The organism is uncultured Vagococcus sp. (genome assembly GCF_963518325.1).
Taxonomy (GTDB): Bacteria; Bacillota; Bacilli; order Lactobacillales; family Vagococcaceae; genus Vagococcus_D.
Map to the genome: position 1 here is coordinate 1 of NZ_CAUQJB010000026.1, position 57,671 is coordinate 57,671.

Below are 57,671 nucleotides of genomic sequence, written 5' to 3' on the forward strand. Positions count from 1 at the left end.
AAAACAAAAATCGTTTTATACAACCTTGATTATTTAACTTTTTCAGCAGCCTCAAGATTAGTAGGTGGCTTTTTTAGGATAATTTATGGGCTTAAGGTAACCTAGGAGTGGCATAGCAAGCTTTTTTGCGTTATACTAGCTGATATAAATGTGACTAACTAATAAAGGATGACAGCTATGGAAAGAATCTATTTGGATCACGGGGCGACGACGCCGATGCACCCCCTTGTAATTGAAAAAATGACCGAGATTATGACGACCGTCTTCGGAAATCCTTCTAGTATTCACCAGCAGGGACGGCAAGCCCACGGGATGTTGGAAGATGCCCGCAGTACGATTGCCAAGAGTTTAAATGTTAATGACCATGAGCTGATCTTTACAAGTGGTGGAACAGAAAGCGACAACAGTGCGATTATGCAAACGGCTCACGCTCGAGAGGCAGAGGGAAAACACATCATCACCTCAGCAGTGGAACACCCTGCCGTCTTAAATACTATGAAAGAATTGGTGAATCAAGGATTCGAAGTAACTTATTTACCGGTAACTGAGGAAGGGGAACTGACTCTTGAGTCGGTGTCAGAGGCCCTGCGGGAGGACACCATATTAGTCTCTCTGATGTCAATTAATAATGAGACAGGCGTTCGTTTTCCTATCGCTGACATCGGTCAGTTGTTGGCTAATCACACCGCTTATTTCCACACAGATGCGGTTCAAGCTTTTGGCTTAGATGAGATCGATGTAAAGGCATTGGGAGTTGATTTTCTGAGCGCAACAGCTCATAAAATTAACGGTCCGAAAGGAATTGGGTTCTTATACATCCGCGATGGCATTAGCTTGCCCGCTTTGCTGCATGGGGGGGAGCAAGAAGAGAAGCGCCGACCAGGCACCGAAAATCTGGCAGGGATTCAAGGTTTTGCAACAGCTGTGGAGTTTTTGACCCCCGTTGAAAAAGCAAAACGATTAGCATCTTATGAGCATTTTGGTTTGATGGTTAAGGAAGCGCTAGAAAAAGCCGAGATACCCTTTAAAATCAATGGCGGACAAGCACCAAAATCACCACATATTTTAAATCTCTGGCTAAAAGACATTCCCAATGATTTACTGCTGATGCATCTGGATTTACAGGGGATCTCACTGTCTATTGGTTCGGCCTGTACAGCAGGCAATGTGGAGCCGTCTCACGTGTTGGAAGCCATGTATGGCAAAGGTCATCCGAGCACAAAAGAGTCCTTGCGCATTAGTTTTGGTTTAGGCAATACAGCAGAGGAGATTGAGTTAGTAACCGAAAAGTTAATCGAAGTGGTCAATCGTTTACGGAATTAATAAATGCCGTGGACGAGCCAACATTTTATTAGTATAATGGAGATATAATATAGATTATTGAGGTGAAAAGAATGGCATTTGAGAAACAAGCAACTGTATTAGGCTGCCCGGTGATATATAAACTAGGCGAAAACGCTAAGAAATACACACTGAGAGACAATGGCTTTACTGAAACCAATTCAGGTAATTTACAATTAATCCGCCCTTTGGATGCAACACCTCAAAGTAAACAAGGATTTAAATTAAAAATTACGGTAGCAGAAGATTTGGAAAGTTTTAAAATGTCGATTACGACAGCAAATGGCATGAAAGCCATGAATATTTTTAGTAATGAAAAATTCGAGATGAACCAAGAAAAATTTTATTTCCTTATGGATGGTATGATTGACCGAGGTTGTTTTGCGAAAGTTTAGTTAAATAAGTCCTCTTAATTTTTTTGCTAATGCAAAGAATAATTAAGGGGACTTTTTGTTTGAATGAGATCCGATAGTCACTGATTATCAGATCTTTTTTCTGTATAGATAGTGAAAAAATATAGGAGTTTTATGAACGATTGTTGATTGAAAAAGGTGAATTTGATTAATTGAATTATTATAATATGTATCGTAATCCTTGATTATTAAAGGGATAGGCCTTATTATTAAGGGAGGTTGTTTATTTTTTGTAATGATCTATAAATGAACTGATACGAAAAATAGTTCGAAAAACGAATGGTAATAATTAGCTTTGTAAGGGAGGACTTAAATGATTGAATTAAGGCATGTATATAAAACCTATGATAGCGGTGGTGTTCCGTTTAGGGTAAGTAATAATATTTCGCTTCATATTCGACCAGGTGAATTTGCTATTTTACTGGGAGAGTCTGGAACTGGTAAGTCAACCATATTAAATATTATCAGCGGGTTGGAAACTGTGGATCAAGGCCAGGTGATTATTAATAAAAAAGATATTAGTGGTTATTCCCAAGATCAGTTAGCTGATTTTCGTAAAGAGTATTTGGGATTTGTTTTTCAAACGTATAACTTAATTCCTAATTTAACCGTACGAGAAAATGTGGAATTAATTGCAAAAATGAAAACGGACAGTCTGGACGTGGAGGATGTGTTAGCGCAAGTGGGACTTAACCATCGCTTAGACAGTTTTCCAAACCAACTTTCGGGTGGTGAACAGCAACGAGTGTCAATAGCTCGTGCTTTAGTAAAAAAGCCAAAAATATTATTGTGCGATGAACCAACTGGTGCTTTGGACAATCAAACTAGTCATGAGATATTAACGATGTTACAAAATTTACCTGAGCAGTATGAGACAACGGTTTTAATGGTTACCCACAATCGATCGATTATGGAAATGGCTGATTTAATTGTAGAAGTCTCCGATGGTGAAATTTTAAAGCAGACAACCATTGCGGAACCAAAACGGGTGGCTTGTTTGAATTGGTAAGGAGTAGACGATGCGTAGGATATTAAGAAAAGATCTGCTAAGGGAAGTTAAAAAATCCTTTGCCCGCTTTATCTCAATTGCGATTTTAATCGCCATGGGAACTGCTTTTTTTATTGGTTTGAACTCAGCGGCACCGACGATGTTGAAAACAGCTAATTTGTATTTTAAGGACCAGCATTATCAAGACATTAAGGTAACAGCACCTGTCGCGTTTAATCTGGAAGATGTTCAAAAGATATGCGAAAATGAACTGATTCAAAAAGGATCTTTAGGCTACTTGGTTCAAACATTAATACAACCCGGAAATTTAGTAGTGGAAGTCATGTCTTTCAATGGCCAAAAGGACGGGTTTAAACTTGTCAAAGGGCGTTACCCTGAAAAAAGTGGTGAAGTCGCACTCGATCAAAAAGGGAGCGGCCATTATCAATTAGGTGAGGAACTTAAGTTTCATTTGGCTGATGGGCAAGAGGAGCCGGCGGTGAAAGCCAAGAGTTATAAAATAGTTGGCTTAGTAGAATCAACTCGTTATATCAGTAAAAACGTTCGGGGAACTTCCGCAATTGGTGATGGTTCCGTTGATTTATTTGGGTTGATTCGTGAGACCGACTTTACCCAAGTTGGACCTAATACCATTGATATTCAGTTGGTTTCTAATAGTCGCAAGCAAAATCTTTACAGTTCTAGCTATGAGGTCGATTTAGCTAAAGCAAAAAAAGATGTGGAAAAGATAGTAAAAGCTAAAGTGGCTAAAAAATCACAAGAAGTCACTTCAGAGTTGAACACTCAGGAAAAAGAGCTAGCAAATAAGCAAAGTGAGTTGGAAAAGCAGCAGGAAGATTTGGAAAAAGAACTGAAAGAACTCACTGGGACTGAAAAGGAAAATCTGATAAAAGAGCAAGAAACAGCTTTGGCGACCTATGAAGAGGCAAAAGGGCTTTTAGCTGAGCACCGGGACCAGCTAGTGAACTTGAAAAATCGTTTGTTGATTTCAGAAGGTGCAGTCACTAGTGAAAATAAGCGCTTGGAAAGTGTGGCCAATCAGGTCGCTAGTCAGCAAGAAAGCTTGAATCAATTGCTGGCGAATGACCCTATGAATAATGAAACGATTGCAGCTTTGGAGGAGAGCCGCCAGCAATTAGTCAGTAAGTATCAGCATGATCAAAGCTTACAGCAAATTGAGATTAGTAAGTTAGCAGAAATTCGCAGCCAGTTTTTCACAATTGAAGAACTGGTTCAAGGTGAAACCGTCAATTTACCTGATGTTGAAGGTATTAAAGAGCAATTTGCCAGTTTGGAAAAGCAACGAGCTGAAGGTCAGGAAAAGATCGAGGAAAATCTGACTAAGTTAAGAGAAGGCATCACTGACATAAAGAAAAACACCCTTGAGTTGCAACAGAACCTTAAAAAGAGTGAAACGATTGCTTATAACCTTCAAGGAATTGATGACACTGAGACCTTTAAGCCTTTCAAAGAAAACGTTGAACGTTTGGGAATTATTAGTAAAGTGATTCCTTTTGTTTTTTTCTTTGTGGCATTTATTATTACCGTTACCTTGATACTACGAATGATTGATCAATCCCGAGAGCAAATCGGTACTCTTTTAGCTTTAGGAGTCAATCGTCGCCAGATTAGAAAAAAATATACTCGTTACACCTTGATTTCTAGTTCAATTGGACTGATACTAGGCATTTACTTAGGAGGTTTTGGTCTATCGCAAGTGGTCATTGGTTTGTACTCTCCCATGTACAATTTTACTGACTATCAGTCTCACCTTTATCCTCAGTACCTTGTGATCTCCTTAATGGCCAGCCTTATTTCAGTGGTGATCATTCCCTATTTGGTATACAGTAAACTGTTTAAACTACCTGCCCTGCAGCTGATTAAACCTAAAATCGCCAATGGTGGCCAACGCTTACTAATCGAACGACTACCAGGACTTTGGCGGCAACTCCCCTTCTTTTTTCAGCGGACCATTCGCAATATTGCCAGTTATAAAGGTCGCATGGGCATTTTATTAATTGGCTTTGTCGGTTGCATGAGCCTGTTGTTCATCAGTTACGGGGCCCGTGATTCAGTGGATCAATTGCAGAAGCAACAGTTTTATGAAATCTTTAAGTACGATGTGTCAGTGGGACGGTCTAAATTTGCCACTGAAGAGGAAACGGCTGCTTATTTGGATTATCTCGAAGGCAAGCAGGTTCAGCGATTGCCAGTTCTTCAAGAAAAGTGGGAGTCGCTGAAGGGCGATAAGGAACAGGTAGAAACTTTTCTCATTAGCCCCAAGGAATCGAGTCAGTTGCATCACTACATCGACTTAAGGGATGTGGCGTCCGATAAAAGCTTACCTCTTGGGAAAAAAGATGTTTTTATTACAGAAAAGCTAGCGAAACTCTTTGACTTAAAGATTGGGGATTCTTGGTCTATTACCAGTCCTGAAGGAGAAATAATTTCGCCAAAAGTGACTAAGATTGTTAAAAACTATTATTTGCATTATGTTTATTTAGGTGAAGAGGTTTATACCCAATTGATGGGCAAGTCAGCTGACTATGATCGTGATTTTTTACAAGTTAACAACTGGACTCATCAAGATTCTGAAAAAGTATTGGGATTTGAGGGAGTCAGTAATCTGCATACCCGAGATCTTGATATTGCAAAGATGGAAGACATGACAAAGCAATTAGATAACTTAATCGGAGTGATGATCATAGCGGCAATTTTGCTGGGATTGGTTGTGCTTTACAATCTAGCTTACATTACGATTTTGGAACGAAAACAGGAAATTGCAGTAATGCGAGTAATGGGCTATCGTCAGAAACAAGTGACTCGTTATATTTTTCGGGAAATTTTACTGTTAGGCCTATTGAGCATCGGTATTGGCAGTATAACTGGGAATTTCCTTCATCGATTGGTGATGGAACAAGTTGAGTTGGACTTTTTGTTTTTTCCACAAATTGACAGAGTCAAAGTATTTAATGAATCTGGGGTGACTTTACTGGTGATTGCCAGCTTGTTAGTAGTCTTAATGCACGGCAAGATCAAACAAATTAATACAGTTGAAGCCTTGAAAGTAAAAGATTAAGTCAAACAAGCTGAGGCATGCCTCAGCTTGTTTTGGTTCTGCCAATCATAAAAAATCGTGGAAAGGGAAAGAGGATGGTGCCAGTAGCTTGTCGCGGGTAACGCTGAATGACCTGAGTTTTAATATCGGCTAAAAATGCTGGTACTTGTTGGATGGGCAGTTGAGCCAGATAAGGTAGTAGCCCAGTTCCTTTATACCATTGGATAATATCTTCGTGGGCATTTAACTGATGCATATAAGTAGTGGACCAGATATCAAAATCAGGATAATTAGCCTTCATTAAATTAAAATAATCACTGGGAGTTAGGGTGTGCTGTTGCCGGGATTCCTGAAAAGCCACCCGCCATTTATGATTGTTTGTGGTTTCTTTAATTATCTGATGAATTGGCTGGTCGTAGTTCATTGGCACTTGGGCGGCAAAGGTCCCGCCTGATCTTACTAGCTCTTTTAAGCGGGGCAGTAAGGAGGTATGATCGGGTACCCATTGCAAGCAAGCGTTGGAAAAAACCAAGTCAAACTGACCTAAGTGAGCTAAGTCAGTAGTCAAATCACAGGTTTCAAACTGGTATTGAGGATAATCACGACGGGCGCAATCAATCATTTCCGGTGAATTATCTAGACCCAGAATTTGACTATTAGGAAATTGCTTACCTAACATATGAGTGCTGTTGCCGGGGCCACACCCTAAATCAATAATGGTCTTAATATTATCTTCAATACGAGCGATTAGGTCAATGGAAGGCTGGGTACGTTCTTTTTCAAATTTTAAATATTGGTCAGATTGCCATTTCATGGTGGTCCTCCTTAATAAATAATGTTAGTTATATCCTAACAATAATTTAGCTTTCAGTCACTTAATAAGTCCATATCGTTGATTCAAATGACAGATGGGCTAATTATTTCTAAAAGAATATAGAAATATGGCCTAAAAGGGTGAAATTTTCTAGAAAAGAGTCTATAATAAGTCTTACTGAAATCCGACCTTCAAATCGTAGATTATTCAGAATTCAACAGAAATGATGGTGATAGTATGACAGACAACAGCAAGACTCGGGTTGTCGTCGGCATGAGTGGTGGCGTGGATTCGTCCGTAACAGCCTTACTCTTGAAAGAACAAGGATATGACGTTGTAGGTATCTTCATGAAAAATTGGGATGATACTGACGACAACGGTGTCTGCACGGCAACAGAGGATTATAAGGATGTGGCGAAAGTTGCCAACCAAATTGGGATTCCTTATTACTCGGTTAACTTTGAAAAGGAATATTGGGACCGTGTCTTTGAATATTTCCTAGAAGAATACCGTCGTGGCCGCACGCCGAACCCAGACGTGATGTGTAATAAAGAAATTAAATTCAAAGCATTTCTTGATTATGCCTTACAGCTTGGAGCAGATTATGTTGCCACTGGGCATTATGCTCGTGTGGTTCGTGATGAACAAGGTGTCTCACATATGTTACGAGGTGTGGACAACAATAAGGATCAAACTTATTTCTTAAGTCAATTGTCACAAGCCCAACTAGCGAAGACTATGTTCCCACTAGGTCATCTGCAAAAGCCGGAAGTGCGAGAAATTGCTGAAAAATCCGGCTTAGCAACGGCTAAGAAAAAAGATTCAACAGGGGTTTGTTTTATTGGCGAAAAGAATTTTAAAGAATTTTTAGGAAAATACTTGCCGGCTAAGCCAGGAAATATGGTGGCTGAAAATGGTGAAATTAAAGGCTCACATGCGGGGTTAATGTACTACACGATTGGTCAACGCCAAGGCTTAGGTATTGGCGGTGGTAGTGAAAATCCAGATCCATGGTTTGTAATTGGTAAGGATTTAACTACTAATACCCTTTATGTTGGCCAAGGCTTCCATCACCCAACCTTGTATTCCACTCATCTGGAAGCAAGCGAGATTCACTTCACAACAGAAGGGGACCACTCGAAAGAATTTCGTGCCACGGCTAAGTTTCGTTACCGGCAACAAGATACCGGCGTAACGGTGACCCTGGATGAAAAAGACCCAACCAAAGCGACAGTGGTTTTTGACGAACCAGTTCGCGCCATTACACCTGGGCAAGCAGTTGTTTTTTACGATGGTGACGAGTGCTTAGGTGGAGGGATGATTGATTTGGCCTTCAACGGTGCCAAAGAATTACAATATATTTAAAGGAAAAAAACAACCTGAAATTAGAGGATGCTGAAAAAGTCCGAATTTTCTTAACCGAAAATTTGGACTTTTTATTTTTTCTCACTAGTATGGTAAATACTAATAAAATGTGAAGGTTCATTTCCACTGGGAACGCCTATTTCAATCTATTTTTGGAACTGTTTTTTCCTATTTTCCCTATTTTTTCTGTTTTGTTATTTTATGAGTTTTTCAGCAGCCTCTGAAATTAGGTTGGTTTTTTTGTGTAGAAGGAAGTTCGTTAGTTCTTCTTTAAACAGTAAAACAAGGGAAGTAGGAGGAACCGCCTTTTTTGTAATAATAAAGGCGTAGCGACGAATTGGGGGCAGATCGGTAATTTGACGTGTGACCAAGTCGCCTTTTTCCAGCTCCTTATGGACTAATGAACGGGGCATAAATGCAATATGGTTGGATTGTTTTAAAAAGGTCACTAAGGTTTCACTGTGGTCAATCCCAATGCCTGCTTCCAGGTCGATTAGGGAGGCTTCAAACTGATTGATGATTTGTTCTTTAAAATCGGTCTGACTGCCAAAAATAACAATCGAGGTTCTGTTATCGATAATCTTTTTTTTAGATAACTCAGAATACCTGGCTAAAGGATGGCTTGGGCAAAACACTAAAATAGCATTGTCTTCAAAGAGGTATTCTGATGTCAGTAAGGGATGTTGGTAATTGGCCATACTCTTTTTGATGATGCCAATCTGGGCTTCTTCATTTAGGATTTTAGTGATGGTTTCATGAGCAAAAGCGACGGTGAAGTTTAAGGCAACCTGAGAGTGTTGGCGTTTAAATTGATTTAAAAAATTTACCAGAAAAATAACGGTAGAAGCTGAGGCAGAAATGGCTAATTCTCCGGTGAAGCCAAGTCGCAAATTGTCAATCTCGCGTTTAGCACTCTCGGTTAATTGAAAGATTTTTCGGCTGTAAGTCAACAAAATTCGACCAGAATCAGTCAGCTGAACAGGGAGTTTATTCTTAATAAAAAGAGCTGTCTGAAGCTCAGCTTCAAGATGATTGATATGGGCGGTGACGGCTGGTTGTGTTAAGTATAGTGAATCAGCAGCTTGGGTATAACTTTGTAATCTAGCGACTGTTTCAAAACTAATCAAATGTTTCAATTCCATATGAATCTGTCCTCTCCTATAAAATGTTGTGATGGTTGAATAGAAGTTATAAATTAAACTAAGGGAGTTATGGTGATATACTGGTCAAAAGGGTTTGTAGTGAAAAATGAAAGCGTTAACTAGTCACTGTTAATGCTATTGTAGCCTGTAGGAAAGAGTATGGCAATCCTTTTATTGGTGAAATGACTGTTGAAATAAGGATTGGGTATTGGGAAGAAAACAAGCGAATTAATTGGAATAAATACTAGTTGTTGAAGATACACGAAAAGGAGGTCAATATGAAAAAATTATTAGACAGAGCGCTATCGCTCAAGGAGGAACTGATTGCACATCGCCGATTTTTACATCAAATTCCGGAAATTGGCATGTCGCTGCCGCAGACAAAGAGCTACGTCAAGGAGCAATTAGAGGCGATGGGCTATGAGCCTCAAGAGGTTTTGGAATCAGGTCTAATTGCGACAGTTGGAGGTAAGCGACCGGGGAAAGTCTTTTTATTGCGAGCGGATATGGACGCCTTACCGATGGCAGAACAATCAGGTGAACCCTTTGCTGCCACTGGTGACAATATGCATGCTTGTGGTCATGATTTTCATACCTCAATGTTGCTGGGGGCGGCAAAACTTCTCAAAGAAAAGGAAGATGAAATTGAAGGCACGGTTAAGTTGATGTTCCAGCCAGGTGAGGAGTTACTTGAAGGCGCTCGTGACATGGTCAAAGCGGGCATATTAGAAAATCCTAAAGTTGATGCTGGTTTTGCCATTCACGTTAATTCTTTGGAGCCACCTGGCTACTTTGGATACAACAAGTCTTACATGTTAGCGTCGATTAATCATGTGGAATTAACCGTAACAGGCCAAGGCGGACACGGGGCTATGCCTTATTTGGGGATCGATCCAATTAACGGGATGGTTCAGATGTATTCAGCTCTTCAAGGAATGCTGACTAGAGAAGTGAACGCCTTTGATCCAACAGTCTTAACGTTTGGTGAATTTCATGCTGGAAATGCCGCCAATGTTATTCCCGGCAGTGGTTATATGAGGGGGACGTTGCGTAGCTTTAATGAGGAAAGTCGTCAGTTTATTATTCAGAGGATACAGCAAATTGTGGCGCACGAAGCCGCTGCTTGTCGATTGAAGGTCGAGGTAAGCATTAGTGAGGGGGTACCGGCATTAAAAATGGATGAAGGGATCACTGATCTGTTAATTGGGACAATGGATCAATTAGCGGTGGGAAATAAACAAATTGCTCCCCGTAAAGGGATGGGATCAGAAGATTTTGCCGTAATAAGCAACCTCTTACCAGCAACTTTTTTATCACTGGGCTGCGCTGTAAAAGATGAAACCAAACGATACAGTCTTCACAATCCCTGTTTACTTTTAAATGAAGATGCCTTGCCATACGGAGTAGTTGCCCATGTGGGGATGGCTCTTAATTGGTTAAACGAAAACAAGTAAAGGAGATCAAAAGTGGGAACGACTATGAAAGATGACGTGAAACCTCAAGTTAGCTGGATAGGTTATGTGGCATTTACCTTATCCTTGATTTTTTTCTCGGGTATTTTTATGAAAGCAGAAGGTTGGTGGCGTTTCTTAGATTTCACAAATATGGTAGGTAAATTTGGGTCGTTAGGAATGTTGAAAGAAGGCAATGGCGAGCTAGCAAAAGATTTCTTAGGTATAAATGGAACGGGGCCTCGCCATGCCTTCTTATTTAGCCTCAGTATCATTCCCCAGACAATGTTTGCTTTAGCGATTATTAAAGTAGTCGAACATTTTGAGGGATTAAAGGCTGCGGAAAAGCTTCTGTCACCGATTCTTAAAGGAGTCATGGGGATTCCGGGAATCGCGGGCTTGGCCCTAATTGCAAGTTTACAATCTTCTGATGGTGGTGCAGGCATGACAAAATTGTTAAAAGATGAAGGTCGTTTAACTTTAAAAGAACAACTTATATTTTCCGGATTTCAATTTGCATCACCATCGACTATCATAAACTATTTTGCTTTATCAAGTGTGCTGTTTGCATATCTTGATATTTCAATCATCTTGCCTTTAGGGGTGATTTTGTTGTGCAAGGTATTAGCAGCAAATATGATTCGTTTAGTGGTAGATCGTCTTTTAAGTGAAGAATCGGCTGATTTGAAAGGGGACGAATAGTCATGGTAAATAAAAAAGAAACATCAGGTAATGTATTAGATGCGTTCAATGATGGGGTTAAATCTGGCTGGAATATAGCGGTTAATGCGATGATTCCAGGAATTTTATTAGCATTTACAGTTTTGCAGTTTATGACTATTACGGGACTTATCGACAAAATGGAAGTTATTTTTCGACCCTTTATGGGACTATTGGGTCTGTCTGGTATTATGGCAGCCCCTTTGATATTGACTTATGTCTCTTTGACAGGGGCTTTAGGATTAGTCTCCAGCTTAGCGCTATCAGGACAAATCACTGGATCAGAAGTCGCGATTGCTTTGCCGGGTATTTTATTGTTTGGTTCTCTATTGCAATATTCAGGTCGTGTATTAGGGGCAGCTGATGTTCCAAATAAGTATTATGGCTGGTTTTTCGGATCCTCGACATTAGCGGGAATTATTGGAATGCTGTTGATGAGGCTTGTGGTCTGGTGGTTTTAAGTGTCGTTCAAGGAATGAGGGGATGGACGGTGAGCCATCCCCTTATTTGTCGTTAAAAAAAGTGAATTTATTTAACAGAATCACTGAAAATTTGCGTATTTAGTTATAGTGGGAAATAAGGAGGTGAAAAAAACCAAGCAGTCAACTATCAACTGTCTTGATTGTTTTCTTTCTGGCGATTGTGTCTGTATGTTGAGAGGGTCTCATAAGCGTCGTAACAAAGAAATAGAACGGCTGAAACTGCTAGAAGGACCACAAGGGGGCCTTTAGTAACTCCCATAATTTGGTTGGCAATTAGGACGATATAAGTAACAACTCGGATAAGTGCAAATAAGTGTTTCAATGTGCTTCCCTTCTTTCTCAGTGTCAGTATAGCATAGGTTAGGAGGAAGAGTAAAAGAGAGGATGAAGACGAATGGAAATGCAAGATGAGGTTAATCCGTTATATTTGTATTCAATGTATCTGTCAACTATCCAAGTGGATGGAAAAGTAAAAACGTCAGTTGAACTACCAGATTTTAATTTAAAAGTAGTTGGAGACGATTTTTTAGACCTTGGAGAAGATTTAATTGAAATGGCCTGTAAAAAAGCTATTTACTTGGAGAAGAAGGGGAAATCTGTGCCATTGCCAAGTATGTATTCTCTTGTGATGACAAAAGGGGAACCCCATGGCCTTCTTTTAGTAGATTATCCTAAGTATCGCAACGAACGAAAGCGGAAGTGATTTTCTAGAAGAACTGCTCTTATGTCTAGTGTAAGGCCAAAAAAGTCAGTAAGCTGAGCCAAGGCTCAGCTTACTGACTTTTTTTAGGTATTAATTAGTCATCTAGGCCATTCTTCTTATATGCGGACATGAAGATTAGGCTTGAAATGATTAACCAAACAAGGAGCACGAGACTATCTTTGAGATTCCAACTATAGTCAATTCCCATCAAAGCAGACTGTACGAATTTATTTAGGACACCAGGGTAGGTGAAAATGCTAATTTTCCCAATTGCTTGATTAAGGGCTGCGAAGTTAGGTAATAAGGTCAAAACAAGCATGACTGGCATGCCAATCAATCCAGCTTGCATCTGATCTTTGGCAGTCAAGCCAATAATCAGACCAATAATTAAGCTTATGGCACCACAAATAGTTGTCATCAAAAAATAAGTGATTAAAGGAATGTCGCTAAAAGAAAGGTTAGCCGCTGGAATTAGTAAAATATTAACGACCGTCATCACTAGTAAGGGGGGCAGCAAGCTAGCAAAAAAGAATTCCAGATTTGTGACAGAAGAGGTCATCAGGACTCGTAAGGTTTTTTTCTCTTTTTCTTCTGCCAAAGGGTAAGATGTCATCATGATGCCGCCCATAATAATATTAAATGACAGGCCAAATCCTAATAGGAAACCCTCCTTTGTCATGCCTATTTCGTGAGTGTCTTGATGAGGCATGAGTGCTCCCATTAAAATGACAAAACCTAAGGCCATTAAGGGGACTATCATAATGTTACGGTTCTTTAAAATAGTTGATAACTTCATTTGAAAGATTGCAGTAAATTTTTGCATGGAAAAGCTCATACTAATTTCCTCCCTGTTACTTGAATAAATATGTCACCTAAAGATGGTTCACATGAGTGAATCGTTTCAATCTGACCAGTTGCCAGCCATTGTTGAAGAGTGATAGTGGTTTCCGGCTTGTCAATCAAGAGAACTTGTTCACCTGATGTTTTAGTAATGCGATAGCGTTTTTCTTGGTTAAATTTGATTTTTAGTTCTTCTGGCGTCCCACGTTCCACTATATAGCCATCATTCAGTAATGCGATATGGTCGCATAATAAGGTTGCTTCTTCCATATTATGAGTGGTCAAGAGAATCGCTGTTCCATTATTTTTTAATTCCAGTAATAGGTCATGAATAGCTGAAGCTGTAGAAGGGTCCAATCCGCTGGTTGGTTCATCTAAAAACAATAATTCAGGTTTGTGTAAAACCGCTCTGGCTAAGATCAAGCGCTGAGTCATGCCTTTTGACAACTTACTGGCCAGTTTAGTTTGATGTTCGGCTAAGCCAACTTGTTCGAGGACATCGTCGATTCTAGCTTTTGGAACCTCCAAAAGCCGAGCGAAAAAGGCCAAATTTTGATAAACGGTCATGCGCTCATAGAGACCACTATTATCTGTCATAATTCCAATTCGTTGATAGAGATTTGTTGAAAAGTTAGTGATGTTCTGACCGAGAATATCAATGTGGCCAGAGGTTTGTTTCAACTGACCAGTCAGTATTTTAATTGTAGTTGTTTTTCCAGCTCCTGAAGGTCCTAGAAAGCCAAAGATTTCCCCTTTGGCTACTGTAAAGCTAATGTCTTTAATGGCGGTGGTGTCTTTAAAAATTTTCTTTAGCTCTTTCACGTTGATCGATAATTGTTTGTCCATTTAGATTGCTCCTTCTTAAAAATAGGCGTAAGCCTCAATTGATTAAATAACAATATTATAGAAAATTTCAATTAAGGAAATACTCACAGCAGATTTAGTTACCTGTCCAGCGTTCCACAGCCAGCGGTGATAACTAACTTAAGTTTAAGCAGTTTTACTCAAATTGTCGTAAAAATCTGGTGAAAAAATCAGTGAAAGAGTCCAATGGTGGCAAAATCATCCTGAAATGTGGTAAAAAAGAGCTGAAAGGGACATTAAAAATTCATTATTTCCTTGAAATCCTCTAAACGAGATCGGGACAAAGGTATTTTTGAACCCTCCATGCCTTTTAATATTAAGGTAAAGCTATTTTTAGAATAACTAATTAATTCAGTTACCCGCTGTAAATTAACTAAATAAGAACGGTGAGAACGGAAGAAGCCGAAGGCCATTAATTTGGTTTCTAGTTCTGTCATGGTCAAAGTTGTGGGAAACTGTTCTCCAGCGACACTAATATGGCTGATGCTGTTAATGCTTTCGACGAAATCGACTTCCATCGGATCAAAGAAAATAGTTTTATCTGCAACCTTGCAGGCGATTTTGAAAATCGAAGGGGGAACAATCACATTTTCCAGCTCAACAGAAAGCGGTTCGTCATTAATTCTTAGATCTGTTTTTTTCAAGCCAGCAATTTTAGTATAATGATAGATATCCTGACTTAATAAAATTAGTTCCTCCGTATAGCTGGCAGCAAACAAGAGGCCAGTGTCTATTTTACTAAAAGTTCCTAAGGCTTTTAAATAAAGTTCAATCCCTTCATCGGTCAAATCAGTTAAGGGACTTTCAATTAAAAGTAATTGGGGATTGAATAGAAAGACTCTGGCTAGGTGAACCCGTTGAATTTGATCCAATGACAGGAGCTTAATAGATGTATCCAACAGGTCAATGAGTGAAAAGTATTCAGCTAAGGTGCTAATGGCTAGATTATTAGACGCAATCTTTTTAAATGTAGTTAAATACTTGCGAATGGTGACGGTTTGATAAAGCTGATCTTCTTTGCGAATAGATAAGATGACGCTAGCCTTTTTTGTTATACTGCCGCTGGAAGGCTCTTGTTTACCTTCGAACAGGCTGAAAAGCATCACAGCTTCCGTATGAGTCATTTTTATGCCGATTCGTTGATTGCTTAAAATCGTCAGGTCAATATTTTTTAGAATTGTTAATTGATCTTTTTCTTTGGTTAAGTTCACAGCTGTTAATAAAGTCATTGTATTCCTCTTTTTCTTGTTAGTCATTATTTTATAATACCACAGTCAGACTTGAGGGGAGATAAGAAAAAAGCCCCCTCATTAAGCGACAAGGGGAAGTTGTATCCTTACATTAGTGGGGCAAAAACATTTAAAACAGCCCGACCTAAGTTGCGTAACCAGCCGATTTCTTGTGTGTCACCTAAGGTAATCTCTTGGCAGAGGGCTTCTGTCTCTAGAAAATCTTGAAGCATCACAGGAATTACCTCAGTTTGATACATCCACACCCCGCATTCTAGGTGGAGGAAGAGACTGCGGTAATCTAAATTGATTGTGCCAACCGTTGCAAAGAGTCCGTCAACGACAAATGTTTTAGAGTGAATAAAGCCTGGTGTGTATTCAAAAATTTTGACGCCTGCTTCAATCAATTGCCCATAATTAGAGCGTGTCACAGCATGGACATACCATTTATCTGGAAGATGAGGCGTTTGAATTCGTACATCAATCCCGCTTTTAGCGGCATTACAGAGAGCTTCCATCAGTAGATTGTCAATCACCAAGTATGGGGTGGTAATGTAGATGGATGTTTTCGCCCGCCCAATTAAGTTTAAATAAACGTTCTCCCCTATGGTTTCATCATCGAATGGCATGTCTGTATAAGGCTGGTAATAGCCTTTGGTGTCAGACCTTGGCTCGTAGCCTTCCCTAGGGTAATAGTCACAGTAGTCTCGCTCTTCATTGCGTTGTAAATCCCAAAGACTGAGAAACATTAAGGTAAAGCCCCAAGCAGCTTGCCCTTTTAGCATGATGCCAGTATCTTTCCAGTGACCGTGTTTTTCGTAGGCATTGATGTATTCATCGGCTAAGTTATTGCCGCCAGTAAAGGCTACCTTGCCATCAATTGTCATGATTTTACGGTGATTGCGATTGTTAAACACCGACGATAGAACGGGTACAAAGGGGTTAAAGATACTACACTTAATACCCATGGCCTCCAGTTTTTTATCGTAGTTTTGGGGCAGGGTAAAGATGCAACCAAAATCATCATAAATCAAGCGGACATCGACGCCTTCTTTTGCTTTTCGTACCATGATTTCCAAAAGGCTGTTCCACATGTGACCTTCTTCAATGATAAAGTATTCCATAAAAATATAGTGTTCCGCCTTTTCCATTTCAATTTTCATGGCGTCAAAAACGTCCTCACCTAGAGGTAAATAAGTGCCTTCTGTTTGTTTGAAAGGAGGGACAATCCCATAATTAGTCAAATAAGTCGACTGAGCTAAGGCATCGCCATTAGTTGTTTGAATGGCTAAATCAGGAATTGTACAAGCCAAAGCGTGTGCTTCTTTTTTTTGAATCTCTGCCATTTTATGCTGTAAACTTCGCTGGATGGTCAGTCGACCAAAAATAAGGTAGGTGACGGTACCAAAAATTGGCAGTAACATAATCGGAATTAACCAGGCAATCTTATATGCTGGATTACTGCGATTATTGATAATGCCAAGAACAATAGCGATGGAAATGAGGATGTTAAGAATATAAAAATAAACGAAATATTCCTGAAACCGCAAGATAATCGCAAATAAAATAGTTAGTTGTAAAATCAGTAGGAAGGCAACAAAAGCTGCACGATGTGTCAATAATTTTAAGAATTTCATCGGGATAAAAACTCCTTTTTTCAAGTATAGTTCAGATAGTTCATCTTTGATTATACCTTAAATGAAAGCCGTAGTATAATAGAATAAATGCTAAAGTATCAGTGAGGCAGTATGTGTCTACCTAAATAGCAACAGTCAAGAAAGGGGGATTTAGATGACTATCATTAAACGTTTAAATGAAAAGGTTGGTTATACAGAAGGGGAATCGGTTCTGGCCGATTATATTCTAAAAAATGCTGAGTTAGTATTAAACTATTCCATTCGAGAATTGTCTCAGCAAGCCTTCACATCAACGTCGACTATTTTTCGCTTATGTCAAAAGTTGGGGTTGTCTGGCTATAAAGAGTTTGTGATTAAGCTATCCCGTGATTTAGAAAGTCAGTACAATAATCTTGCAGGAATTGACGCTAATTTTCCTTTTAGTCGGGTGGACTCTGATCTTTTAGTGGCAAAAAAAATTGCGGCCTTGTCCAGTGAAACGATCACCCAAACTCATCTACTGTTGACCGAAAGCATGTTAAATCAGGCAGTCGATTTAATTGTTCAGGCAGAAAGTATCTTTGGTATTGGGGTTAGTCATTCTTTTAACCGAGCTGTTGATTTTCAAACGAAGATGTTGCGAATCGATTATTACGTGAAGTTAATGCCTTTGCAGGCTGACCAGTTTCATTTGGCGAACCATGGGACTGCTAAGGATGTGGCTATTATTATATCTTATGGTGGTACCACAGCGGAAATACTCAGTGATGCTAAGTTGCTAAAAAAGAAAGGCTGTAAGTTGATAGTGGTCACTTCCAACAGTGAAGGAGACTTAGCTCGAATGGCAGATGGATTATTGCCGCTGCCTAAAAATGAAGATGCAGATTTAAATATTTCCACTTTCTCTTCACAAATTGCGACTGAATTTGTCTTAAATGTGCTATACTCTTGCGTTTATAAGCGCAATTATTTGGAAAATATCAAAAAAAATAAAAACGCGCCTACCTCTTATTTATTATTTTAAGGTCACAATGTTTCGTTGTAGCCTTATTTTTTTGCACTTAAAGCTGAAACGTTGTCCCTAAATGGGATGGGAGCCTTTACAATCAATGGGCTATCAGTGAAAATGAAAGTGTCTTCATATTAAGTTGAACTAAGAGGGAATAAACAGAAATGGAGTGAGAGTATGAATGGAGTTATGGGATTTTTGGAAGAAAAAGTCCAACCAATTGGGGTTAAGATTGGTGGACAACGACATCTGTTAGCGGTGCGGGATGGACTGGTTTTATCGATGCCTTTAATTATTGTTGGGTCATTATTTTTAGTTTTATCCAGTTTGCCAATTCCTGGTTATCAAGGCTTAATTGCGTCGGTTTTTGGGGATGAGTGGACGAGTACTATGGGGTTTGTGGTTAATTCAACCTTTGGTGTCATGGCGTTAATTTCATCTTTTGGGATTGCCAATTCATTGGTTAAAAGCTACAACATGGATGGGAATACAGCAGGAATTATCTCATTGTGTTCGTTATTACTCGTGACGCCTTTAACCAAAGACAATGGGATCGATATGTCTTATATGGGCAGCAAGGGGTTATTTGTGTCACTGATGATTGGGCTAATGGTTGGGGAAATATATCGTCGAATGGTCCAAGCTGACATCGTGATTAAATTACCAGAGAGTGTTCCACCAGCAGTCAGTAAATCCTTTGTGGCGCTGATTCCAGCAGCGGTTTGTCTAACCTTATTTTGGGTTTTGCGGCTGGTGATTGCCAGTGTTGGTTTGAGCAATCTTCATGAAGTTATTGGTAAAATCGTTGGGGTACCCTTGTCATACATTGGTGGTGGTTTTATTGGTGGTTTAGTGGCTGTTTTCGTCACAGGACTCTTTTGGTCAGTGGGGATTTTGGGTTGGGATTTGGTTCAGAGCGTTCTGAATCCGTTGTGGCTGCAAATGCTTGATGAGAATCGAGTTGCTTTTCAGGCAGGTGGGGAAATCCCTCATATTTTAAATACGACTTTTTTCAATGTTTTTGTGTGGATGGGAGGCAGCGGCTCGATTATTGGTCTAGCTATTTTATTGATGTTTTTTTCCAAAAGTAGGCAAAATAAAGAGTTGGGAAAATTAGGCTTTCCACCAAATGTGTTTAATATTAGTGAACCAATTATGTTTGGTTTTCCAGTAGTGATGAATCCGTTAATTTTGATTCCCTTTACGATTACACCGATTGTTATTTACATGATATCTTACACAGCCATGGCTACTGGGATTGTGGCAAAAACTGCGGGTATTTTAGTGCCATGGACAATGCCACCGATTATTGGTGGTTATCTGGCAACAGGTGGCCATGTTTCAGGGGCGGTTTTACAATTAGTCTGTTTGTTTATCAGTATTTTAATTTATTACCCTTTCTTTAGAATGATTGACAATCAGTATTACCAAGATGAACTAAAAGGATAGGAGCGATTAAGTGAAGAGACTGTTGAATTGTACGGCATCGGAAACTCGAGCTTTAACAAAAGAAGAATTAGTGGTGGCTATTAAAGCTAACGCTGGACGCACGATTTTAGCTGAAAATGATGTGGTGATTCCACCCTTTTCAGGTAATCTGACCAATTCAGAGGTAGTGGCAGCCTTTGGAGCGGATTTAATCTTATTAAATTGTTTTGATTTTGTTAGCCCTCATATTATTGGAGTGGCTTCTGAAGATCAAAGACCAATCGAAACTTTAAAAAGGCTGACGGGTAAACCAATCGGCGTTAATCTTGAACCAGTAGACGTAAGGGCAGATCATGAAGGTGCCCTTCAGCAGATTAGTTCGGGGCGTGTGGCATCTAATGACAATTTACGACTGGCTAATGAGTATGGCTTTGATTTTATTTGTTTAACGGGGAATCCCAGTACGGGCGTTTCCAATAAGGAAATTTGCCATGCGACTACACGAGCAAAAGAATTATTTAAAGGGGTTGTAATAGCAGGAAAAATGCATTCGGCAGGTGTTTCTGAAATCGTAATTGATAGACACACGATTGATTCGTTTGCTGAGGCAGGGGCGGATATTATATTAGTGCCAACTTCTGGCACCGTTCCTGGTTTTACCGAGCAGCAGATGCACGACTGCATCAGTCGTATTCACCAGCAAGGAAAATTAGCCATGTCAACTATTGGTACGACACAGGAAGGAGCAGACACGGCGACCATCAGAGAGCTAGCTTTAATGAGTAAACGGGCTGGCGCTGATATTCAACACATTGGCGATGCTGGATTTAATGGGACCGCCGATCCTGAGAATATCATGCAGTTGTCAGTTTCGATTAGAGGCAAACGGCACACATATTTAAAAATGGCACAATCAATTAATCGCTAGAATCTGCAAAAAGGCCTGAGGGCCTTTTTGTCTTGGTCATAAGAGGGCATAACTCACAATAAGTAAATTAAAATGAAAATGGGGGATGAATCGGGCAGTCAATGGTGTAAAATGGAAGAAACAACTAATTCCAAGGAGGGAAAATATGACTGTAATCATTGGTAAGTTAACAGATCTAACACTTACCCAAGTGGTGACAATTTTTAAAGAACGGATAAAGGTATTTGTCGTGGAGCAAAATTGTCCCTATCAGGAAATTGACGAAGCAGATGAGCAAGCCACTCATATTAGCATTTGGCAGGGAGTAGAATTAATGGCCTATAGCCGTGTTATTAATCGCGGTGATGAGGTGACTTTCGGCAGAGTGATTGTCGTCAAAGACCATCGAGGCAAGCAATTGGGACGTCAAATTGTGACTCTGGCTATAGCGGAGATCAAAAAAAGTTTCCCCAACAGACCTATCCGTATTTCTGCTCAAGCTCACTTAATCGAATTTTATGGTAGTTTTGGCTTTAAGGCCAGTTCTGCTGAATACTTGGAAGACGGTATCCCTCACGTTGATATGGTGTTGGTTCAATAGAACTAAAAGGGGTCGACAAATAATTTCATCAGTAAAACAAAAAGCTCAAGGGGATTATTCCTTAAGCTTTTTGTTGTGATCTATAAAGCCCCCAAATACTAATCAGCATCCATATTACTAGTAGAATAAGTATGGAGAAGGCTGCCTGGAAATTAAGCCAATCACTGACAAAACCGAATAAGAGCGGCCCGAGAGAACCGAACATAAAGCCACCTGATTGCATAAAGGCTGATAAAGAAATGGCTTCATGATGATGATTGCTCTGGGTGAGAGGCAACATCAGGGCTAAAGGAAATAGACCACCGGCACCGATACCAAGAAAAATAGTTCCTAGCCATGGAGAGGTGTGGCCGACTAATATGCCTAAGCCGATTAGTTCAGAGAGCCCGCAAAATCCTAGCCAAGTCAATGGGTTGTGCTGACGGCTGACAAGCCACGGTATAAGAAAACTAATCGGCAACTGAATCATAGTGAAGAGGGTTAGTAGAAGCCCAGATTCTTCGCTAGTAAATCCCAAACTTTGAGAAAAAGGGGCTAACCAAGCCGTGATGGCATAAAAAATGGCCGCCATCAAACTGAAAAAGAGCATTAATAACCAGTTTCGTTGTGGTTGTCGATTGACTTGAGGCTTACGTTGAGTTTTTGTCGCCAAAGGCAGGAGTAGAAATACGGGCAGAAAGGCCAATCCTCCCCATAATCCAAGTGTCAGCTGCCAAGAGCCTAGACCTTGAAATAAAGGAACCGCCGTACTTGAAGCTAAGGCTGCGCCACCCACCATGGAAACGGAGTAAAAACTCATTAAATGGTGACTTTCAGGGTAATCCTGTTTGATTAAGCCGATGATTAAGGGGCCTGCAATACCGATGCCCATCCCAGCGAGTAAGGCGCTGAGAATCAGCCAAAAAGAGTTGTCAATCAAGAGTCGGCTTAGGAGGGAAAGGCTCAAAATAACCATGGCAATTATTAGGCCGACTTCAACGGACAGCCGCTGGCTCAATTTAACTGCTAAGAGTGAAAATAGGCCCATACAAAAAACGGGCAAGGTGGTTAGGAGACTGGCTGTGACACCAGTCATGCCCAAGTCGACCTTAATCAAGGTCAATAGAGGCCCCAGCGAAGTAATCGCCGGTCGTAAGTTCAGTGATAATAAAATGATTACCACAATAAAGTATCGTTTGCGCATATCAAAAACTCCTTTTCTTTGAAACTAATCGGTAACTAAAGTGATTAGTTCTGTATTAGGAGTATATAATTGCAAGAATGATAAAACCATACTATTATAACTATAAAGATGATAGGTTTTACCTATAATTGAATCCGATGATTGTTAATAGAAACTAAGGAGAGATCAGATGGAACTGCGTCAGTTACGTTATTTTTTAATCCTGTGTCAGGAGCTACATTTTTCTGAAGCCGCCTTTAAATTGGGAATCTCTCAACCTAGTCTGAGCCAGCAAATTAAATTACTGGAAGCTGAAGTGGGATTACCCTTGTTTAATCGAATCGGCAAAAAAACCGTAAAAACCGAAGCAGGAGAGCTTCTGGAAAAATACGCTAGGGGTATTCTTGATAAGACCAAGGAAGCTCAGCTAGCCCTAGATGATTTGAAGGGAGAGCGAGTCGGCGTGATTCGGGTGGCAGTCCTGCCTTCTGATTTGGATTACCGGATGAGCCATTTATTAAAAGCCTTTCATCAGGAGTTTCCTAAGGTTAAAGTCAGAGTCATTCCTTCCATCGAGATCACAGAGAAGTTACTAAGCAATCAGGTGGATATTGGTGTAGGTCTGCTGAAAGCCCACACCGAGAGCTTGCAACAAACACATATTTACACCGAGACTTATGATTTGTATGTGCATGTTGATCACCCATTGGCCCAAGAATCCACGATTAGAGCCAGTGAGCTGGTGGAGTTGCCTCTGATTGCTTTTCCAGAAGGGTATTATGGCCGAGGGTTAATCGACAGCTGGGCTCAAAGAAAAGGAATCAGTTTGAGGCCAATTATTGAAACTGGATCAGCGACCTCTCAGTTTCAATTGGTAGCGGAAGGAGTTGGGGCGACTATTCAACCGCAACAATTAATTAGCGAATTAGGCCACCAGCCACTGGTTTCAGTAGAAATTGAAGATGGTCCAATTCGGGAAGTAGCTGTGGCTCATTTGAAAGATAAATACCTCAGCCTAGCTATGGAAGCCTTTATTGAACGCTTGGCTTATATTTATTAAAAAGAGACTGCCCATCGCCGATGGGCAGTCTCTTTATCAAGTTACGAAGATTTCGAGTAGTTCTGATTGAAATTGTCGAGTCAATGGAGATAAGGAATTGGACTTTTTGGTAGTCAAATAGGCATGGCGGTTTATTTTTGGGAACCCTTCAATGGTTCTGGTGATAACCTTATTCTTGAAGAAAGCCTGTTGATGGTGGTAAAGTTGACGCGATGTTCTTAGTTTGATTTTACCTTTGAAAGTTGGGGAATGGCATCTTTTTTATTTCACTACTTTATAATGACGTTAAGTGAACGATAGTGATTTAAATAGCTGTTTATTCGTGCTATAATCGATGTGGGTGGCGTATGTCCTTAATAGAATGAGACAACCAATCATTCTCCTTTGTTCGAGGTTTAAGGAACAATTCTACGCTGCCCCCTTTTTTTTATGATCTCTGTCAAATTCTTAGAAGTGAATTTGGGAGGTTTTTTTGCATGTGTGTTGATCATATGGAGATGAGTTTTCTCTAAAATGACAGACAGTCTATTTATGAGACCTTGTCTAAATAAGCAACTTAGAAAATGACAGGCGGCTTACGCCTTTTGCAATGATCTAGATGTTAGCAAAATGGTTTGTTTTGAAGCAGCTAAGCTTCTATAATTTGAATTTACTGTGTCAATGAGTTTAATTTTAATTAAGGGTGCTTATAAAAAAACAGCGGATTAACTTAAAGAAATCGGCTTTCTTTTATACATGGCTGAAGATTTGTAGTTAATTAGCAGGGCCTATCCTTGTGGAAAATTCACAAAGGGGACTAAAGTGTTTGCCCGTATGATAAAAACGATTACAACTAATCGGTTATCTTTGTGAAACCACTACTCGATAATTGCTATTTCTTTATAAGAAGTCTAAATAAGCTTCCGAAATAATTTTAGATAAAACAAGTAAATAGTGAATTCTAGTAACTATCATTTGAATTTCATTCTCAATTAGGATAAAATATAAGAGATTGAGTAATGAAAAAATTTGATGTGGAGGTCGTTATAAATGTCCGTTTTAGAAATTAAGAATTTACATGTGTCGATTGAGGACAAAGAAATTTTAAAAGGCGTTAACTTAACAATGAACTCTGGCGAAATTCACGCCATTATGGGACCAAACGGCACAGGTAAATCAACTTTATCGGCTGCGATTATGGGGAACCCTAACTATGAAGTTACCGCAGGTGAGGTGCTATTAGATGGTGAAAATTTATTGGAGCTAGAAGTAGACGAACGGGCTCGTGCTGGCATCTTCTTGGCCATGCAATATCCAAGTGAAATTCCTGGAATTACCAATGCGGAATTTATGCGTGCGGCGATCAATGCCAAACGAGACGAGGATGACAAAATCTCCGTTATGGACTTTATTAAAAAATTAGATGAAAAAATGGCAATTTTAGATATGCCGGAAGAAATGGCTGAACGTTACTTAAACGAAGGCTTTTCCGGTGGCGAGAAAAAACGGAATGAAATTCTGCAATTAATGATGATGGAACCAACTTTTGCGATTTTAGATGAAATCGATTCAGGCTTAGATATTGATGCGTTGAAAGTTGTGTCTCAAGGGGTCAACGAAATGCGTGGGGATAACTTTGGTGCATTGATCATTACTCATTATCAACGCTTGCTGAACTACATCACACCTGACGTAGTTCACGTTATGATGGATGGCCGTGTTGTCAAAACAGGTGGGGCTGATTTAGCGAAACGTCTGGAAGCGGAAGGTTATGCCGGCATCAGCAAAGAATTAGGAATTGAACTAATTGAAGAATAAGAAGGGTGGACAAGATAAATGAAAGACGTACAATTTACGACTTATCTTGACGACTTAAAAGCTTTTTCAGTTGGTCAAGGTGAACCAGAATGGATGCTTGAACTTCGTCTAGCTGCGTTAGCTAAACTAGAGGAATTAGATTTACCGAAAATCGAACGGGTTAAAATTGACCGTTGGGATTTAACCACGGTGGCAGATTTTGAGGAAACCGTTGAGTATGGCAATGTCTATAACTTTGATGCCTCAAAAGACAATCCGATTTTAGTTCAACACGGCAATACAACCGTGGTCGAACAAATGCCAGTTTCCTTAAGCGAGCAAGGCGTGATTTTTACAGATATTTTTACGGCCATGCAGGAGCACCCAGAATTGGTTAAAGATTATTACATGCAACTGGCAGTTAAGCCAAACGAAGATAAATTAACAGCTTTCCATGCGGCCTTTATGAGTGGTGGTTCTTTCCTTTATGTGCCGAAACATGTGGTCATTGAAGAACCAATCGAAGGAATTTATTTGCACAATGCGGCGTCTACGACTAATTTTGTTAAACATGTTCTAATCTTAGCGGATGAAAACAGTCAGTTTAACTACTTAGAACGTTTTCAAACCGTGGGCGAAGGCGATGTTAAATCGGTGGCAAATATCGTGATTGAAGTTGTGGCAAAACAAGGCTCTAAAGTGAAGTTTTCCGCCATTGATCAATTAGGTGTCAATGTGACAGCCTATATGAACCGCCGTGGCCACATCCTCCGAGATGCGTCAGTTGACTGGGCTATCGGTGTGATGAACGATGCCAATGTGGTAGCAGACTTTGATTCTGATTTAATTGGCGAAGGTTCTCATTCAGAAGTCAAAGCTGTGGCAATCAGTGCCGGCCGTCAAACACAGGGAATCGATACACGGGTGACAAACTATGGTCGTCATTCGATTGGTCATATTTTGCAACACGGTGTTATTCGTGAACGAGGAACCTTGACCTTTAACGGAATTGGTCACATTATCAAAGGGGCTAAAGGGGCAGACGCGCAACAAGAAAGTCGCGTACTGATGTTATCTGATCAGGCCCGAGGCGATGCCAATCCGATTTTATTGATTGATGAAAATGAAGTGACTGCCGGACATGCGGCCAGTGTTGGACGTGTAGATCCGGAAGAGATGTACTATTTAATGAGTCGTGGCTTGAAGAAAACAGAAGCAGAACGTTTGGTTATTCGAGGCTTTTTAGGCTCAGTCTTAACGGCAATTCCAGTGAAAGAAGTTCGTCAGGAACTAGCAGAGGTTATTGAAAGGAAGTTATCTTAATGATTAGCAAACACATCAAGCAAGATTTTCCGATTTTGCATCAAGCTGTCAATGATGAACCTTTAGTTTATTTAGATAACGCTGCAACCACTCAAAAACCCATTCAAGTTTTGGAGGCGTTACGCCATTACTATGAATATGATAATGCCAATGTTCACCGAGGGGTTCATACCTTGGCGGAGCGTTCCACGGCCGCTTATGAAGGAGCTCGCGAGAAAGTTCGTCGTTTTATCAACGCTGAGTCTACTGAACAAGTCTTGTTCACACGGGGAGCAACGACTGGCTTAAACTGGATTTCTCGTAGCTATGGCGATGCCAATGTCAATGAAGGCGATGAAATTGTGATTACCTACATGGAGCATCACTCCAATATCGTTCCTTGGCAAGAACTGGCCAAACGCCAAAAGGCTAAACTGGTTTATATCAACTTAACACCAGATGGGCAATTGGACATGGCTGATGCTCGCCAAAAAATTACTAAGAAAACCAAAATCCTTTCGGTGGCACATTGTTCCAATGTTTTGGGTGTAACCAATCCGATCGTCGAGTTAGCCCAGTTGGTTCATGGCGTTGGCGGGGTGATGGTCGTAGACGGTGCTCAAGCAGTGCCTCATATGCCAGTGGATGTCAAAGCTTTGGGAGCCGATTTTTATGTCTTTAGTGGGCATAAGATGTGCGCTCCGACTGGAATAGGTGTATTATATGGCAAACGGGAACATTTGACTGCCATGGAGCCTATTGAGTACGGCGGCGAAATGATTGATTTTGTTTACGATCAGGAAAGTACTTGGACCCAACTGCCTTGGAAGTTTGAAGCGGGAACGCCTAACATCGCCGGGGGAATAGGCTTAGGTGCCGCCATCGATTACTTAAACGAGATTGGGATGGAAACTATCCATCAATATGAAGCGGATTTAGTGGCTTACGTGTTACCTAAATTACTTGCCATCGACGGCATAACGGTATATGGCCCTCAAGATCCGAGTAATCACAACGGCGTGATTGCCTTCAATATTGATGGGTTACATCCACATGACCTGGCTACAGCTATGGACATGCAAGGGGTGGCGGTGCGAGCCGGTCATCACTGTGCCCAACCTTTATTAAACTACCTGAACGTGCAATCAACGGCACGGGCAAGTTTCTATTTTTACAATACCAAGGAAGACGCTGACCAGTTAGTGGCCGGTCTTCTGGCGACAAAGGAGTTTTTCCAACATGGCACTATCTAGATTAGATAATTTATACCGACAAGTCATCTTAGATCATTCAAGTCACCCACATCACCATGGTGTGTTAGATGAATCAACGACGGAGATTGAGATGAACAACCCAACCTGTGGTGATGTCATTCAACTTCAGATGAAACTAACACCAGAGAACGTGATTGAAGATATTCGCTTTGACGGCAGCGGCTGTTCTATCAGCACTGCTAGCACAAGCATGATGACCGATGTTGTCATTGGAAAAACCACCACTGAAGCTTTGGCATTAATCGACAGCTTTTCCGAATTAGTACAAGGAAAAGACGTGGCCAAGCTTGATGCCTTGGGTGATGCTCAGATTCTCAGTGGTGTAACCAAATTCCCTGCCCGAATTAAATGCGCGACCCTTGGCTGGAAAGCTTTGGAACGAGGTATTTACGAAAACAAAGCAACAACTGTAGCTGACCAGCGTCATTGCGACGAGTAACAGAAAGTGTGCAGCCAACCCTAAACGCTTTTCAGAGAAAGGAATGAGGATATGAGTGAAGTACCTACTCCAGAAGTTGAACTTGAAACAGAAGTACCCTCTTTAGAAGAATATAAATTCGGCTTTCATGATGAAGACCAGTCCATTTTCAGTACAGGTAAAGGATTGACGGAAGAAATCGTCCGTGAAATCTCGAAAGTCAAAGAAGAACCTGAGTGGATGTTGGATTTCCGTTTGAAATCCTTTGAAGCCTTTAAGAAAATGCCGATGCAAAAATGGGGCCCGGATTTATCAGAAATTGATTTTGAAGCCCTGACATACTACAAAAAAGCCAGCAACGAGCCTGCTCGTGACTGGGAAGATGTCCCAGATAAAATCAAAGAAACCTTTGAGCGAATCGGGATTCCCGAAGCCGAGCGCAAATATCTAGCTGGCGCCAGTGCTCAGTATGAATCAGAAGTGGTTTACCACAATATGAAAGACGAGTTTAGCAAATTGGGCATCGTCTTCACTGATACGGATTCAGCCTTAAAAGAATACCCAGAGCTATTCAAAGAATATTTTGCAAAACTAGTGCCACCAACGGATAATAAATTAGCAGCACTTAACTCAGCTGTTTGGTCAGGCGGCACCTTTATCTACGTACCAAAAGGCGTTCAATGTGATGTGCCACTACAAACTTATTTCCGGATTAACGCCGAAAACATGGGACAGTTCGAACGCACCTTGATCATCGTTGACGAAGGCGCTAGTGTCCATTACGTGGAAGGTTGTACGGCACCAACTTATTCAACTAACAGCCTCCATGCGGCCATCGTGGAAATCTTTACCCGTAAAGATGCTTATTGCCGTTACACGACTATTCAAAACTGGTCGGATAACGTCTATAATTTGGTAACTAAACGTGCCAAAGCTTACGAAAATGCAACTGTTGAGTGGATTGACGGCAACTTAGGTGCCAAAACCACTATGAAATATCCAAGTGTTTATCTGGATGGACGTGGCGCACGTGGCACCATGCTATCAGTGGCGTTTGCCAACGAAGGCCAAATTCAAGACACAGGAGCCAAAATGATTCACAATGCACCCAACACATCAAGCTCAATTATCTCCAAATCCATTGCCAAAAATGGCGGCGAAGTCAACTACCGTGGGCAAGTAACATTCGGCAAGAAGAGCCAAGGCTCTATCTCTCATATCGAGTGTGACACGATTATCATGGATGATTTATCGAAGAGTGATACCATTCCCTTTAATGAGATTCACAATAGCCAAGTGGCTCTGGAGCATGAGGCGAAGGTCTCTAAAATCTCTGAGGAACAGTTGTACTATCTGATGAGTCGTGGCTTAACAGAAATTCAGGCGACAGAGATGATCGTCATGGGATTCGTTGAACCGTTCACGAAGGAATTACCGATGGAATATGCGGTGGAATTAAACCGTTTGATCCAGTATGAGATGGAAGGCAGTGTGGGCTAAAGTCAATTTGAGCGCTATAAATGTTGATTTATCAATGTTTATAGTGCTTCTTTTTTTATGAAAAGCAAACTAACTACAAAACTAACTACAACGGTGATTAAAAGAGATATTTCTCTTTTTCAATAAACTGAGCAAATTGATCCGCACTACGTTCCTCTCTTTCTGGATAGAAGTAGTTATAGACCTGACGAGTCATCTTCGAATCTTTATGTCCAACTCGGTACATAATATCCTCTAAGTTCATATCCGCCATTGCGCAGAGAGAAACATGTGTCTTTCTAAATTCATGAAGGGTAATTCGTTTTAAGTTGTATTTAGTTGCAATAACATCATACCAATCATTAGGCTGTCCAGGACGACAAAAATGGTTCTCTTTGTTAGGAAAGACTAGTTGATGTTTATTTGTTGTTTTAATTCCTAAGACACTGAATTCAAATTGTTGTCTCTTTTTCCATTCCTGTAACAGTGACATTGTTTCTAAATCAATTGAAATGGTTCTTTTTCCAGCGTTAGTTTTGGCACTTTGGCTAGCAACTTTAGTTTTTTTAGATTTTGGATTATATTCAACTTCTGCCAGTGTTTTACTTATTGTTAACTTGTTACTCTCAAAATTAATGTCATTCCATTCTAATGCGAGTATTTCCGATTTTCTAGCACCAGTGTAAGATAAAACACGAAAATAAGTTTCGATTTTCATATTGCCATGTTTTTTACAGAAATCTAAAAAAATGGCTAATTCTTTTGGCGTATAAACTGTCATTGTTTCTGTAGCAACTAAATGTTCATCAATTTCTTGACGCTTGATAGGCTCAGTTTTTCGCATAGGGTTTTCATTGATGAGTTCTTGTTGGACACCATATTGTAAAATTTGAGCCACCGCACGACGAAAGTAGTAGGCTTGTTTAAAACCATCTCTTATCCAGCGACGATTGACTTGAGTACAAAAGCGTACTGAAATGTCTTTAAGCATTTTATTTCCGAAGTATTCAAGTGCATGATCTTCAATCGCTCTTCTAGTTATCATAATAGTAGATGGTTTTACTTTCAAACGATATTGTTCAATAAACTCTTCATAAAGCTCTTTAAAAGTGATATTACCATTCATTTTTAGCGTACTTTTATCAAAATCAAGTTGTAATTGTCGATAAATTTGTTGTGCTTCTTTTTTTGTTTGAAAACCACTTCTTGTGGTGCGCACTTCCTCACCAAATTCAGTTTTTCCAAGATAGCATTGGAATTTCCAAAGCTTTTGATTATACTTAGTATATTGTTTAAAAGAAACCGACATATAAAATCTTCCTTCCTAATTCATTATTTGGATTAGGATATTTTGTCGTTCGTAAGATTTTAATAATCATTTTAAGTCCCTATCGATGCTCAGTATTTTTCAATTGATTTAAAATGTTCTTTAAGTCTTCAAGGTCATACAAATGTTGTCTCCCAATAATTATGGCTTCCAAACCATTGAGATGAAGCTTTTTTAATGTATTGAAACCAATATGCAATTCCTTCATTAAAGTCTGCTGATTCACATATCTGCCAAGAATTAGTGGTGTTTTATTAGGAGTGTTCATAGGCAAGTCTCTTTCTGAGGCTAATAGAATATCCATGATTAATCAATAGAATTTTTTATTCATCCTTTCTTTTACTTATAGTATCTGTTTCATAGGGATGCGAGCCAGAATCAAATACTGTACATTGATTATAAGGCTTTCAATTCCCTTTTTCTATAAAAAATTTGATAAGTCAAAATCTTACTTCTTACAAATATCGTTTTAACTTTGCAAATACGATAAACAGAAGCATATTTTTTATTATTTTAATTAAGCTTCAATTTTCAATAGTTAGATGTTTAATAAATATTCCTTCTTCTATCAAATTATCTTTTGTCAAAAGATATCATAGGAATTTCACCTCTCCCCAGTTTATGACGAGCTTTACAGAAGTATCATTATATTCTTTGTATATCATGGCAGTAGGTGACGGAACTACTTTGTTTGAAAAGTCAATCGCTCACAATACAATAGATTGGTCATGGCGTTTTTCAAGACGTTGCTTCATACAAAGAAAACGTATTTGATAGAAGTTTATTCAATTATCAAAGATCAAAGTTTCTATAAGTAAATTGGAAAATGGAGAAAAAAAAGCAACACAAGTTCTAAAATTTTTTAAAATAAAAAGACAGGTGGAGAGTCACCTGTCAGTTTAGTTAATCAAGATATTTTTCTGGATTAAAATTTCGGACTATTTTTATAAAGGTTTCTGTCAAATTTTGAAAACAATCCTCATCCAAATAACCTTGTTTAGATGCTTCTTTAATTAGCAATGGCTTGAAATCTTTAAGTAATATTTCCATCGCTTGCTCATCACCTTTTTTTGCTTGCTCAATTAATGGCAAGAAATTCTTCATGATATACCTCCTTCCTTATTTTGGGTAGAAGAAGGTAGGAGGCGCTCGACAGTTACACCAATGATTATCTTTTTAAAAACTCCTCAATTTTTTTTAATAGTCTTTTTCTAAATATTGAGACTCCCTGTCGACTAATATTAAAAATATTTGCGATTTCACTATCAGTTTTACATTGTATATATTTTTCGTAAAGTAGTTTTTTTTCTTTGAAGTTTAATTGCTCAATGGCTCTAGATAGTTCCTCATTTTCTGTGAAGTTTTGCAAATTTATAATTTCAGACTCTGAAATAAAATCAAGGGATAAGTAAGATTCGGATATGCTACTTTTCACGATTTCTTCTAATGAATCAGTTGGAAAGTAGTTACGAGAATATTTTTGCTTCTTTTTTAGGCAAGCACTGGAAGAATTTTTAATAGATTGCTGTACATATCTAACAAATAAATAGTTAACTTCAACTTCTGATTTCATGATTGAATCACCCTTTACTAATTATTTAACTTATACTGCCAAAAACCTCGAGTGACTTTCTCGACGTTTATAGAAGAGTCTAAATTCATTCTTGGTAAAATATTGTTTGATAAATTTGAATAGTTGATAGATAGCTGAAAATCATTAACAAGTTTTTCATATATTTGTTTATTGCTCAATGGTAAACCGTGCTTTTTTAGAATATGACTAATTTGCAACGCTATTTTAGAATATGGAAGGTAGGTTTTTCCTTCTTTTTTTGACAAAAAGTATTTATCATTTTCAATATTTTCTTTTCTAATCTGGCTTTGACTCTTTTTTTGAGGTTTCTGCTCCTCAATAACCTTTATAATAGTTAGATTAATCTTATTCAATCGTTCTTTTAAATCGAAATATTGTTTAGTTAGTTGCCGTCTTTCTGTCATAATTTCTTGCATGAGGTGGTAAATGGTTTCTCTTTCATCCGAAATATTCATGATTTCTCCTTTCAAATTTGTTAATCAAAAATAAATTAAAATTCTTAGTAGTAAAAGCAACAAACATTGCATATTGACAAAAGATAGATTCTCATCTATATTATACATAGATGGAAATCTATATGAAAGGATGAGGTATATTGAAACAAAATACTAAGTTGCTACATGAGTACACGAATACAGATTCTTGTACAGGAGCGTCCTCTATTCCAATTTATCAAGCATCAACTTATGATCAGCGCGGAGAAATTGGTGAACGGGAATACATGTATACAAGATTTGGAAATCCAACTGTAAAAGTACTAGAAGAAGCCATTGCAGATTTAGAGAACGCTAGATATGGATTTGCTTTTTCTTCTGGGATGGCTGCTATTAGTGCGGCATTCCATTCAGTGCTAAAAATGGGTGATCATGTTGTTATGCCAAAAAATGTTTATGGTGGAGCGTTTCAATGTGAAATGTCGCATGCTAGTGTGCCTGAAAAAGAAAGGCTGAGCCAAGGTATTACAGATGGACTTATTCGTTTTTCTTTAGGAATAGAAGATATTGAAAATTTAGTGGAGGATATTGACCAAGCTTTAGATAGTTTGTAAACGAGATGAACAGATAGAGCTGTTTTCAATAGGTAATTTAAATTTCAGAAGTTACTCAATTAAAATGTTCCAAAAAGTAGTGACCTAAATATTCTTTCTTCTTGACTTCATAATTTGATTCATTTATATTAAACACATAGATGAATATCTATTTGTTTTTTATCCAACATATAGATAATTGTCTATGTAAGAAGGGAGGAGAATGATGAACTCAATAGTTTTATTTGAGTCAGAGATGTGTTGTGGCGTTAAAATGACTGGTGCAGAAATAAATAGAAAATTATTGTATCTAGGACCAACATTACAAAAGATTCAACGACAGACGAATTTTGAAGTAGAACGTCATAGTTTAACAATCGAACCAGAAGCATTTATTGCAAATGAGGAAGTCAGACTGTTAATGGAAAAGAGAGGTATTAGTGTTCTACCAGTAACTATTGTGGATGGTAAAATAAAAAAAATTGGTATTTATCCATCTATAGAAGAGTTTGTAAGTTATACAGGTTTGATTATATAAAGAATTTAGGAGGAAGTACAATGAAAATGTATCAACCAGAGGCGATTAATTTAACGAAGTACCTATTTTTTACAGGTAAAGGAGGGGTTGGGAAAACATCTACAGCTAGCGCAACAGCAACTTATCTAGCTGATAAGGGAAAGCAGGTCATGTTGGTCAGTACCGATCCAGCAAGTAATTTGCAAGATGTCTTTGAATTAGAACTTTCAAATAGAGGAACTGAAATTCCTGACGTAGAAGGATTAGTCGTTGCAAATTTTGATCCAGTTGAAGCTGCGAATGATTATAAAGAAAGCATTGTAGGTCCGTATCGTGGCAAATTGCCTGATTCAGTTTTAGAAAATATGGAAGAACAATTATCGGGCTCCTGTACGGTTGAAATAGCGTCATTTAATGAGTTTGCTAATTTTCTAACTGACAAAGAAGCATCTACAAAATATGATCACATTATTTTTGATACAGCCCCAACAGGTCATACTCTAAGAATGTTGCAATTACCATCAGCTTGGAACAATTATTTAGATGAAAATGAAACAGCAACAGCTCCTTTGGGACAATTATCAGGTGCCGTGGACAAGAAAGAAATCTATGATCTAGCCGTTAAAACATTAATTGATGGACAGCAAACGACGTTAATGTTGGTTACTAGACCACAAAAAACTTCTTTATTAGAGGCAGATCGAGCTTCAAAAGAATTGGAAGAAATGGGTATTAGAAATCAAACATTAATAATTAATGGAATATTGGAAGAAGCAACCGATAATGTATCCGAAGAATTTTATGACATTCAACAATCAGCATTGAAACAAATGCCAGCAAGTCTTGCAAAATATCCTGAATATGTTGTACCGTTACGTCCATACAATTTAACAGGGATTGAAAATATCAGGAAATTATTGAATGAAAAGCAAGATGAGATTTTAACACAAAGCGTTGAACCAAAAGTATTTCCGCATTTACAGGAAATCGTGAACGATCTATATGAAAGCAACAAGAAAGTTATTTTTACAATGGGTAAAGGTGGGGTCGGAAAAACAACGATTGCCGCAGCAATTGCAATGGCTTTAGCTGATAAAGGTAAAAAAGTTCATTTAGCAACGACTGATCCAGCTGCACATCTTCAATTTGTTATTTCAGAAACGGATAAAATTAGTGTGAGCCATATTGATGAAGCAAAAGAACTGACTGACTATCAGGCTGAGGTATTAGCTAAAGCTCGTGAAACAATGTCAGAAGAAGACGTGGCTTATGTAGAAGAAGATTTACGCTCACCTTGTACACAAGAAATAGCTGTTTTTAGGAAGTTTGCAGAAATAGTTGAGGGAGCAGATAGTGATGTTGTTGTGATTGATACAGCCCCAACAGGTCATACATTATTATTGCTTGATTCGACACAAAGTTACCATAAGGAAATTGAACGTTCTTCTGGTGACGTCCCTGAATCAGTCCAAAAATTGTTACCTAAGTTGCAAAATGGCGAGGAGACAGAAGTTGTGATGGTTACTTTACCAGAAGCGACACCTGTTTATGAATCTATTCGACTGAAAGAAGACTTGGAAAGAGCAGGGATTGCTCGTACTTGGTGGGTAGTAAATAACAGTATGCTTTCAAGTGGCACAACGAACCCAATGCTTTTAGCAAGAGCACAAAATGAGGGGATTTGGATTGATAAAGTAGCAGAACTTTCTAACCATCATTACGCAGTGATTGAATGGAAGGCAGAAGAAATATCTGGAGAAGCTTTAAGAGACATTTTATAATGTGCAAGAAGCGCCAGTTAATTTTTAATCACAATTTAGTCATTGACAAAACATAGATAAAGTTCTATATTAAGTATAGATAAGTATCTATGTGGAGGTGAGACAATGGATTATTTGAGATTATCAAAAATTATGAAGGCTATCGCTGAACCTAACAGACTTCAAATATTGGATATGATTTCAACTGGTGAGAAGTGTGCGTGTGATATTTTAGATGATTTTAATTTTACTCAGCCAACACTATCGCATCATATGAAAGTATTGATTGAAGCTGGGATTGTAACAGCTCGTAAAGAAGGTAAATGGCAATACTATTCTCTAGTGAGTGAGAATATTGAAGAATTTCAAGAATTAACCAATCAGATTTTTAAGACAAAACAAAAAGAAGGAGTTATGTAAAATGAGTAAAGTATCGTTGTACGAACCAGCAATGTGTTGTGATACAGGGGTTTGTGGTCCAGGAGTAGATACAGAATTACTACGTGTATCTTCTATTATTCAAACACTGGAAAAAACCGATGGTGTAGAAGTTGAGCGCTTTAATTTAACAGGGAATCCTGGAGCATTCGTAGAGAATGCGAAAATAGGGGAGTTGTTACAATCTAAAGGAGCCGATATTTTACCAGTTGTTTTATTAGACGGGGAAATTGTAAAGATGGCTGGTTATCCATCAAATGAAGAATTTAGTGTCTATACAGGTATCAATTTTTCTGAGGGTAAAAAAGAACAACAAGCAAATAATTGTTGCTCACCATCTTCTGGATGTTGCTAAAACGAACAGGAAAAAGCTTGTGGGAGGGTTTCTCATAAGCTTTTTTTATTTCAAAGACAGAAACTATTGACAATAGATAGATAAACATCTATATTATACATAGAAGAACTTCTATATAAGGAGGGATGAAAGATGGATTATGAATTAACAGCAAAAGTATTTAAAGCATTAGGAGATCCGAAAAGAGTTCAAATTGTAGACATGCTCTCTTGTGGCGAGCGCTGTGCATGTGATTTATTAGAACATTTTGACTTTACACAGCCAACACTGTCACATCATATGAAAGTGTTGATGAATGCAGGAATTGTTCAAGCAAGGAAAACAGGCACATGGCACAACTATTCATTGAATGCAGAGAATATGAAGGTTTTATCTGGAATTATTGACAATCTCGTTCAAAGCACAGCTGACTGTGTTTGCCATACCATTGAAAATGGCGAATGTTCTTGTATGGATAAGAAAAACTCAAAGGTTGTAGAGAGCATTACGATTGACTAAATGATTAATTTAAGGAGGCAACAGACATGAAATTGTATCAACCTGATCAATTACCATTAACGAAGTATCTGTTTTTTACAGGAAAGGGCGGTGTAGGTAAAACAACTACTGCTTGTGGGACTGCAACGTATTTAGCCGATAATGGGAAAAAAGTTATGCTGGTGAGTACTGATCCAGCGAGTAATTTACAAGATGTTTTTCAAACAGAATTAACCAATAAAGGAAAGGAAATTCCAGAGGTTCCAGGTTTAACTGTAGCGAATTTTGATCCTGTGACTGCGGCTGATGATTATAAAGAGAGTGTTGTTGGACCCTTTAGGGGAAAATTACCAGATTCTGCTTTAGCGAATATGGAAGAACAATTATCAGGTTCTTGCACAGTAGAAATTGCTGCATTTAATGAGTTTTCTGGTTTTTTAACTGATCCCGAAGCAGAGAAAAAATATGATTACATCATTTTTGATACAGCCCCAACAGGTCATACGTTGAGAATGTTACAGTTACCTTCTGCTTGGAGTAATTTCATGGACGAAAATACAACAGGTGCTTCTTGCTTGGGTCAACTATCTGGTCTAGGCGATAAAAAAGAAATATACGAGCATGCAGTTGCAACATTAGCGGATGCCACAAAAACAACATTAATGCTGGTAACAAGACCACAAAAATCACCACTTTTAGAGGCTGATCGCGCTTCTAAAGAATTACAGGAAATAGGAATTGAGAATCAAGTATTACTTGTAAATGGTGTTTTAGAAGAAGCGACAGATAAGGTATCACAATTAATTTATAACAGTCAACAAGAGACACTCAATCAAATGCCAGCAAGTTTAAAAAAATTTCCAGAATACAGTATTCCTTTACGTTCTTATAATGTAACAGGGATTGAAAATTTACGTCAATTATTGAAGGCAGATCAAGGTGAATTTTTGACTGAATCAGTTGCTCCTAGAGCGTTTCCAAGGTTGAAAGATATTGTGAATGAATTAGAACAATCAGGTAAAAAGGTCATTTTTACGATGGGAAAAGGTGGGGTTGGAAAAACGACTATCGCAGCCGCAATTGCCACTGGATTGGCAGATAAAGGCAAAAAAGTTCATTTGGCAACGACTGACCCAGCTGCTCATTTGCAATTTGTGATTTCTGAATCAGATCAAATTAAAGTGAGCCATATTGATGAAGACAAAGAATTAGCGGACTATACAGAAGAGGTCTTAAGTAAGGCACGTGAAACGATGTCACCGGATGATGTCGCCTATGTAGAAGAAGATTTGCGTTCACCATGTACGCAAGAAATCGCTGTTTTTCGAGCTTTTGCAGAAATAGTGAACGATGCGGATTGTGATGTTGTTGTGATTGATACAGCCCCAACAGGTCATACGTTGTTATTACTGGATTCTACGCAAAGTTATCATAAGGAAGTTGAGCGAACCTCTGGTGAAGTACCTGATTCAGTCAAACGACTTTTACCTCGTTTGCAGGATGGCAAAGAAACCGAAGTGGTAATGGTTACGTTACCTGAGACGACACCTGTTTATGAGTCTATGAGATTACAAGAAGATTTAGATCGAGCTGGAATAGCTCATACATGGTGGGTCATTAATAATAGTATGTTAACAAGTGGGACAACGAATCCAATGTTATTAGCACGAGCACAAAATGAAAATGCTTGGATTGATAAAGTCGCAGAGTTATCTGACAATCATTATGCTGTTGTGGAATGGCATGCGGAAGAAATCTCTGGAGCAGCCTTACACAATATATTAAATTAGAATGGTTCATTTTTTTAATTGATAGATAGAAGTTTTTCTATCTATCGTGCACATATTTGAATTTTATATGGAGGAAGATGATGATGACAAAGGAAAAGGCAACAGGAATTGATTTTTTTGAGAAGTATTTAACCGTGTGGGTGTTAATTTGTATGGTGTTAGGGTTATTGATTGGAAAGTTTATTCCAGTCATTCCGAATGTTTTAGGGAAAATGGAAATTGCACATACGTCAATTCCTATAGCAGTGTTAATCTGGATTATGATTTATCCTATGATGATGAAAATTGATTTTCAATCCATTAAGAATGTAGGGAAGAATCCGACAGGCGTCTTTTTATCTTGTGGGATTAGTTGGCTCATTAAACCATTTTTGATGTTTGGATTAGCTTCATTTTTCTTTTATGTTGTTTTTAGCAATTTCATTCCAGCAGATTTGGCAAAGGAATACGTAGCAGGAGCTGTATTATTAGGCGCAGCACCTTGTACCGCTATGGTCTTTATCTGGAGCAATTTAACAAAGGGAGACCCAGCGTACACATTGGTTCAAGTTTCTGCCAATGATCTATTGATCGTCATTCTATTTGCGCCAATCGTGACGTTCTTACTTGGCGTTAACAATATTGTAGTTCCGTGGGATGTGTTGTTGTTCTCAATTGTCATTTTTGTTGTGGTCCCTTTAATTGCTGGAATAGCGACAAGAAGTTATATGATAAAGAAGAAAGGGGAAGCGTACTTCAATGAGAAGTTCGTCACAAAATTTGATAGTATTACAACAATTGGTTTGTTGTTGACACTAGTTATCATTTTCTCTTTTCAAGGGGATATTATTTTAAGTAATCCATTTCATATTTTATTGATTGCCGTCCCACTAGTGTTACAAAATTTATTAACCTTTGCTTTAGCCTATTTCTCTGCTTGGAGATTGAAGTTACCGCATAATATTGCGGCACCAGCAGGGTTAATCGGCGCTTCTGATTTCTTTGAACTATCAGTCGCAGTAGCGATTACATTATTTGGTGCATCTTCTCCTGTCGTTTTGGTGACAGTCGTTGGTGTTTTAACAGAAGTGCCAGTCATGTTAATGCTAGTAAAATATGTGAATAAAACGAGAACGAAATTTCCTCGTGGCGGTACACACATAGCTGTAGAAAAGTAGTAGAATAACGAATTCCTCATTAGAAATCATCTAGTGAGGATATCTTTTTTAAAATTTTAACAATGGAGATGTTGATTGTGGCAGGAGTAACAAAAAAATTATCATTATTAGATCGATATTTAACGCTTTGGATTTTTCTGGCAATGGCGTTTGGAATTGGCTTAGGTTATTTTGTTCCAGGGGTTGTAACGGGAATCAATAAACTAGAAGTGGGGACTACTTCAATACCTATCGCTATTGGCTTGATTCTCATGATGTATCCGCCATTAGCTAAAGTGAAATATGAAGAAATGTGGCGTGTATTTAAAGACTGGAAAGTATTGCTATTATCACTGTTTCAAAATTGGATTATCGGTCCTATCTTAATGTTTATTTTGGCAGTTGTCTTTTTACATGATTATCCTGAATATATGGTAGGTTTGATTATGATTGGTTTAGCTCGCTGTATTGCGATGGTAATTGTTTGGAGCAATCTTGCTCAAGCAGATAATGAATATACAGCTGGTTTGGTCGCTTTTAACTCTATTTTTCAAATTGTTTTTTACTCTGTATTTGCTTATATATTTGTAACAGTTATTCCAGGGTGGTTAGGACTAGAAACACATGCTATTTCGATTGGAATGGGTGAAATTGCGACAAGCGTGTTTATTTATTTGGGTATCCCTTTTATTGCTGGATTTATTTCTAGACGAATTTTAATCAAGAAAAAAGGGATTCAGTGGTATGAAGAAAAATTCATTCCTAAAATTAGCCCAATCACATTGATTGCCTTATTGTTTACCATTATTGTGATGTTCTCAGTTAAAGGCGAAAAAGTCATTGAGTTGCCGATGGATGTTGTAAGAATTGCCATCCCATTATTGATTTATTTTGTGCTAATGTTTTTCGTATCATTTTTTATTTCTAAACGAATGGGCACGAGCTATCCGATTACAGCTTCCTTATCTTTCACGGCAGCTAGTAATAACTTTGAATTAGCGATTGCTGTAGCAGTTGGCGTTTTTGGCATCAATTCAGGAGAAGCTTTTGCAGCAGTAATTGGACCACTAGTTGAAGTTCCAGTTCTAATTGGGCTGGTGAATGTTGCGTTGAAATTCAAGAAAAAGTATTTTAACTAATTTAAAAGAAATGAGGATTATTTATGAAGATTGTCATTATCGGTTCAGTAGCTGCGGGTACAAGTGTAGCAGCGAAAGCTAGGAGAAATACAGAAGAAGCAGAGATTGTGGTTTATGATCAAGATAAGGATATTTCCTATTCTATTTGTGGGATTCCTTATTACATTGGAGAAGAAGTAGATGAACTGGAGCGTTTAACACCACGAAATGCAGAGTGGTTTAAAAAGCGGTATAATGTGGATATTTTTACCGAGCATCGAGTGACAAGCATTAATCCCAAAACACAAACAATTGAGGTTGAAAATCTTCAAACAGGTGAGAAGAACGTTGACACATATGATGAACTGGTTTTGGCAACTGGAGCAAAACCAATTGTTCCCGAAGTTTTCGAAGCTAAGGAATTGAATGAAAATATATTTCATGTAAGAAATATTCAAGATGCAAGAGCTATTCATAGTTTCATTGAAAAGGAGAATCCCAAAAAAGCAACAATCATCGGTGCTGGTTTTATTGGTCTAGAAATGGCAGAACAACTAGCACATAAAGGCATAGAAGTTACTATTATTCAACGTGGAAACCAAGTAATGAAACAAATGGACCCTGACATGGCTTTTCGAGTAGAGTTGGAACTTAAAAAGCATCAGGTTAATATTCAGCTAAATACAACGGTCACGAAAGTAGTTAATGTAGAGAGGCGAATCATTAAATTAGAAACGAGTCAGAATCAATCACTTGAAACGGAGTTAGTCATTCTTGCAGCAGGTGTTAAGCCAAATACTGATTTAGTTCAATCAATACGAATCGAGTTAGGCGAATCAGGGGCAATCAAAGTTAATAAAAAAATGCAGACATCTGTTCCTCATGTTTACGCCGTAGGAGATGTTGCGGAAAGTTTTTCTGTCATAACAGGTCAATCATTGTATCGACCACTTGGTTCTACTGCGAATAAAATGGGTAGGATTGCTGGAGATGTTATCACTGGAGGGGCTTTAGAACATCGTGGTATTTTAGGAACAGGGATTGTTAGAGTGTTTGATTTAACTGTTGCATATACTGGTATAAGTGAAAAGGATGCGATTGAGGAAGGAATAGATGTAGCAATTCTCTATAATATCAAGCCAGATCATGCCGATTATCTTGGTGGTAAAGAATTAACTATCAAAGCCCTAGCGGATAAAAGTAGTGGTAGAATAATTGGTGCACAAATTATTGGGCAGCAAGGTGTCGATAAGCGAATTGATGTGATTGCAACAGCTATTTCATTTGGCGCTGTGGCGGAGGATTTATTCCATTTAGATCTTGCCTATGCACCACCATTTGCAACAACTAAAGACCCGATTTTATACACTGGAATGGCATTGGATAATGCGGTTAACAATGGAACACCTTTAATGACACCAACTGAATTGATACAAAAGCAAGCTAACGGTGAAAAACTTCAAATTATTGATACTCGCTCTAAAAAACAATATGAAAAATCGAATGTTGAAGGAGCGGTCCATATTCCACTAGGTGATTTACGTGCTAGATTGATGGAATTAGATAAAGAACTAACAACTATCACCTATTGTAATAAAGGTGTCACTGGAAATGCAGCTCAAAATATATTACTCAATGAGGGTTTTAGAGACGTCTACAACTTGTCTGGTGGGAATAAGAATTATCAATTAATAAAACAGGTAATGTCTTCTTATTAAGTGATCAGTGAAAGGATAAAAAAATGACAGAAGAAAAAAGAGCAATTGCGAGGCTTGTTGGTGTTTTAGGGGCTTTCCTAGTTGCAAAATTCATGAACTTTCAACTTAGTATTGGGATATTTGTAAATTTTGTACTATTGATCATTGTTTTGTATATCTTGGCAAAGAGAAAGCAATCTAAAGAAAATAGGAAATGAATTGTATTAGTATCAGTCTGAATTTATTTGTAAATAAGAAAATAATGTTTTTTCTTATTTACAAATAAATGTTAAAATAAGGAATCTTATTGATAAGGAGATTGCAATTAAATGGCTTATGCACTTGAAATAAAAGCGTTAAAAAAAGTATATTCAACTGGAGTCGAAGCACTACGTGGCGTTGATTTAGCGGTAGAAGAAGGAGACTTCTATGCACTTTTGGGACCAAATGGTGCAGGGAAATCCACAACAATCGGGATTATTACCTCACTTGTTAATAAAACATCAGGAAAAGTGAAAGTTTTTGACTATGACCTTGATACCGATTTGGTACGTGCAAAACAACAAATAGGACTTGTTCCTCAAGAATTCAATTTTAATCCCTTTGAGACAGTTGAACAAATTGTCGTCAATCAAGCAGGTTATTATGGCGTTTCTCGTAAAGAGGCATTTATTCGTAGTGAGAAGTACTTGAAACAATCCGATTTATGGCAAAAACGTAATGTTCGTGCACGAATGCTTTCAGGTGGTATGAAGCGCAGATTAATGATTGCTCGGGCATTGATGCATGAGCCACGCTTGTTAATTTTAGATGAACCAACTGCTGGTGTGGATATCGAGTTAAGACGCGAGATGTGGACATTTTTAAGAGAGTTGAATGAAAGTGGCACCACCATTATTTTGACGACTCATTACCTAGAAGAAGCAGAAATGCTTTGTCGAAATATTGGCATTATTCAGTCTGGTGAACTCATTGAAAACACAAGTATGAAAACTCTTCTTTCTAAATTACAGTTTGAAACCTTTATATTTGATCTTGCTACTTATGATAAAAAACCCGAGATTGAAGGATACACAAATTACTTTGAAGATGAACGAACACTTGCTATTGAAGTTGAACGAGACCAAGGAGTGAATGATATCTTTAAACAGTTTAGCGAGCAAGGAGTAAAAGTGCTTTCCATGCGTAATAAATCTAATCGACTGGAAGAGTTGTTTTTGAAAATTACGGAAGAAAAGCATCCAGTGGGGGAGAAACATGTCTAATTTATATTTTACAGCTTTAAAAAGCCTAGCGGTAAAGGAAACGAACCGTTACTTGAGAATTTGGGTACAAACATTAGTACCACCAGTGATTACAACTTCACTATATTTTGTTATTTTCGGAAAAATGATTGGCGGACGTATTGGAGAGATGGATGGATTCTCTTATATGGAATTCATTGTACCAGGATTAATTATGATGTCAGTCATCACTAGTTCCTATGCAAATGTCTCCTCTTCTTTTTTCTCTCAAAAGTTCCAGAAAAATATTGAAGAGTTATTAGTCGCACCAGTACCAACTCACATCATTATTTGGGGATTTGTCATTGGCGGGCTTGGAAGAAGTGTCTTAGTTGGTACACTAGTCACAATCATTTCTTTATTCTTTGTGCCGCTACATGTTTACTCATGGTTTATGGTAATTATTACGTTTTTAATGACAGCAATTTTATTTTCCTTAGCTGGTTTAATTAATGGTATTTTTGCTCAGTCTTATGATGATGTATCAATCGTACCAACCTTTGTTTTACAACCGTTAACTTATCTTGGCGGCGTATTTTATGCAATTTCAATGTTGCCACCTTTTTGGCAAGGCGTCTCAAAAATTAATCCTATTGTCTATATGATTTCTGGATTTAGATATGGTTTTCTTGGAACAACAGATGTGCCAATTATGGTTTCGCTAACGATTCTCATTCTTTTTATTATCGTTCTCTATTCTATTTGTTGGTACCTTGTTGATAAAGGGAAAGGGTTGAGAAGTTAATATAGACAAATTAACACGAGGCTAAGTATTTCGAAATAGTAAACGAAAAAAAGATAGAAACTTATTTGTGATTTACATAATAAGTTCCTATCTTTTTTTAATTTTAATGGTAACGAATATTATTAATATAAGCTATTATCGGAATATGATAAATTTGATGGACGAATTTAAGTAATTATATTTTGAAGAACACTAAAATTGCCATTCTTCGTTAAACATATTGACATAAGAAATCAAAAGGTTCATAATACAGTTGAGCAATTATTCAACTGAGAGGTGAAATATATGAATAGACAAGAATTGATATGTGATTGTGATGTTATACATGAAGAAGTCGTAGAGAAAGTTAAAAAAGCAATGCCTCAAAAACAAACTATTGCTAGTTTGAGTAATTTATACAAGACATTTGCAGATAAAACTAGATTAGAAATACTATATGCACTAAATGAAAGTGAAATGTGTGTTTGTGATTTAGCTGTTTTGCTTAACATGACAAAATCGGCAATTTCTCATCAATTAAAAACGTTAAGACTTGCTAATCTGGTAAAGAATAGACGAGAGGGTAAGATTGTGTATTATTCACTTGCTGATGAACATGTCTATAAAATTTTTGAACAAAGTTTCAAGAATATAACAGAATAAAATTGGAGGGGAATATGTTGAAAAAGGAATATATATTAGAAGGATTAACTTGTGCAAACTGTGCAGGAAAAATAGAACGTGATGTGAAAAAAATAAGTGGTGTTGAAAATGTTAGCTTGAATTTAATGAATACGACATTAGCTCTGGACAAAAAAAATGATTCAGGACTAGATTCAAAAATTGAAGAAATCGTTCATAAATACGAGCCAGAAGTTGATGTTTTCCCGAAACAAGAATACAAAAAAGAATCCGAAAATAATTTCAATCTTAAAGATAATAGTATTTTCTTTCAGTTAGTGTTTGGGGCAATTATCTTTGTAATCGCAGTGATTGTTAATAGGCAGGAAGGTATTGATGATTGGATGAAATTAGGACTTTTCTTAGTTAGCTACGCAATTCTAGGTGGAAATGTCTTACTAAGAGCAATTCGTAATATTTTTAAGGGTCAAGTATTTGATGAAAATTTCCTAATGAGTATTGCTACAATTGGAGCATTTATTATTGGTGAAACAGCAGAGGCGGTTGCCGTTATGTTGTTTTATCAAATTGGGGAATTGTTTCAAGATATTGCAGTTAAGCGTTCTAAAAAATCAATTACAGATTTAATGGATATTCGACCAGATTATGCGAACTTGAAAATTGGAAATGACATCAAGAAAGTAAAGCCTGAAACAATCAAGATTGGTGATATTATTGTTGTTAAGCCGGGTGAAAAAGTGTCCCTTGATGGTGTGGTAATTGAGGGTGAATCCATGTTAGACACAAAAGCATTAACTGGTGAATCTGTACCACGAAAAACAAAGGCTGGTGATAATGTACTGTCTGGTTGTATCAATCAGAGTGGTGTATTAACGATTGAAGTTACAAAAACGTTTGGTGAATCGACAGTGGCAAAGATTATTGATCTCGTTGAGAATGCAAGCAGTAAAAAAGCCCCAACTGAAAACTTTATAACAACGTTTTCAAGATATTATACACCAGTTGTTGTCATTGTAGCGACATTATTAGCTGTCATTCCTCCCCTATTCTTTGGTGGAGAATGGTCTGATTGGTTAAATAGAGGATTAATCTTTCTTGTAATCTCTTGTCCATGCGCATTGGTTGTTTCAATCCCGTTAGGTTTCTTTGGTGGAATTGGTGGTGCGTCTAAGCACGGTATCTTAGTAAAAGGGAGTAACTATCTTGAAGCCTTAAACAATGTGGATACAATTGTATTTGATAAAACTGGAACCCTAACAGAGGGTGTATTTGAAGTCACTTCTATTAATACAAGCAATGGTTTTACAGAGGAACAATTAGTAGAGTATGGATCAAAAGCAGAAGCACTATCCAATCATCCAATCGCTCTATCAATTAAGAGCGCTTATGGTAAAGAGGTTGAACATAGTGAGCTTGATTCTTATCAAGAAATTGCAGGACATGGAATTAGCGTGAAAATTGACCAAAAACCTGTTCTTGCAGGAAATGAAAAATTAATGAAGAAATACAATGTTGGGTATACCACAAACAGTGAAACAGGAACGGTCGTTTATATTGCTGTTGATAATGTATTTGCTGGTTCGATTGTGATTTCAGATAAAATTAAAAAAGATAGCTTTGAAGCGATTCAATCACTTAAGAGCAAAGGCGTTCAAAAGACGATCATGCTAACAGGTGATAATAAAGTAATTGCTCAAAACATTGCGAAAGAATTATCGCTAGACGAAGTTTATTCTGAATTGCTTCCAACAGATAAAGTAGATATTTTAGAAAAACTAGAGGCTAAGGAATTAGGAAAAGGAAAACTAGCCTTTGTTGGAGATGGAATTAATGACGCTCCTGTCTTAGCAAGGGCAGATATTGGAATTGCCATGGGTGGTTTAGGATCTGATGCTGCCATTGAAGCAGCAGATATTGTCCTAATGACCGATGAACCATCAAAAATAGCAAAAGCCATTGATATTGCAGGATTTACAAAGAAAATAGTTTGGCAAAATATTATTTTCGCATTAGCCATTAAAGCTGTCTTTTTAACTCTTGGGGCATTTGGAATTGCGACGATGTGGGAAGCTGTGTTCGCTGATGTGGGTGTTTCTATATTGGCAATTTTAAATGCTACACGTGTTATAAGGTACAAGTAGTTATTAAGTATGAGGAGCAGATATCGTAAAAAAGACAGTATCTGCTCCTTCTTTGAGTAATGTTAAAATTTTTTTATTTAATTTTACAAAATGAAGTTGTGCAAGCTGTAAACTTTTTTCACTGGTATTTTTAGTTTTAAAATTTATGGTATTCCGTATCCCATAATATAAGGACTATTTTTTCCATAATTTTGTTTTGCAATTTTATCTCCCGAATTACCTTCGATTGTATAAACTACCCCATTTTCGACTTTTTCTACAATCCCTACATGGTCACTAATGGAATCGCCATCCCAATCAAAGAAGATAATGTTTCCACTTTTAGGAAGTTTTCCTCCTTCTAACCACTGATTTTTAGCTTTAAAGTTTTCAATACCTGTCGGACAATAAGCAAATCGGTCCATTTTAACGCCAGCTTTTTCAGCATTATAAGAGACAAAGATAGCACACCATTCTACACGTCCATTAAAGCCATACCAGCGCCAATATTTTTCACCACCATCATGTGGACTCTCGGCTAATTCTTTAAGAGCTGATTTAACAATAGCTGAATTTCCTTGACTATTATTATTAGAGGTAGAAGTGATGTATTGTTTAACAATCTGAGCATAAAACATATTGCCGTAAGCATAACGATAATTATAGCCTAAGTTGACAGCTGTTGAATTTGTGTAAGTGACGGTTTTTCCATTTGCTTGAGTCTTGGAGAATTGAATGGCACTGTCCAAAGAATAACTTTTACCTGAGTGATTTAAAAAACCACCTCCAAAATTATAGGCTTGCACAATGTTTAAAACATCATAATCACGATGTTCAGTCCACATATCTGCAAAATATTTGACACCAACTTCTATTGATTCATTTGGATCTTGAATGGAGTTTGGTGGCTTTCCTTGGCTTTCGGAACATTGCATGACATCAGGATATTTTTCTGAGTTTCCTCCTGTTTCGGCCATAATGATTCCTAATAAATAAGGAACTGCTTCAGGAATGTTATTTTTTGACGCTTCTTTGGTGACTTTTTCTTTCCAGCGAAGGACTGCTTCTGGTAGGTTTTGTTCTTCTTCAGAGCTAATGTGAGTGGAAGAAGAATCGCTGCCAGCAATGAGCATAAAAAAAATGAAGAAGAAGCTTACAAGAAGAAAAGGAGATAATTTATACATTTTCATAGACGTGTTCCTCACTAAATTCTGGAGCACCATAAGCTTCTTGTCTTAGATGACTGATTTCTTTTTCAAGTTGTTCCGCTTCCTGGTCTGTGACAGGAGAAGGTGAGAGGGAGGCTGCTTCAAATGAGTCATTCTCTACATTACTATCTCTTGTTTCAATGACTGATTCTATAGGTACTTCGATTTCTTCTGTTAAAGTACTTGGTGTAAGTAATGTATCATCTACTTCTTCTGTGGGAAGTATGGTCTCTGTGGTCAAAGGATCTGTACTAGAGACAAAATCAGAAAATGCCTCTGTAGGAGCAACAGGTGTTTCTTCAGAACTTTTTGTTCCACTAGTTTCCGTAGAAGATACCTCTTCTTGCGATCCAGATGAGTCTTTATCGAAAGGTATTGTATCTAGAGCTGTTTCTTCTTCACCAGCTTGAACTAATAGGTTATCTTGTAAGTCATTTTGGCGATAGGCTTGATCTAGTTCTAGACCTGATTTAAGCAAATTATTTTCAGCCGTTTGTGTTTTGTATATTTGCTCGTCTAATCGATTTTGTTGGTCATTTTTCTGATTTTTTTGTTGCTGTCGTTCTTGGAAGGCTTGTTTAGGATTGAATGAAAAATCTTTTAACCCTACTTGACCCTTAGTAAGAGAACGAACGATTTGACCTTTGTTTTTCCAAATAAATAAACCTAATAGTACTTTTACAAATAAGCCAACAAGCATCGTTACAATATTTGTTACAATAAAAAATGAGTCTAGTAAATTTAAAATCGAAAATAATAGACCAAAGCCAAAACCGATTCCTACTTTAGAAGCAAAGAGTGTTCCTAATAGCATAAAACCATTTTTTAACAGATGGTGCATATTTGGAATCAATGCTAAAAAGAGCAACGAAGGAAAGAGGAAGAGGACACCATAAATCAATAGTTGAATTAAAATATTTGCGACGCCAATAATTAGGACGGCTGTGCCTATTACAATTAACATAAAGAATGTATTCAATAAGACAACGACTTTTTCTGTCATACGATCCGAGGTTAGATAGGAATTTTTTTCGGAGTCTTTTTTTATCTTGTCTGCAATTTCATCTGTCTTCTTTTGATCGAAGGTCTCACCATTCTTGACTAGATAGGAGTCAAATTGTTCTTTTGAAAGGTCTGTTTTTCCAAAGTTAAGCAATGCATAAGGTTTAATCACAAACTCATCAAAAATAAGATTTCGGATATTGCTGGTTCCATCTAGTTGTCGGTTCGTTCCAAGTAGTTTCTCAGTGGTACTCCCATTTCCTTTAGTTAAGTTTCCACTTGTTAAGTCCACTAGTTGTCCTTGTACATTTTGAGAAAGTGTATTCACTTCTTGAACTTTGCTTGCCCCGTCAGCAAAAAAGGTCAGACTGCCAACATAAATTAAGGTGAAAACACCAAATCGAATCAAGGCTTTACTGATTCCTTTTTCAAAGAAATCTTTGACTGAAATGACAATGACGAATGTAAAAAGTAGGATACCTATCACACTAAACAATTTGTTATAAATCGCTCCAGTGGTATTGAACAAATCTGGTAATACACCTTCCAGTAGGTTTAGACTAAATAGTTTGTCAATGACATAATCTAAAGCTAAGACAAGGTATTTAATTAAACCAAAGGCGATATTAAGTAGAGCATTTAGGACGCTTTGTAGGTTCTCATTGATGTTAAACCACCCCCCTTTTTCAAAAAAGGATTGGTAGCTATCAATATCAAACAAATCTTTTAATAACATAAGTGCTCCTTTCTAAGGGCTAAAGATGGTTTCAACATCGGCACTTGTATTTTTCTTAACAGTTTGCAGCATTTGATGAATTTCTTCGTAAGGACAATAAACGAGCATTTTACCTACACGACCTCGTAAATCTAAATACAAACAATGATATTTCGGTAGATTTTTTAACCACTCAATGTTCTCATAGGTGATTTCTAGTCCTAAATGGCGAAGAATGTCCTCGCGTTCGTCTTTGTCATCGTAAGCGAAAATTCGCCCGAAGTTCCCTGTGTCGTCTTCCTCTGCGGTATCTTTAACAGATTGGGTGACAATAATAAGGGTATTGTTAAAGCTTCGACCGACTCGGCGCATAGATTTGATGATTGCCCGTCCATTTTTTGAGGAGTTGAAAATCCAACTTTCATCAAATAGAACAACCGTACTTTCTTCTCGATCACGCAAACCAAATAATTCGCAAAATTTCCCAATCGACATCATCAACATGACTGATTTTCTCTGCGTGGCACTATAATCACTGCTAAGTGTTTCAGCACGAGGCATTTCTAGCCCTAACACTTCTAAAACTGTGACTTTATTGGTAAGATTAAGTCCTTTATTTTCACCATAGCTGAATGCCAACTCTAAAATAGAACCTTGTACTGACTTTTTAATTAAATTGGCTGTGTCTCTCACTTCTTCGTGTGTACTTTCTAGCATAAAATCAACAACATGAAGCAATCCTATTCGTTCACCTTGATCACGTCTTTTCAATACAGTCTCAATTCCTTCTAGCATTGCCAATCTTGATTTTTTCTCTCTGGCGCTAGTAAAATCATAGAGCTCTTCAAATAAATCTTGAGCCATGTCTTTTGCTGCTACACGATTAGGAATGAAGCAGAAGGGATCAAGCACACCTTTGTTACTGGTCTTATTTGGATCAAGTCGAACTTGATGGAAGTACTGTTGAACGAATGAACACGTATCAGGATACTTTTCTTGATAGACTGGATTGTTAATGACTGCCATAATCCAATCAAAAAATTCAGATTTTGGATCGACATAGAGACCTTTTCCATTCATCAAGACTGAAAGGAAGAAAATAAATTTAGCCAAGTAAGATTTACCATTTCCAGTTGGTCCTGTAATGGCGATATGGGGACTGTTAGCTTTTTTATCTGCAATATCATTTTGATTGCCAATAGAGGGATTGAAGAAAACTGGCTTTCGACTAGTTTTTGCGACTTCTTTAGGAGTTAAATTTCGAGTGTTTTTCAGTTCTGAAACCATGCCGATAGGAATTCCTACATTATCACCAATTCGATTTTCAACACCTAACAGCATTTCACTAATTCCTTCAACTGTTGTGTAGTGAAGCCAATTTTTTTCATGACCTAATTTAGTGCCAGCTAAAAATTGATGGAAGAGAAACACTTGATCGGCTAACCCTTTGACAACTTCTACATTTCGAGATTGGCATAAAGAAATGACCGTTCGAATTCGACTGCGACATTCCTCTGGTGTTTGTCCAAAGACCGAAAAAATACCCAGCCATTTAATGACTGGGACTCTTAGATCAATTTTATTGTTCAAATCAGTTAGGGCGTAACGATTGAACCGACTGGATTTCATTTCAGCATCGCCCATTGAGAGTGTTTCTTTTGCGCTGTTTTTCAAACGTTTGGCTGCACGAGAAGATTTACCTTTTAATCCTCTACCGCCTTTTAATGGTTCAAAATGTCCTTTGAGTCTAAACTCTACCGGAAAGGGAAGGCTTTGTACCAATTCTGCGGCATGATTGAAAGCTAGATTTGGTGCGAATTTGTGTATGGGAAGTAAAGCGACATAACTGGTTCCTTCAAGACTTCTTAACTTTAACAAACCTTGTTCTTCTGTTGGATCAAGAATCGTATCAGTTAAGGAGTAACTACTATTTTCAATAAATTCAAGATCAAAGGATGTTTTCATTCCACGAACATAGGAATAGCGACAGGCTTGTAACACTTCTTGTTCGCTTAGTCTACGCCCATTAACAGCCCCTACAAGTTGAAAGATTTCTGATTCTATTGAACGATATCGTTTTAAGAAATCATCATCAACGGATAGATGATAGTGGGTAAGGGCTAATAATTTTCCTGCATAATAATCAACCGTTTCTAGCGCTTTTCCTTTGACAGAAGTTGCTGAGGATAGGCTAGATAATTTAACTCCGATATAAAATTTTTCCGTTGTAATAACTCGGAGCTGCTGTTCTAAATCGGTTAGGGTTCGCTCTACTAGGTTTTCTCCCATTTCTACTGCTTGTTCATCAAAGTTTTCAGAGAAAGCAGTTAATCGCTCTTTAAGATTGTATGAATGAGGATTTAGAAAGAGTTCAAAGTCTTCAAAGCGCCGTAAGCTCTGTAAAAATTGATTCCACTTTTGCTTGTGTTTTTCCTGGACTTCTTTATTTTGACCAATTACATAATCACTAGGGCAAGTAAAATAAGCCCAAACCTCGTTGTCCGTTGTGAGTAGTAAATTATGATAGACCTTATGAAATGGTTGTTTGAATTTCATTATTTTCCACCTTTCTATAATAATCGAGTGATTCGCTTGCGAATAGATTGTTTGATTACTGATTGATACTGTTCTTTGAGTTTAGTGATCTCATTTATTGGAATAATGCCATCATCATAGCGTCGAAACAGTGTTTTTTTCATTAATAATACTTCGTCATCCGTTTCAAATAGCTCATAAAATCCTTCTTCTTGTGCGTTTAAAGAGTCAAATTCATAAATTAATTCAGGAACGACAACGGCTTTTATTTCTTGTTTGAGTTGTTCAACATCTAATGTGGTCATCTTTAAGTCTCCTGTCTTTACAACAAGCTGTTTAACAGTACAGCGATGATAGATTACTTTTTCTTGTCTAAATGAGTGAAGTTGCTCATGATAGAGCGATTTGTGACCATAAGCAAAGATAAAAAGATAGGCTAGATAGTCTTTTAAGAAAATATCTGCCCGTTTTCCATCAGGCTCCACTCGGTTAAATAGCTGCACTAAACCATAGGGAATGGCGATGGAAACCATCACGACCAATTGGTTCATCCCAAAGAATAATAATAAGAGACTGAAACTAAGTGCAAAACTAACCGTTGCGACAGTGAAGTCTTGTGCATAAACAACAAAAGGGAGATGGACATTTTTAGCAATCTCACGAATCATATAGGGTGCATTGAATGGTTCATGATAATCTAATATTTGTTTTTCTTTATTCATGGCTATAACCCAAAATAGCTTTTTAAATTAGAAAGAGAATTCAAAATACCTGTAGGATCTTTAATGACGGCATAAATAATGCCTCCAAAAAAGAGAATGGCAAAGCCCTGAATCCATTTTGAATTCAAGAATTCTTTGATGACTAAATAGACAACTACAACGCCAAAAATAGGGGCAATCCAATCATTTAAAATATAATTACTCGCGTCTTTTGCATTTGCATCGGCATAAGCAACAGCTGACTGGGAAAAGAAGAGGAATAGGCTACTCCAAATAGCTGCTAGCCTAATCGTTAATAATTGTTTTTTTGATGATATGCTTTTGATGTTCTTTTGTGTCATTTAAATTCCTCCTTGATAATGATAGAGTGTTTCAATAAAGTACGTGTTATCTCGCTGTTTCAGCAATAGAGTCATTGTTTCTTTATGCCCCATCTTTGTTTTACTATCAAGAACATCAAACGTAACAAAGGCAAAAAGTTGTTTGTCTTTTGTAAAGGGTTCAATCTGAGGGTTGCTGATTTGATAGTCACCCGATAAAATCTCTGGCTCTTTCATAATGAATGCCATGTCCTCCAAAGAAGTGGCTACGTATTTATCAAGAAACGATTGGACAAAAGTGGTAATAGCTTTTTCTTCTTTCGTATCCATTCGTTGATACTGAGAAATATCTAGTGTTGGTATTAGTTTTTTTCCAGAGGTTAGAGAGGGTTCCTCCGTGAAATAAGGATAATCAATTATTTTAAACGAGTGATCGTTTAATTGTATAAAGGGAATATTTAACAATGTTTGTTTCTCACTTTTTTCATAATCAGTATATTTTTCTTTGACCGTTACGTCTTTGTCGCCTTCTTTTTTCTTGATCTCATGTTCTTTTGTAACAGGAACAGTCACTTCATAAGAAATACGATATTGTGCTACAGATCGCCCCTCTGAGTTGACTAGATTATAAAAATTTGAGGAGAGTAGCTTTCGTCCAGTACCTGTATTTTTTTCTTCTTCTAAAGTAATCGTAAAATAGGTTTCTTGCAGAGTAGCTAGTCTTTTTTCAAAAGCTTGCTGGTCAGTAGGAACATTTATATAAGTTGAGATAAAGGGTTGTAAAAATTGTTTGTATAGTTCAGACGAAGTGGGAGTAGTGCTATTTTTTTCTAATTCTTTCTGAATGGTTTTTGTTAGTATCGTTTGTTCTTTGCGAATCAATCTTTGCATTTGTGTTGATTTGATAAAGCCAATAGGACCACTTATGATTAGAAAAAGTGTCACTAGTAGAAAGAAGAGTCGAGTTGTTCTAATAGTTGCTACTTTCTCTTCTTTAGGCAAAGTAGGTTTAGGCGTCTTTTTTTCTTTGATAAACTTCATTGATTTACTCCTTTTCGATTCTTAAAAAAGAGAACCCCTTTAATTGATAAAGGAGTTCTCTTGCTGAAAGCTGTGTGCCATAAATTTTTAAACGTCTAGGTTGTGAGTTGAAGAGATAGGTGGCTTTATAAAAGTCATAGGTATAGCCGAGATAAACACCAGAATCACTATAGCGTTCTAACCCTTCAATATAGAGACTTGTATACTTAGATAGCATTCGTTCAAAACAGACTTCTTTTTTAGGAATAAAAAACAGATTTTCTCGTTGAGTTAGTTTTTTTACAGTGAGAAATTGCCGAGCTTGTCTTTCAGGAATTTGTCCTTCTAAATAGAAAAAGCCATATTTTTTGAGTTCTTCTTTGAGATATTCCTGATTCATGATAATACCTCAATAATGGTACTATCATTCGCTTGATAGAGACGTCCATCTTGGCGTAGGTCCTCACCAATTCCGTCATAGTCAATATTCCACTTGATTAAGTCAGGTACACCAGATAGATAGCCAAGATCATCTACCAGTTGTTCGGCATACTCTTTGTAAGAGTAACAATCAGAATAGACTTGAATATCATCAATGCTTTCAAATGCCTCTAGTAAGTCATTATAAAAACCATAATCGATTAATTCTTCTAAATACTTGATGCCTTCATGTCCTGCATGTTCATCCATTTGCTCAGCAACTTCATTCATATATTCAAAATCTTCGAAATTGAATAATTTGATGGGTGATGAATAATCATTTACTTCATACTCTTGTCCATCTTCTAATTCTAGCTTTTCTTGTACAACATCCCATAGGATAGGGAGTTCAAACCAACGTCCAGTGTGGGTTTTAGGATTTTCAATATACAGTTGAATCATAAATTTTCACCTCTCAATTAAATAAAAATTGTGCTAATAGTTGCTCGACTTCTTCTTGTGTGACAGTGACAGAAGGGGACGTGTTTTCTTGGGGGGCTTCTTGTACTAATAGCTCTTTGATGGTCGTTGTTAATTTTGCTAGTTCTTCTTGATCTTTCTCTTTTAACTCTGCTTGCTGGATTCGAGACATTAATTCATTTGTGCCAAATGTTTGATCCATGATCCAAATTTTCTTTAATGTTGGAGCTAGATAATTAAAAAGCCATCGAAGAGCTTTTTCATAATTGGGTTTTTCACCTTTCATGGTTAAACGCAGTTCCTGCATACTTTCAATAACCATACGCCAGTTTTGACTATAGTGAGTGCGAATCCCTTGTTTATCGGAATCAAAGACTTTTAATGAAGTATCGATCAACTCTCTAGCAACCCATTCTATAGTTTCCCCAGTGGATAATAGATATTCTACAAAGAGATAGGCTTTTTCATTCGCAAGTCGAATTTCATAGCGATTTTTGATACCATATTTTTGATGCACCATTTTAACAGACAGTTCTTCTTTTTTTGCCAACTCATAATCTTTTTCATAGAAATTAAGGTAAAAAGGAGATTGTCTAGAACCAAAATAGAGAGACAATCCTTTGTTCCTACGTTCTCCTTTTTTTAACGAAAAACCACCTTTGTAATCAAAATTACGAAAGGTGGTGTCCACTAATCCTTGTTCATATTTTAGTTTTAATTCATGTAGATCATAATTCGGGTACAGCTCTGAGAGCATTTCATCTAAAGCAATATCAATTCGAGTAATCTTTGTGTCTATCAAAATTCCTCTGCCAAAAAGATCATCTTGATAAAGTCTCCAAAAGAAATCATTCCACGTTTCTTTTCTCTCTTCTAGAATTAGTTCATATTCTCGGCATCCTTGCCCTCTTAATTCAATCATGACCCCCATATTAATATCATTGGGATTTGAGAAAATAAATATTTCACTAAAGAAATAGGTTTCTGTGTAATGATTTAATCCATATTCTCGATAACCAAAAACAGAAGAATCCATTTTTAGTACTTTTTCAATCACTTCTTCTGGTGAATTAAGTTTGAACCGTACTCTGAGAAAGTCAATTTTTGCTTCCATTGGTAGTATTCCGCCATCTAAGTTGAATTGGTCATGAATCTTTTTTACTAAATGTTTGCTAGGTTTCTTCTTATCATTTTCTAGCTTTGATAAAAATGATTTTGTAACACCTAACTTTTGAGCGAGTTCTTGTTGGCTTAGTTTGAATTGCTTTCTCAATTTCCGTATTTCATTATTCGTTATAAAAATTTCCTCCTATCTGTTTCTTTATACTAAACACTGCTATTATCAGTTTTTTGTGTGTTTTGACAAGTAAAGTTGCCATGTTTATAAGGAATTTATTTTGATATACTGGGTTTGAGGTGATCAAACATGAATAACATGTACAAAAATAATCTATTGACTATTTTAAAAGAGAAAAACATTAGCCAAACACGTTTATCAAATGAAACTGGGATTTCTAGACAAACTATTAGTAAAATCATCAAAGATGAATTTTATGGAATGAGTATTCATACGTTTGTAACGTTAATCAGTTACCTTGAAGTTGATCTCTATGAATTAGGAGAAATCAATAATGAATTTACTTTTGCTAATGAACAACGATACAAAGTGGCATTTAATGAACGAAATCTAGCTCTGTTAAATAAGATTCTCTCAAAAAAACTACATCTATCTTTTCATTTTCATCCGTATTCTTCAAACTGTTGCTTAAACATTGATTCAA

At 37.6% G+C, this 57,671-nt stretch carries 57 protein-coding genes (1 of these 57 running past the window's edge); 35 read left to right on the top strand and 22 right to left on the bottom strand.

What is annotated here, in order from left to right:
* Positions 1 to 177: 177 nt before the first annotated feature.
* The 4 genes from RWN13_RS17285 to RWN13_RS17300 all read left to right on the top strand — a co-directional run bounded on the left by RWN13_RS17285 (position 178) and on the right by RWN13_RS17300 (position 5,842).
* Positions 178 to 1,323, top strand: a complete 1,146-nt coding sequence (locus RWN13_RS17285; RefSeq protein WP_314066206.1) for a cysteine desulfurase family protein — start codon at positions 178 to 180, stop codon at positions 1,321 to 1,323.
* Between the two features lie 71 nt (positions 1,324 to 1,394).
* Positions 1,395 to 1,736, top strand: coding sequence for a DUF1831 domain-containing protein (locus RWN13_RS17290; protein WP_314066208.1), 342 nt, complete (start codon positions 1,395 to 1,397; stop codon positions 1,734 to 1,736).
* Positions 1,737 to 2,067: 331 nt separating this feature from the next.
* The gene (locus tag RWN13_RS17295; RefSeq protein ID WP_314066210.1) at positions 2,068 to 2,763 is read left to right on the top strand and encodes an ABC transporter ATP-binding protein; all 696 of its coding nucleotides are present in this window, start codon (positions 2,068 to 2,070) and stop codon (positions 2,761 to 2,763) included.
* A 10-nt stretch (positions 2,764 to 2,773) separates the two neighbouring features.
* Positions 2,774 to 5,842, top strand: a complete 3,069-nt coding sequence (locus RWN13_RS17300) for an FtsX-like permease family protein (protein ID WP_314066212.1) — start codon at positions 2,774 to 2,776, stop codon at positions 5,840 to 5,842.
* 22 nt (positions 5,843 to 5,864) lie between these two features.
* Here the strand turns inward: RWN13_RS17300 and RWN13_RS17305 are convergent, their stop codons facing one another.
* Positions 5,865 to 6,635: a methyltransferase domain-containing protein gene (locus RWN13_RS17305; protein ID WP_314066214.1), complete on the bottom strand. Its 771-nt coding sequence runs from the start codon at positions 6,633 to 6,635 to the stop codon at positions 5,865 to 5,867.
* 237 nt (positions 6,636 to 6,872) lie between these two features.
* Between RWN13_RS17305 and mnmA the strand changes: the two genes are divergently transcribed.
* Positions 6,873 to 8,000, top strand: coding sequence for a tRNA 2-thiouridine(34) synthase MnmA (mnmA, locus tag RWN13_RS17310; RefSeq protein WP_314066216.1), 1,128 nt, complete (start codon positions 6,873 to 6,875; stop codon positions 7,998 to 8,000).
* Between the two features lie 194 nt (positions 8,001 to 8,194).
* On the opposite strand, the gene RWN13_RS17315 is transcribed toward mnmA, so the two are convergent.
* Positions 8,195 to 9,142: a LysR family transcriptional regulator gene (locus RWN13_RS17315; RefSeq protein WP_314066218.1), complete on the bottom strand. Its 948-nt coding sequence runs from the start codon at positions 9,140 to 9,142 to the stop codon at positions 8,195 to 8,197.
* A gap of 278 nt (positions 9,143 to 9,420) precedes the next feature.
* Here RWN13_RS17315 and RWN13_RS17320 point away from each other — a divergent pair, with 278 nt between their 5' ends.
* From RWN13_RS17320 to RWN13_RS17330, 3 genes are read left to right on the top strand one after another with little or no spacing between them, the layout of a single operon-like run.
* Positions 9,421 to 10,596 carry a M20 family metallopeptidase gene (locus RWN13_RS17320; protein ID WP_314066219.1) on the top strand — a complete coding sequence of 392 codons (1,176 nt, stop codon included), beginning with the start codon at positions 9,421 to 9,423 and terminating at the stop codon, positions 10,594 to 10,596.
* 12 nt (positions 10,597 to 10,608) lie between these two features.
* A complete protein-coding gene (locus RWN13_RS17325) occupies positions 10,609 to 11,295 on the top strand; it encodes a nucleoside recognition domain-containing protein (protein WP_314066221.1) in 687 nt (228 codons plus the stop codon).
* A 2-nt stretch (positions 11,296 to 11,297) separates the two neighbouring features.
* Positions 11,298 to 11,774, top strand: a complete 477-nt coding sequence (locus tag RWN13_RS17330; protein WP_314066222.1) for a hypothetical protein — start codon at positions 11,298 to 11,300, stop codon at positions 11,772 to 11,774.
* Between the two features lie 148 nt (positions 11,775 to 11,922).
* Here RWN13_RS17330 and RWN13_RS17335 read toward each other — a convergent pair whose 3' ends face one another.
* The gene (locus tag RWN13_RS17335; protein WP_314066225.1) at positions 11,923 to 12,117 is read right to left on the bottom strand and encodes a hypothetical protein; all 195 of its coding nucleotides are present in this window, start codon (positions 12,115 to 12,117) and stop codon (positions 11,923 to 11,925) included.
* 72 nt (positions 12,118 to 12,189) lie between these two features.
* On the opposite strand from RWN13_RS17335, the gene RWN13_RS17340 reads away from it, so the two are divergent.
* Positions 12,190 to 12,498 carry a hypothetical protein gene (locus tag RWN13_RS17340; protein ID WP_314066227.1) on the top strand — a complete coding sequence of 103 codons (309 nt, stop codon included), beginning with the start codon at positions 12,190 to 12,192 and terminating at the stop codon, positions 12,496 to 12,498.
* A 94-nt stretch (positions 12,499 to 12,592) separates the two neighbouring features.
* On the opposite strand, the gene RWN13_RS17345 is transcribed toward RWN13_RS17340, so the two are convergent.
* From RWN13_RS17345 to cls, 4 genes are all read right to left on the bottom strand, one after another.
* The gene (locus RWN13_RS17345; RefSeq protein ID WP_314066229.1) at positions 12,593 to 13,333 is read right to left on the bottom strand and encodes an ABC transporter permease; all 741 of its coding nucleotides are present in this window, start codon (positions 13,331 to 13,333) and stop codon (positions 12,593 to 12,595) included.
* On the bottom strand, positions 13,330 to 14,184 hold the full coding sequence (locus RWN13_RS17350; protein WP_314066231.1) for an ABC transporter ATP-binding protein: 855 nt from the start codon (positions 14,182 to 14,184) through the stop codon (positions 13,330 to 13,332). The genes RWN13_RS17345 and RWN13_RS17350 overlap by 4 nt, the downstream gene beginning before the upstream one ends.
* A 254-nt stretch (positions 14,185 to 14,438) precedes the next feature.
* Positions 14,439 to 15,431 carry a LytTR family transcriptional regulator DNA-binding domain-containing protein gene (locus RWN13_RS17355; protein WP_314066235.1) on the bottom strand — a complete coding sequence of 331 codons (993 nt, stop codon included), beginning with the start codon at positions 15,429 to 15,431 and terminating at the stop codon, positions 14,439 to 14,441.
* Positions 15,432 to 15,538: 107 nt separating this feature from the next.
* The gene (gene cls / locus RWN13_RS17360) at positions 15,539 to 17,068 is read right to left on the bottom strand and encodes a cardiolipin synthase (RefSeq protein WP_314066237.1); all 1,530 of its coding nucleotides are present in this window, start codon (positions 17,066 to 17,068) and stop codon (positions 15,539 to 15,541) included.
* A 154-nt stretch (positions 17,069 to 17,222) separates the two neighbouring features.
* Between cls and RWN13_RS17365 the strand changes: the two genes are divergently transcribed.
* The 4 genes from RWN13_RS17365 (at position 17,223) to RWN13_RS17380 (ending at position 20,992) form a co-directional block, all read left to right on the top strand.
* A complete protein-coding gene (locus RWN13_RS17365; protein ID WP_314066239.1) occupies positions 17,223 to 18,071 on the top strand; it encodes a MurR/RpiR family transcriptional regulator in 849 nt (282 codons plus the stop codon).
* A 162-nt stretch (positions 18,072 to 18,233) separates the two neighbouring features.
* Positions 18,234 to 19,505, top strand: coding sequence for a PTS cellobiose transporter subunit IIC (celB, locus tag RWN13_RS17370; RefSeq protein WP_314066241.1), 1,272 nt, complete (start codon positions 18,234 to 18,236; stop codon positions 19,503 to 19,505).
* A gap of 10 nt (positions 19,506 to 19,515) precedes the next feature.
* Positions 19,516 to 20,412, top strand: a complete 897-nt coding sequence (locus tag RWN13_RS17375; protein ID WP_314066243.1) for a haloacid dehalogenase-like hydrolase — start codon at positions 19,516 to 19,518, stop codon at positions 20,410 to 20,412.
* Positions 20,413 to 20,557: 145 nt separating this feature from the next.
* Positions 20,558 to 20,992 (top strand): GNAT family N-acetyltransferase, encoded by a 435-nt coding sequence (locus RWN13_RS17380; protein ID WP_314066245.1) that lies wholly within the window; start codon positions 20,558 to 20,560, stop codon positions 20,990 to 20,992.
* 61 nt (positions 20,993 to 21,053) lie between these two features.
* Here the strand turns inward: RWN13_RS17380 and RWN13_RS17385 are convergent, their stop codons facing one another.
* The gene (locus tag RWN13_RS17385; protein ID WP_314066248.1) at positions 21,054 to 22,175 is read right to left on the bottom strand and encodes an MFS transporter; all 1,122 of its coding nucleotides are present in this window, start codon (positions 22,173 to 22,175) and stop codon (positions 21,054 to 21,056) included.
* 169 nt (positions 22,176 to 22,344) lie between these two features.
* Between RWN13_RS17385 and RWN13_RS17390 the strand changes: the two genes are divergently transcribed.
* The 6 genes from RWN13_RS17390 (at position 22,345) to sufB (ending at position 29,484) form a co-directional block, all read left to right on the top strand.
* Positions 22,345 to 23,214 carry a LysR family transcriptional regulator gene (locus RWN13_RS17390; RefSeq protein ID WP_314066249.1) on the top strand — a complete coding sequence of 290 codons (870 nt, stop codon included), beginning with the start codon at positions 22,345 to 22,347 and terminating at the stop codon, positions 23,212 to 23,214.
* A 1,029-nt stretch (positions 23,215 to 24,243) separates the two neighbouring features.
* Positions 24,244 to 25,011 (top strand): Fe-S cluster assembly ATPase SufC, encoded by a 768-nt coding sequence (gene sufC, locus RWN13_RS17395; RefSeq protein WP_314066250.1) that lies wholly within the window; start codon positions 24,244 to 24,246, stop codon positions 25,009 to 25,011.
* An 18-nt stretch (positions 25,012 to 25,029) separates the two neighbouring features.
* Positions 25,030 to 26,313: a Fe-S cluster assembly protein SufD gene (gene sufD / locus RWN13_RS17400; RefSeq protein WP_314066252.1), complete on the top strand. Its 1,284-nt coding sequence runs from the start codon at positions 25,030 to 25,032 to the stop codon at positions 26,311 to 26,313.
* Positions 26,313 to 27,545 carry a cysteine desulfurase gene (locus RWN13_RS17405; RefSeq protein WP_314066254.1) on the top strand — a complete coding sequence of 411 codons (1,233 nt, stop codon included), beginning with the start codon at positions 26,313 to 26,315 and terminating at the stop codon, positions 27,543 to 27,545. Before sufD ends, RWN13_RS17405 begins: the two co-directional genes overlap by 1 nt.
* The gene (gene sufU, locus RWN13_RS17410; protein WP_314066257.1) at positions 27,532 to 28,005 is read left to right on the top strand and encodes a Fe-S cluster assembly sulfur transfer protein SufU; all 474 of its coding nucleotides are present in this window, start codon (positions 27,532 to 27,534) and stop codon (positions 28,003 to 28,005) included. Before RWN13_RS17405 ends, sufU begins: the two co-directional genes overlap by 14 nt.
* 51 nt (positions 28,006 to 28,056) lie before the next feature.
* Complete coding sequence (gene sufB, locus RWN13_RS17415) at positions 28,057 to 29,484, top strand: Fe-S cluster assembly protein SufB (RefSeq protein ID WP_314066259.1); 1,428 nt, start codon at positions 28,057 to 28,059, stop codon at positions 29,482 to 29,484.
* Between the two features lie 97 nt (positions 29,485 to 29,581).
* On the opposite strand, the gene RWN13_RS17420 is transcribed toward sufB, so the two are convergent.
* From RWN13_RS17420 to RWN13_RS17440, 5 genes are all read right to left on the bottom strand, one after another.
* Entirely contained in the window at positions 29,582 to 30,772 is a 1,191-nt protein-coding gene (locus RWN13_RS17420) for a site-specific integrase (RefSeq protein WP_047584137.1), read from the bottom strand.
* Between the two features lie 79 nt (positions 30,773 to 30,851).
* Positions 30,852 to 31,058 (bottom strand): hypothetical protein, encoded by a 207-nt coding sequence (locus tag RWN13_RS17425; RefSeq protein ID WP_047584168.1) that lies wholly within the window; start codon positions 31,056 to 31,058, stop codon positions 30,852 to 30,854.
* A 635-nt stretch (positions 31,059 to 31,693) separates the two neighbouring features.
* The gene (locus tag RWN13_RS17430) at positions 31,694 to 31,894 is read right to left on the bottom strand and encodes a helix-turn-helix domain-containing protein (protein ID WP_047584136.1); all 201 of its coding nucleotides are present in this window, start codon (positions 31,892 to 31,894) and stop codon (positions 31,694 to 31,696) included.
* A gap of 64 nt (positions 31,895 to 31,958) precedes the next feature.
* Positions 31,959 to 32,363 carry a sigma-70 family RNA polymerase sigma factor gene (locus RWN13_RS17435; RefSeq protein WP_047584135.1) on the bottom strand — a complete coding sequence of 135 codons (405 nt, stop codon included), beginning with the start codon at positions 32,361 to 32,363 and terminating at the stop codon, positions 31,959 to 31,961.
* 17 nt (positions 32,364 to 32,380) lie between these two features.
* Positions 32,381 to 32,839 carry a hypothetical protein gene (locus tag RWN13_RS17440; protein WP_314066263.1) on the bottom strand — a complete coding sequence of 153 codons (459 nt, stop codon included), beginning with the start codon at positions 32,837 to 32,839 and terminating at the stop codon, positions 32,381 to 32,383.
* Positions 32,840 to 32,979: 140 nt separating this feature from the next.
* On the opposite strand from RWN13_RS17440, the gene RWN13_RS17445 reads away from it, so the two are divergent.
* The 15 genes from RWN13_RS17445 to cadA all read left to right on the top strand — a co-directional run bounded on the left by RWN13_RS17445 (position 32,980) and on the right by cadA (position 47,489).
* Positions 32,980 to 33,432 (top strand): PLP-dependent transferase, encoded by a 453-nt coding sequence (locus RWN13_RS17445; protein WP_314066266.1) that lies wholly within the window; start codon positions 32,980 to 32,982, stop codon positions 33,430 to 33,432.
* 202 nt (positions 33,433 to 33,634) lie between these two features.
* The gene (gene arsD2 / locus RWN13_RS17450; RefSeq protein ID WP_270998932.1) at positions 33,635 to 33,949 is read left to right on the top strand and encodes an arsenite efflux transporter metallochaperone ArsD-related protein; all 315 of its coding nucleotides are present in this window, start codon (positions 33,635 to 33,637) and stop codon (positions 33,947 to 33,949) included.
* Positions 33,950 to 33,969: 20 nt separating this feature from the next.
* Positions 33,970 to 35,709, top strand: a complete 1,740-nt coding sequence (arsA, locus tag RWN13_RS17455) for an arsenite efflux transporter ATPase subunit ArsA (protein ID WP_047584131.1) — start codon at positions 33,970 to 33,972, stop codon at positions 35,707 to 35,709.
* Between the two features lie 105 nt (positions 35,710 to 35,814).
* Positions 35,815 to 36,108, top strand: coding sequence for a helix-turn-helix transcriptional regulator (locus RWN13_RS17460; protein ID WP_047584130.1), 294 nt, complete (start codon positions 35,815 to 35,817; stop codon positions 36,106 to 36,108).
* Position 36,109: 1 nt separating this feature from the next.
* A complete protein-coding gene (gene arsD / locus RWN13_RS17465; protein ID WP_047584129.1) occupies positions 36,110 to 36,481 on the top strand; it encodes an arsenite efflux transporter metallochaperone ArsD in 372 nt (123 codons plus the stop codon).
* A 132-nt stretch (positions 36,482 to 36,613) separates the two neighbouring features.
* The gene (locus RWN13_RS17470) at positions 36,614 to 36,979 is read left to right on the top strand and encodes a helix-turn-helix transcriptional regulator (RefSeq protein WP_047584128.1); all 366 of its coding nucleotides are present in this window, start codon (positions 36,614 to 36,616) and stop codon (positions 36,977 to 36,979) included.
* 26 nt (positions 36,980 to 37,005) lie between these two features.
* Positions 37,006 to 38,748, top strand: a complete 1,743-nt coding sequence (gene arsA / locus RWN13_RS17475; RefSeq protein WP_047584127.1) for an arsenite efflux transporter ATPase subunit ArsA — start codon at positions 37,006 to 37,008, stop codon at positions 38,746 to 38,748.
* Between the two features lie 83 nt (positions 38,749 to 38,831).
* On the top strand, positions 38,832 to 39,905 hold the full coding sequence (gene arsB, locus RWN13_RS17480) for an ACR3 family arsenite efflux transporter (protein ID WP_047584167.1): 1,074 nt from the start codon (positions 38,832 to 38,834) through the stop codon (positions 39,903 to 39,905).
* A gap of 68 nt (positions 39,906 to 39,973) precedes the next feature.
* Entirely contained in the window at positions 39,974 to 41,023 is a 1,050-nt protein-coding gene (gene arsB / locus RWN13_RS17485) for an arsenite efflux transporter membrane subunit ArsB (protein ID WP_047584126.1), read from the top strand.
* A gap of 23 nt (positions 41,024 to 41,046) precedes the next feature.
* Positions 41,047 to 42,720 carry an FAD-dependent oxidoreductase gene (locus RWN13_RS17490; RefSeq protein WP_047584125.1) on the top strand — a complete coding sequence of 558 codons (1,674 nt, stop codon included), beginning with the start codon at positions 41,047 to 41,049 and terminating at the stop codon, positions 42,718 to 42,720.
* 23 nt (positions 42,721 to 42,743) lie between these two features.
* On the top strand, positions 42,744 to 42,917 hold the full coding sequence (locus tag RWN13_RS17495; protein ID WP_168170164.1) for a hypothetical protein: 174 nt from the start codon (positions 42,744 to 42,746) through the stop codon (positions 42,915 to 42,917).
* Between the two features lie 111 nt (positions 42,918 to 43,028).
* Positions 43,029 to 43,964, top strand: coding sequence for an ABC transporter ATP-binding protein (locus RWN13_RS17500; RefSeq protein ID WP_047584124.1), 936 nt, complete (start codon positions 43,029 to 43,031; stop codon positions 43,962 to 43,964).
* Positions 43,957 to 44,727 (top strand): ABC transporter permease, encoded by a 771-nt coding sequence (locus RWN13_RS17505; RefSeq protein WP_047584123.1) that lies wholly within the window; start codon positions 43,957 to 43,959, stop codon positions 44,725 to 44,727. The genes RWN13_RS17500 and RWN13_RS17505 overlap by 8 nt, the downstream gene beginning before the upstream one ends.
* A gap of 285 nt (positions 44,728 to 45,012) precedes the next feature.
* Positions 45,013 to 45,369 carry a metalloregulator ArsR/SmtB family transcription factor gene (locus RWN13_RS17510; protein ID WP_047584122.1) on the top strand — a complete coding sequence of 119 codons (357 nt, stop codon included), beginning with the start codon at positions 45,013 to 45,015 and terminating at the stop codon, positions 45,367 to 45,369.
* A gap of 17 nt (positions 45,370 to 45,386) precedes the next feature.
* A complete protein-coding gene (gene cadA / locus RWN13_RS17515) occupies positions 45,387 to 47,489 on the top strand; it encodes a cadmium-translocating P-type ATPase CadA (RefSeq protein ID WP_314066287.1) in 2,103 nt (700 codons plus the stop codon).
* A gap of 143 nt (positions 47,490 to 47,632) precedes the next feature.
* On the opposite strand, the gene RWN13_RS17520 is transcribed toward cadA, so the two are convergent.
* From RWN13_RS17520 to RWN13_RS17560, 9 genes are read right to left on the bottom strand one after another with little or no spacing between them, the layout of a single operon-like run.
* Positions 47,633 to 48,658: a lysozyme family protein gene (locus RWN13_RS17520; RefSeq protein ID WP_314066268.1), complete on the bottom strand. Its 1,026-nt coding sequence runs from the start codon at positions 48,656 to 48,658 to the stop codon at positions 47,633 to 47,635.
* Positions 48,645 to 50,414, bottom strand: a complete 1,770-nt coding sequence (locus RWN13_RS17525) for a CD3337/EF1877 family mobilome membrane protein (protein WP_047584119.1) — start codon at positions 50,412 to 50,414, stop codon at positions 48,645 to 48,647. The genes RWN13_RS17520 and RWN13_RS17525 overlap by 14 nt, the downstream gene beginning before the upstream one ends.
* A 12-nt stretch (positions 50,415 to 50,426) precedes the next feature.
* Positions 50,427 to 52,949: an ATP-binding protein gene (locus RWN13_RS17530; RefSeq protein WP_314066270.1), complete on the bottom strand. Its 2,523-nt coding sequence runs from the start codon at positions 52,947 to 52,949 to the stop codon at positions 50,427 to 50,429.
* Positions 52,950 to 52,963: 14 nt separating this feature from the next.
* Positions 52,964 to 53,650 (bottom strand): TcpE family conjugal transfer membrane protein, encoded by a 687-nt coding sequence (locus tag RWN13_RS17535; protein WP_047584117.1) that lies wholly within the window; start codon positions 53,648 to 53,650, stop codon positions 52,964 to 52,966.
* A gap of 2 nt (positions 53,651 to 53,652) precedes the next feature.
* On the bottom strand, positions 53,653 to 53,991 hold the full coding sequence (locus RWN13_RS17540; protein ID WP_047584116.1) for a TcpD family membrane protein: 339 nt from the start codon (positions 53,989 to 53,991) through the stop codon (positions 53,653 to 53,655).
* Entirely contained in the window at positions 53,992 to 55,011 is a 1,020-nt protein-coding gene (locus RWN13_RS17545) for a conjugal transfer protein (RefSeq protein WP_314066271.1), read from the bottom strand.
* A gap of 4 nt (positions 55,012 to 55,015) precedes the next feature.
* Positions 55,016 to 55,390, bottom strand: coding sequence for a hypothetical protein (locus RWN13_RS17550; protein ID WP_314066272.1), 375 nt, complete (start codon positions 55,388 to 55,390; stop codon positions 55,016 to 55,018).
* Positions 55,387 to 55,872: an antirestriction protein ArdA gene (locus RWN13_RS17555; protein WP_314066274.1), complete on the bottom strand. Its 486-nt coding sequence runs from the start codon at positions 55,870 to 55,872 to the stop codon at positions 55,387 to 55,389. Before RWN13_RS17555 ends, RWN13_RS17550 begins: the two co-directional genes overlap by 4 nt.
* A 13-nt stretch (positions 55,873 to 55,885) precedes the next feature.
* The gene (locus RWN13_RS17560) at positions 55,886 to 57,187 is read right to left on the bottom strand and encodes a replication initiation factor domain-containing protein (RefSeq protein ID WP_314066288.1); all 1,302 of its coding nucleotides are present in this window, start codon (positions 57,185 to 57,187) and stop codon (positions 55,886 to 55,888) included.
* 129 nt (positions 57,188 to 57,316) lie between these two features.
* On the opposite strand from RWN13_RS17560, the gene RWN13_RS17565 reads away from it, so the two are divergent.
* Positions 57,317 to 57,671: the 5' portion of a helix-turn-helix transcriptional regulator gene (locus tag RWN13_RS17565; protein WP_314066278.1), read on the top strand. Its footprint extends 539 nt past the window's final position; the window shows 355 of its 894 coding nt (coding positions 1-355); the start codon lies at positions 57,317 to 57,319; its stop codon lies off the right edge, out of view.

What these genes read in the sequence shown, in the direction of transcription:
- RWN13_RS17405 (WP_314066254.1), top strand. Translation starts at nt 26,313, where the DNA reads ATGATTAGCAAACACATCAAGCAAGATTTTCCGATTTTGCATCAAGCT.
- arsD2 (WP_270998932.1), top strand. Translation starts at nt 33,635, where the DNA reads ATGATGAACTCAATAGTTTTATTTGAGTCAGAGATGTGTTGTGGCGTT.
- RWN13_RS17380 (WP_314066245.1), top strand. Translation starts at nt 20,558, where the DNA reads ATGACTGTAATCATTGGTAAGTTAACAGATCTAACACTTACCCAAGTG.
- RWN13_RS17315 (WP_314066218.1), bottom strand. Translation starts at nt 9,142, where the DNA reads ATGGAATTGAAACATTTGATTAGTTTTGAAACAGTCGCTAGATTACAA.
- RWN13_RS17285 (WP_314066206.1), top strand. Translation starts at nt 178, where the DNA reads ATGGAAAGAATCTATTTGGATCACGGGGCGACGACGCCGATGCACCCC.
- arsB (WP_047584126.1), top strand. Translation starts at nt 39,974, where the DNA reads ATGTTGATTGTGGCAGGAGTAACAAAAAAATTATCATTATTAGATCGA.
- RWN13_RS17430 (WP_047584136.1), bottom strand. Translation starts at nt 31,894, where the DNA reads ATGAAGAATTTCTTGCCATTAATTGAGCAAGCAAAAAAAGGTGATGAG.
- sufB (WP_314066259.1), top strand. Translation starts at nt 28,057, where the DNA reads ATGAGTGAAGTACCTACTCCAGAAGTTGAACTTGAAACAGAAGTACCC.
- sufU (WP_314066257.1), top strand. Translation starts at nt 27,532, where the DNA reads ATGGCACTATCTAGATTAGATAATTTATACCGACAAGTCATCTTAGAT.
- RWN13_RS17305 (WP_314066214.1), bottom strand. Translation starts at nt 6,635, where the DNA reads ATGAAATGGCAATCTGACCAATATTTAAAATTTGAAAAAGAACGTACC.
- RWN13_RS17540 (WP_047584116.1), bottom strand. Translation starts at nt 53,991, where the DNA reads ATGACACAAAAGAACATCAAAAGCATATCATCAAAAAAACAATTATTA.
- RWN13_RS17555 (WP_314066274.1), bottom strand. Translation starts at nt 55,872, where the DNA reads ATGATTCAACTGTATATTGAAAATCCTAAAACCCACACTGGACGTTGG.
- RWN13_RS17385 (WP_314066248.1), bottom strand. Translation starts at nt 22,175, where the DNA reads ATGCGCAAACGATACTTTATTGTGGTAATCATTTTATTATCACTGAAC.
- RWN13_RS17350 (WP_314066231.1), bottom strand. Translation starts at nt 14,184, where the DNA reads ATGGACAAACAATTATCGATCAACGTGAAAGAGCTAAAGAAAATTTTT.
- RWN13_RS17495 (WP_168170164.1), top strand. Translation starts at nt 42,744, where the DNA reads ATGACAGAAGAAAAAAGAGCAATTGCGAGGCTTGTTGGTGTTTTAGGG.
- arsA (WP_047584131.1), top strand. Translation starts at nt 33,970, where the DNA reads ATGAAAATGTATCAACCAGAGGCGATTAATTTAACGAAGTACCTATTT.
- RWN13_RS17510 (WP_047584122.1), top strand. Translation starts at nt 45,013, where the DNA reads ATGAATAGACAAGAATTGATATGTGATTGTGATGTTATACATGAAGAA.
- RWN13_RS17300 (WP_314066212.1), top strand. Translation starts at nt 2,774, where the DNA reads ATGCGTAGGATATTAAGAAAAGATCTGCTAAGGGAAGTTAAAAAATCC.
- arsD (WP_047584129.1), top strand. Translation starts at nt 36,110, where the DNA reads ATGAGTAAAGTATCGTTGTACGAACCAGCAATGTGTTGTGATACAGGG.
- sufC (WP_314066250.1), top strand. Translation starts at nt 24,244, where the DNA reads ATGTCCGTTTTAGAAATTAAGAATTTACATGTGTCGATTGAGGACAAA.
- RWN13_RS17505 (WP_047584123.1), top strand. Translation starts at nt 43,957, where the DNA reads ATGTCTAATTTATATTTTACAGCTTTAAAAAGCCTAGCGGTAAAGGAA.
- RWN13_RS17500 (WP_047584124.1), top strand. Translation starts at nt 43,029, where the DNA reads ATGGCTTATGCACTTGAAATAAAAGCGTTAAAAAAAGTATATTCAACT.
- RWN13_RS17545 (WP_314066271.1), bottom strand. Translation starts at nt 55,011, where the DNA reads ATGAAGTTTATCAAAGAAAAAAAGACGCCTAAACCTACTTTGCCTAAA.
- RWN13_RS17365 (WP_314066239.1), top strand. Translation starts at nt 17,223, where the DNA reads ATGACTATCATTAAACGTTTAAATGAAAAGGTTGGTTATACAGAAGGG.
- arsA (WP_047584127.1), top strand. Translation starts at nt 37,006, where the DNA reads ATGAAATTGTATCAACCTGATCAATTACCATTAACGAAGTATCTGTTT.
- mnmA (WP_314066216.1), top strand. Translation starts at nt 6,873, where the DNA reads ATGACAGACAACAGCAAGACTCGGGTTGTCGTCGGCATGAGTGGTGGC.
- RWN13_RS17425 (WP_047584168.1), bottom strand. Translation starts at nt 31,058, where the DNA reads ATGAACACTCCTAATAAAACACCACTAATTCTTGGCAGATATGTGAAT.
- RWN13_RS17525 (WP_047584119.1), bottom strand. Translation starts at nt 50,414, where the DNA reads ATGTTATTAAAAGATTTGTTTGATATTGATAGCTACCAATCCTTTTTT.
- RWN13_RS17440 (WP_314066263.1), bottom strand. Translation starts at nt 32,839, where the DNA reads ATGAATATTTCGGATGAAAGAGAAACCATTTACCACCTCATGCAAGAA.
- RWN13_RS17470 (WP_047584128.1), top strand. Translation starts at nt 36,614, where the DNA reads ATGGATTATGAATTAACAGCAAAAGTATTTAAAGCATTAGGAGATCCG.
- RWN13_RS17550 (WP_314066272.1), bottom strand. Translation starts at nt 55,390, where the DNA reads ATGAATCAGGAATATCTCAAAGAAGAACTCAAAAAATATGGCTTTTTC.
- cls (WP_314066237.1), bottom strand. Translation starts at nt 17,068, where the DNA reads ATGAAATTCTTAAAATTATTGACACATCGTGCAGCTTTTGTTGCCTTC.
- celB (WP_314066241.1), top strand. Translation starts at nt 18,234, where the DNA reads ATGAATGGAGTTATGGGATTTTTGGAAGAAAAAGTCCAACCAATTGGG.
- RWN13_RS17320 (WP_314066219.1), top strand. Translation starts at nt 9,421, where the DNA reads ATGAAAAAATTATTAGACAGAGCGCTATCGCTCAAGGAGGAACTGATT.
- RWN13_RS17340 (WP_314066227.1), top strand. Translation starts at nt 12,190, where the DNA reads ATGGAAATGCAAGATGAGGTTAATCCGTTATATTTGTATTCAATGTAT.
- RWN13_RS17355 (WP_314066235.1), bottom strand. Translation starts at nt 15,431, where the DNA reads ATGACTTTATTAACAGCTGTGAACTTAACCAAAGAAAAAGATCAATTA.
- RWN13_RS17530 (WP_314066270.1), bottom strand. Translation starts at nt 52,949, where the DNA reads ATGAAATTCAAACAACCATTTCATAAGGTCTATCATAATTTACTACTC.
- RWN13_RS17390 (WP_314066249.1), top strand. Translation starts at nt 22,345, where the DNA reads ATGGAACTGCGTCAGTTACGTTATTTTTTAATCCTGTGTCAGGAGCTA.
- RWN13_RS17420 (WP_047584137.1), bottom strand. Translation starts at nt 30,772, where the DNA reads ATGTCGGTTTCTTTTAAACAATATACTAAGTATAATCAAAAGCTTTGG.
- RWN13_RS17330 (WP_314066222.1), top strand. Translation starts at nt 11,298, where the DNA reads ATGGTAAATAAAAAAGAAACATCAGGTAATGTATTAGATGCGTTCAAT.
- RWN13_RS17490 (WP_047584125.1), top strand. Translation starts at nt 41,047, where the DNA reads ATGAAGATTGTCATTATCGGTTCAGTAGCTGCGGGTACAAGTGTAGCA.
- RWN13_RS17520 (WP_314066268.1), bottom strand. Translation starts at nt 48,658, where the DNA reads ATGAAAATGTATAAATTATCTCCTTTTCTTCTTGTAAGCTTCTTCTTC.
- RWN13_RS17290 (WP_314066208.1), top strand. Translation starts at nt 1,395, where the DNA reads ATGGCATTTGAGAAACAAGCAACTGTATTAGGCTGCCCGGTGATATAT.
- arsB (WP_047584167.1), top strand. Translation starts at nt 38,832, where the DNA reads ATGACAAAGGAAAAGGCAACAGGAATTGATTTTTTTGAGAAGTATTTA.
- RWN13_RS17295 (WP_314066210.1), top strand. Translation starts at nt 2,068, where the DNA reads ATGATTGAATTAAGGCATGTATATAAAACCTATGATAGCGGTGGTGTT.
- RWN13_RS17535 (WP_047584117.1), bottom strand. Translation starts at nt 53,650, where the DNA reads ATGAATAAAGAAAAACAAATATTAGATTATCATGAACCATTCAATGCA.
- RWN13_RS17460 (WP_047584130.1), top strand. Translation starts at nt 35,815, where the DNA reads ATGGATTATTTGAGATTATCAAAAATTATGAAGGCTATCGCTGAACCT.
- RWN13_RS17435 (WP_047584135.1), bottom strand. Translation starts at nt 32,363, where the DNA reads ATGAAATCAGAAGTTGAAGTTAACTATTTATTTGTTAGATATGTACAG.
- sufD (WP_314066252.1), top strand. Translation starts at nt 25,030, where the DNA reads ATGAAAGACGTACAATTTACGACTTATCTTGACGACTTAAAAGCTTTT.
- RWN13_RS17345 (WP_314066229.1), bottom strand. Translation starts at nt 13,333, where the DNA reads ATGAGCTTTTCCATGCAAAAATTTACTGCAATCTTTCAAATGAAGTTA.